Consider the following 55,883-nt stretch of genomic DNA (forward strand, 5'->3'; position numbering starts at 1 on the left):
TCGGCAATATCTTCTTTCAAGGCCTGCGACTGGCTGAGCAAAACCTTGCCGACACCGGCGATCTTGGCAGCCGTTTCGGCCACGGCCTGACAGCCGTCGCCATAGACCAGCACATCGATGTCAGCGGACAGGGCTTTCGCCGCCGTGATCGTTTTCAAGGTGGTGTCACGCAGGTGCGCGCCGTCGTGATCGGCAATTACCAGAGCCTTTCCAGTATTTGGCATCTTACAAAACTCCTGCGGATTTGAGCCTGGAAACCAGTTCGGCGGCGTCGGCCACCTTGATACCCGCCGAGCGCTTCGGCGGTTCGCTGACCTTGACCACCTTGAGGCGCGGTGTCACGTCAACGCCGTAATCGGCCACGGTTTTCATCTCCAGCGGCTTCTTTTTCGCCTTCATGATATTGGGCAGGGAGGCATAGCGCGGCTCATTGAGGCGCAGGTCGGTGGTAATCACGGCAGGCAGGCTGACTGCCAGGGTCTGGTGGCCGCCATCGACTTCGCGCGTCACCTGAGCTTCACCGTTTTCCACGACGACCTTGGATGCAAATGTGGCCTGCGGCCAGCCCAGCAGGGTCGAGAGCATCTGACCGGTGGCGTTATTGTCGCCATCAATCGCCTGCTTGCCCATGATGATCAGGTCGGGCTTTTCAGCCTCGGCCACGGCTTTCAGAAGCTTGGCTATGGCCAGAGGCTCAATGTCCTGATCGGTCTGGATCAGGATGCCGCGATCCGCGCCGATGGTCAGCGCCGTGATGATCGTGTCCTTGGCCTGCGCAGGCCCGATGGAAACCGCGATTACCTCGGTGGCCACGCCCTTTTCCTTGAGACGCACGGCTTCCTCGACGGCGATTTCATCGAACGGATTCATCGACATCTTGACATTGGCCAGATCAACGCCCGACTGATCGGCCTTGACGCGAACCTTGACATTGTAATCCAAGACCCGCTTGACGGGCACCAGTATCTTCATGGTCTGTTACCTCTGCATATCAGACAGCGTTTATTGACGCATCATGCACAAAGTTGACGCAAACGTCAACAATGACGGCTTGTGATTTAAGTGACGGTGTGCAGCCCATAAGTCAACCCGCAATGTGGGCGAGATATGGGGCTAAACCGACAATTGGCCCGATTTTTATGCCGGTTTGCGGCCTTTTTCGCCGCCTTTGCGATTGCCGCCGCTGACCATTCGGCGCATAAGACGGTCGTTTTTGCAGGAATCCAGATCGATGAAGAGCCAGATCGGCAAGCTGAAATATGTGTTTATCATCCTGCTGGGACTGACCAGCGCGGCGATCACCGCCTGGACTTTGCTCTACCAGATTCCGCAGAAAAAATGCGATGCCGCCGGTGGCTGGTTCTCGTATCGCTACCGCAACTGTGAGACGCCGATCTACCTGCCGACCCTGACCGGTCGCAAACCTGGCGCGCCTGAAACCAGCGTCACCATCGATTTTCACGATGGCGACAAAAAAGCCAGCAATGCCCAGACGGTCAACAGAGCGGCGAAAACCGCCGCGCCCGCCCATCAGGCTGCGCAATAGAGCGAAACGACCTGAATCAAAGCGGCTTTCTAAAAAGTGGACGCCACCTTCAGCATCGCAATCGGCGCTTTAATGAGCCGCCGCCGCAGAGGTGGCCTTGCCCGAGTCGCTGGCCGAAGCTTTCGCCCCCGCCGCACCGGCTGCGGAAGCCGCTGGCGCAGGTGCCGCTGCGGGCGGAATCGGATAGGTCGAAGAGCCCTGAGAACGTAAGTAAGCGATCAGATTGATGCGCTCGTCGATCTTTTTGTCGCCGGGGAAGGTCATCTTGGTGCCCTTGACCACCTTGGCGGGCGCGTCGATGAATTTGTACAGGGCGTCATAGGTCCAGTTGGGGCTGTCCTTGGCGTGGGCCTTCATGGCGTCGGAATAGTCAAAGCCGGGATGCGAGGCGGTGGGGCGGCCCACCACGCCCCACAGGTTCGGCCCGGTCATATTGGGGCCGCCCTGAATATTGTCGTGACAGGCCTGACACTTGGTGAAGACCTTCTGGCCCGCCGCCAGATCAGCGGTCGGCAGCACCGTGCCCCAATCGGGCGGCGTATCGACAGGCGCAGCCGTGCCCGTATCACTGGATTCGGCTACCGCGATGGCATAACCGGGCTTTTCCGGTGCCTTATGCTCGTAAATATAGCTTGAGCCGATCTTCACCACCATAATGACCAGACCGGTTGCCAGGACTGCGCCCAGGATTTTGTTTGTTTGCAGGTCGCCGCTCATATGCCCAGTTACCCTATTGATTCCTCTTGACGCCGAACTTTAGGCCCGTGGTTACGGCTGTCAACAGCCGCTCCAGAGGCAGGCGCTTTCCCTGTCTTATGTCTGGCTCTGTGCCACGCCATCGGCCAGGACGCAAGCCGACTTTTGACAGGTGCGGGCAAAAGTGGCGCAAACGTGGCAAATCGTCGCAGGCGGGCCGGGTTGATTTTTGTCATTGGCCCTTGCGTCTCTGCAAGCCGGGCCCTTGCCAAATGCGCCCGCATCTGGGAAAGGCTTGGGCCTGTCTTTTCGCAAGGCTCCGACCGATGACCACAGACCGCAAAATCGCTTATCAGGGCGAACCCGGCGCCTTCAGCCATCAGGCGGCGCGACGCTGGTTCGGCGATTACACGCCCGTGCCCTTCCCCACCTTCGAGGCGGCCTTTGCTGCCGTCACGGCGGGCGAGTGCGATCTGGGCATGATGCCGGTCGAAAACTCGGTGGCGGGCCGGGTATCGGACGTGCATCACCTTCTGCCCCGTTCGGGCCTGAAAATCATCGGCGAACGCTTCTTAGCCATCGAAATGATGCTGATGGCCGTGCCGGAAACGAAGCTGGAAAATATCCGCGTCGCCGCCTCGCACGCTATGGCCCTGCTGCAATGCCGGAAAGCTCTGCGCGAAATGCACATCACCGCCGAAGTGTTCCACGATACGGCGGGCGCGGCCCGCGCCCTGGCTGAAACGCGCGAACCCGACCGCGCCGCCATCGCGCCGGAAGTGGCCGCCGAGCTTTACGGGCTGAAGATCCTGCGCCGCAATATGGAAGATGCGCGCGACAACACCACCCGCTTTCTGGTGCTGACCGCAACGGACAAGGTGACCCCGCCTGAGGATGGCGAGTGCATGACCAGCTTTGTGTTCCGCGTCAAAAACGTGCCCGCCGCGCTTTATAAGGCGCTGGGCGGCTTCGCCACCAATGGCGTCAACATGACCAAGCTCGAATCCTATATCGAGAATGGCCGCTTCGCCTCGACCATGTTTTATTGCGATGTGGTGGGTCGTCCCGACGATGCGCCCTTGAAGCGCGCCCTCGAAGAACTGCATTTCTACGCCGTCGATGTTGAAATGCTCGGCACCTATGCGATAGATCCGTTCCGCCACAGCGCAGGCCAGTTATGAGCGATACCCGCATCGAGGCGCTGGAAGAGATCGTCGCCCATCAGCAAAAAACCATCGACGAACTGTCTGAACAACTGAACGCGCAATGGAAGGCGCTCGACGCCATGCGCCGTTCGCTCGAACGCTTAGGCGAACATCTGACCGGCCTCGAAGACCGCACCGCCGAGGCCGCGCCGGTGACGAAGCCGCCGCATTATTAAAGACCGGCCTAAGCAAGGGAAGATTCCCCCTTCCGTCATCGCCTCCGGCGCTGACACCTTCCCCGTAAACGGGGAAGGATGAGAACATTCCCCGACTATCCTTCCCCGTTTACGGGGAAGGTGGCGCGGCTTGTCCGCGACAAAGGGGGAATACGGACCTTAGAGCGGTTTGCATTCTGATTGAATCGGTCAAAGGAATGCAACCCGCTCTACATTTTGCGTTTTCCGCATCTCGCATTGAATTTGTAAGTCAAATTAAATGCTCGTTGCTCTAGCATCGCTTCCATGTTCGGCGTCAGCCCCTGACCGCCGCCTCGATTTTGGCAATGTCGATCCTGCCCATCTCCATCATGGCCGCAAAGGCGCGTTTGGCGACATCGCCGCCCTCAGCCATCGCGTCGGTCAGAACGCGCGGCGTGATCTGCCATGACACACCCCACTTATCCTGACACCAGCCGCAGGCGCTTTCCGTGCCGCCATGACCGACAATAGCGTCCCAGTAGCGGTCGGTTTCTTCCTGCGTATCGGTGGCGATCTGGAACGAAAAGGCCTGCGACTGCCTGAAGGCGTCACCGCCATTCAGGCCAAGGCAGGGTATGCCGCAGACGGTGAATTCGACCGTCAGCACCTGGCCTGCCTGGCCGCCCGGATAATCGGACGGGGCGCGGTGCACGGCGGTCACTTCGCTGTCGGGAAAGGTGTCGGCATAGAATCGCGCGGCATTTTCGGCATCGTGGCTGTACCACAGGCAGATCGTGTTTTTGGCGGTCATGGTGCGTTTCCCTTCTGTTGTGCAGGGAGTTTACTGCACTTCCTTGAAAACCGCATCCACCGTTTCCGGCACGATGGGGCCGGTGATCTTGTCGGTGATCGTGCCATCGGGGGCGACGATAAAGGTTTCCGGCACGCCCGAAATGCCGAGGCCGAGGGCCATGTCGCCATTCGGATCGGTCAGGGTTTTAATGTAGGGATCATCATGCTGGGCCAGAAAATTGAGCGTGTTCTGCGGCTCGTCCTTCCAGGCCACGCCGATAATCGTCACGCCCTTTGATTTCAGCGCCATCAGTTGCGGATTTTCGGCCATGCACGGCACACACCATGAGGCAAACACATTGACCAGAACCGGCTTGGTGCGGCCGACAAGCAGGCTTTTCAGATCGGATGGCGGGCCACCCTGCACATCATTGAGCACCACGGCGGGCACCGATTTGCCGACCATAGCGCGCGGCTCATACTGCGCTTTTTTATGGAAATTGTACCAGCCCAGTATGGCCAGCAGGATCACGAACAGGATCAGCGGCAGCGAAAACAGCAGGCGCTTCATCTCTTATCCTCCACCGCCGCCTGCAAGGCTTCGAGCTTTTTACGTCTTTGCCTTTGCGTGCGCAGCGAGATGAGGATCAGCGCGGCGATGGCCACAAAACTGACGCCATAGGCGCCCCAGACGAACAGCGCATACTTGCCCATGTCGAGATCGAGCGTCATGGCGTTTTCCCTCAGTTAAAGCCCGGTCAGTTAAAACTCAGGCGGGCGCGTAAAGACCGGTAGCGGCGTTCCAGAATCTCCGAATCGATCCGTACCAGAAACAGCCAGGCGAACAACAGGTGCCAGGCCGCCACCATCACGAACAGCGGCCACAGGATAGCGCCCGTCGTCTCGATGCGGTTGCCCTGATGCAGGCCATTCCACCACAGTACCGAAAAATGAATGATCGGCAGATTGACCAGTCCGACCAGCGCCAGAATCGCACTCATGCGCGCCGCTTTCGTCTCGTCCTCAATCGCACCCTGCAAGGCGATATAGGCGATGTAAAACAGGAAAAGCACCAGTTCAGAGGTCATGCGTCCGTCCCATTGCCAGGGCGTGCCCCACATCGGCCAGCCCCACAGAGCGCCGGTGATCAGGGCCAGACCGGTGAAGACCGCGCCAATCGGCGCCATGGCGCGGGCGGCGGCATCGGCCAGGGCATGGCGGAAGATCAGGCCGAAAAACGACGCCACCCCCATCGCGGCATAGACGCTCAAACCCATCCATGCCGACGGCACATGGATATACATGATGCGCACCGTATTGCCCTGCTGGTAATCCTGCGGCGAGGCGAAGGCGAGAAACAGCCCCCACACCATGACGATGGCGGTCAGGCCCGCCAGCCACGGCCGCAAGGGGCGGGTGACACGGGTAAAACGTTCCGGATTGGCCAGAAAATTGATCATGCCTCAGGTGATAAGGGCTTTGGCGAAACGGAGCAAGCGCTTGATATAGCCGTTAACGGAATCCTTGCCGCTTGTCCTTATGATGGCGGCAGGGCTTACGGGAGGACTCCATAGTGCTGCTGGCATCTCTTGTCTCAGGTACTCTGTTTTGCGTCACCTTCACCATCTATTATGCGGGCCTGCGCGCAGGCTGGCGCTGGACGGCATGGCCCGTTGCGGCCCTGTTTGCCTCGGCGGGATTTTTGATCCAGTATCTGGGATCAGGCCTCATCAATACGGCATGGCGGCTTGATAGCCTGATCCTGCTGATGGTGGTGATCAGCCTGCCGGTGCGTCACCGCTTCGGCCCGCAACGCGGCGGCCACTCCGTCTATCGCCAGCACAGGCTGAAACGGCGTTAAAGCCGGGCCGTGCTTAAGCGGCCTCGGCCCGCAGCCCGGCTATGACCAGTTTAATCTGGGTCAGCATGTTGGTGTGCAGAGTTTCAACATCGAAGCCGCCGGTTTCCGAGCCGTTCTGGAAAACACGGCGCATATTGGCAAAACACAAATCTTCGAGAATTTCCGAAGCACAATCAAGCGGCGCACCCTGCGGCAGTTCGCCCGCGCCCTGCGCCGCTTTTAACGTATCAAACAGGGCCAGCCGCACCAGATCGCTCAGCCGCGCCACCTCGTTGAGCGAGGCCTGACCGGCGCTCCATTTCATGACGAAGGCCGACAGGATCAGACGGGCATTGGCTTCAGCGGTTTCATAACCGCGCATCAACTGGCGGTGCAGACGCTCGACCAGCGGCAGGCTTTCATCATAGGCATCGCGGATAACCCGGATGACGCGGGCGTTTTCAGCTTCGACGACCGTAATGAAAATCTCGTTCTTGTCGGTAAAATTGGCGAACAGGGCTCCTGTGGAGAGGTCGGCGGCACTGGCTATGTCGCGTAAAGTCGCCGCTTCAAAGCCGCGTTCACGAAAAAGCTGAGTGGCGGAGTCGAGAATTTTCAGGCGGTTGCGCTCTTTTGACCTGGCGCGGGCTCCTGACGGCACGGGGGACTCCTGGACGGGGGATACTGAACTGGGATCAAACATCGGTACGCTCACACACAAAAGATGACCTAAACGTAAGCTTAGCCCCCCGGAAGCTCCCTACTTAGTATGAGGAAAATTGCAATTCAATGAACCGGCCAGTTTTATTTTTTGCGTTGCGAAAAACTACTCAGGCCGGTGGTTGAGAAACTCAACGCGCCGGACGGATTTTATCTCGACATTTTCCGGCAAAAGAGGGAAGTTGCGCCATGAGCCTTGTTCTTTTCATTCTGGCCGTCATCGCCATGCTGGCGGTACTGGTCGTTCTGGGTGCCGGTTTTTACAGCCTGGCGCGCGGCGGTGAGTTTCGCAGAAACTGGTCGAACAAGCTGATGCGTCTGCGCATCCTGTTTCAGTTTATCGCCCTGTGCCTGCTGGTGGCCACGGCCTGGGCCTTCCATAAGGGCCTCTGACGCAACGGATGGTCAAGCTCAACCGCATCTATACGCGCACCGGCGACGATGGCACGACCGGTCTGGCCGATGGCACCCGGCGCGCCAAGGATGACCCGCGCATCATCGCCATCGGCAGCGTCGATGAAACCAATGCGGCGCTCGGTCTGGTGCGTTTATACAGCGATACGGACGGGCTCGACGCCCTGCTGGCGCGTTTGCAAAACGACCTGTTCGATCTCGGCGCCGATCTGGCCACCCCTTCTGATGAGATCAGTTGGAAGCCGCTGCGCATCCGGGCCGAACAGGTGACGGCGCTCGAAGAGGCGCTCGATGCCTATAATGCCGATCTGGCCCCGCTCGATTCGTTCGTATTGCCCGCAGGCACGTCGCTCAGCGCCCACCTGCATCTGGCGCGTACCTGTGCGCGCCGCGCCGAACGCGATGCCGTCACCCTCAGCAAGATGGGGGACGAGGCGGTCAATCCTGAAGCGGTCAAATATCTGAACCGCCTGTCCGATCTTTTGTTCGTCCTGTCGCGTTATGCCAATGACAAGGGGCGCGGCGATGTCAAATGGGTGCCTTCGGCCTGAGGGTCAAATGACCATGGAAAAGAGAATGTTCGGAATAAAATCCGGCCTGAGCCTGGCCACCGTGGTTTGTATGGCGGCGCAGCTCACTGGCTGTCATGCCGCGCCAAAGGGTTCGCCCGCCACGACCTTTCGCATTGATCTCGCCATTCCGCAGGCGGATCGCAAAGCCATCCGTGACGCCGGAGAAAAAGTGACGGTCGATGTCTATTATTTCGGCACGCCCACCGCACAGCATCAGGGTGAGGCCGATCAGGCCGGACGCATCCGCCTCGGCGACGACCTGTTCGATGTCGGGCCCGATGCCCCCGGCCTGACGGTGAGCGGAGCCGGCATTGACCACAAGCTGTTAGGCCATGTCATCGACGAAATGCCGCATGTCATGATCAATGCCTATTCCACCGATAAGGCCGGCAGCGAAACGCACAGGATCGATTGTCATTATTATTTCGGCACCATAGCCGAGGCGAAGGCACATCCGGCCGAGGTCAGTTGCGAGACGGGCACACCCTGATGGCACACCCTGACGGGCAGCCCCCGCCTTACAGGCGGCGGAAACCCGTCGGCTGACCGGCCCCGGCGGCGCTGATACGCGCTATGGCCGTGTGCAGCGGCTCAATCGCCACCTTCATATGGTGCGCATTGGCGTGGATGATGTGGCTGTCATCGACCATGATGGCGACGTGGCCCTTCCAGAAGACGAGATCGCCACGGCGCAGATTCTGCATGTTCTGGCCGGGTATCAGCGCCACGCCGAGGCTGGCCTGCATGTCGGAATCGCGCGGACAGCCATAGCCTGCGGCATAGAGCGCCTGTTGCAGCAGGCCCGAACAGTCGAGCCCGATGCTTTCGCGTCCGCCCCACTGATAGGGGGCGTTGATATAGCTTTCGGCCACAGCGACGAAATCATCGGCGAAGCGCTCGAAATCGCTGAGATGGCTGTCGAACACCCAGCCCATATCGTTGATATAGGCAAAGCCGTTTTCATGGCGGCTGACCGAGACCAGCGCATTGAGGCTCAGGGCCTGCTGGATCGACGCCTTGAGATTGGGCGCGGCAAAGACATAGGTGCGCAAGGTGGCGACATAATGGGTCGGCAGATACCAGTCGCGGCGGAAGGCCGATACCGGCACATAGCCGACATAGCCATCGCGCAGGGCCTGACCCCAGTAATAGTCGTGTTTGCGCTCGATGATCTTGAAGCGTTCGCCGAGCAGCAACTGATCAAGCTGTTCGGCACCCGGTTCGGGCTGGGCCAGAACGGGTGCGGTGGCGGCGTAGCAGCTCAGGATTTCGCCCACGACATAGGTTTTGGCGCGGATCAGGCCTTCATGTGCCTGATCGGTCACGCCGTCCCTATAGGGCGTTGTCCGCTTGTCGAAGGGTTCATCGCTCATCTGCGTCATAAAGCTTCTGCCTCGTCTAGAGCGCGTTTCGATCTGACGACATCAGATCGGCGCTCTACGCCTTTGTTTACCGCGCATCTGGATCCAAAAAGTGCGTCACACTTTTTAGGATGCGCTCTCTACTCATGAAGACAGTCTAGCCGATGGATACAAAGGTCACGTTAACAGCCACGGTCAACAAGGTCTTTACGGAAAGAGGAAGGTATCAGTAGCTTTTCAGCACCTGAAAAACGGCGCGCAGGGTCTGGGCTTCGGCCCCGACCGGATAGCCCGCCCGCCCGCGCGGATTCCAGGCATAGATGTCGAAATGCACCCAGGCGCCGCTTTTGGGTGCAAAGCGTTGCAGGAACAGGGCCGCCGTCACCGATCCGGCCTGCGCCCAGCCGGCGGGATCATTGCGGATGTCGGCAATGTCGGACTCAAGCGCATCCTGATAACCAGCCCACAGGGGCATCCGCCACAGGGGGTCATGGCGGGCGATGGCGGCCACTTCAAGCTGGCGGGCCAGATCTTCGTTCTCCGTATAAAAAGGTATCACCTCCGGCCCTAAAGCGGCGCGCGCAGCACCCGTGAGGGTGGCGAAATCGACGGTCAGGGTGGGGTTCAGTTCGCCGGCGCGTGCCAGAGCATCGGCGAGGATCAGTCGCCCCTCGGCATCGGTATTGCCGATCTCGATGCTGAGGCCAGCCCGCGAGGCCAGTATGTCGCCGGGCCGAAAGGCATTGCCGGAAATGGCGTTTTCAACGGCGGGCAACAAAACATGCAGGCGCACCGGCAGATCGGCCCCCATCACCCAGCCCGCCAGAGCCAGAGCATGGGCCGCCCCGCCCATATCCTTCTTCATCAGGGCCATGCCGCCGCCCGGCTTGATATTCAGGCCGCCCGTATCGAAGGCCACCCCCTTGCCGACCAGCACGATGACGGGCGCGTCCGGCTCCGCGCCCGCGCCCTGCCAGCCGATCTCGATAAAGCGCGGCGCATTGCCGGGCCCGGCGGCGCGCCCGACCGCATGAACCGCCGGATAATTGTGCGTCAGCAGATCGTCGCCGGTAATCACGCTGACGTCGGCACCATGCGCTTCGGCCAGGCTTCGCGCGGCAGTCTCGATCTCGGCGGGCCCCATATCATTGGTGGGGGTATTGACCAGATCGCGCGCCAGGGCGTGCGCTTCCGCTTCCAGAGCGATGGCGGCGCGCGCACCGGCATCGAGGCGGCTGTCGTCAAGCACGGCCTCAACAGGCTTGGCCGACGCCTTATAACGGTTGAAACTGTAGGCCCCCAGCGCCCAGGCCACATGGATGGCGTGCCGGTCAAGCGCCGCGTCGCATTCCAGCGCCCAGACGCCTTTCGGCAATTGCGTGGGCAGGCCGCGAAAACGCATCGGCGACCAGGTTTTGCGCGCGCCTAAGCCAAACCAGCCGGTCAGGCCCTTGCCATCGGGCAGGATGATCAGGCTGCCCGCCTTGCCGCTAAAGGTTTTCAGACGCAAAAACCCGGCCTGTTCGGCAGGCAGGGCGGTGATGCAGGCATCGGCGTCTTCCTCAAACAGGGCGATCAGCCGGTTTTCCGTGGCGGGGGCTGGATTTTTGAGCGGCTTGGGCATGGCGTCGTCCGTCAGCGTTAATAAAGGTTAAGGGTTTAACTCTATCTTCATACGATTAACCGAAAGCTTAAAGTGCATCCCAAAAAGTGTGACGCACTTTTTGGATCCAGATGCACGACAAACAAAGTACCATCGCGGAGTGCCGATTCATGAATCGTCTGGCCACCAGTTTTTGTTTGAGCCTTGTTGCCGCCAGCTTCGTTGCCGCCCAACCGGCTTCAGCGGGCCTGTTCGGCGGTGACAAAAAAAGCGACGCAGCCGTGACCTCGACGCCTTCGGCCATGACCACGGTGGCAGGGGCGTCCTCGGAGGATTTCCATAAGGCCAGCAAGGCCGAGATCGAGCAGACCCTGCGCGCTGATCCTCTGGCTCAGGCCGCCTTTTTCAGCAACCAGTTCGACCACGATCCCACCAATGTGCAGATCGGGCTTTATTTCTCCAATGCCCTGCGCGCGCTGAAACGCTATGATCAGGCCGCCGACATTGCCCATCGCGTTTTGCTGTTCGCACCCGATAATGTCGATCTGCTGCTGGCCGCCGCCCGCGCCCATATTGCCGGTAATGATGCTTTCCTGGCCATCGATCCGCTCCAGCACGCCATTGCGCTGAAGCCTAAGGACTGGCAGGCCTATTCGTTGCTCGGCGTCGCCTATCAGCAGGTCAAGCGCACCGACGATGCGCAAACCCAGTGGGCTACGGCCTTGCAGCTTTCGCCCAATAATCCCGCCGTACTGACCAATATCGCCATGGCCAAGGTGGTGAACGGCGATTTCAAGGGGGCCGAGCCTTTGTTGCGCACGGCAGCCGCCCAGAAGGACGCCACGATCCAGGTGCGTCAGAATCTGGCCCTCGTCCTCGGCCTGGAAGGCCAGATGGATCAGGCCGAGAGACTGCTGCGCGAAGACCTGCCACCGCAGCAGGCCGATGCCGATCTGGCCTGGCTGCATCAGGCCGTGGCGGCGCGGGGTCTGGCCTCTGCGGCACCACCCGCCGCCGCGCCCGCGCCCGCTGCCACCACGGATGCGCCGGGCCGCTCATGGGCCTCGGTTCAGGCCGCTGGCGGCTAGAGCAACGAGCGTTTAATTTGACTTACAAATTGAATGCGAGATGCGGAAAAACGTAAAATGTAGAGCGGGTTGCATGCCTTTGACCGATTCAATCAGAATGCAAACCGCTCTAAACCCGATCACATTGCTGAAACGGACAGATTTTCGACTCCGCGCGCGGAGGCGAACCTGCTAGGCTGTGGCCCAAAGCACGGCGACACATGGCCGCGCCACTTTATCCCCAAAAACCACCTACCATATATAGACATTAAGCTGGCATTAACCACCATCTGTGGTGATATGGCAGAACCTTCAGGCGTTCAGTTCGATTCGGGAAACCCCCATGACCAGTTCCATTCTTCTTGCCGATTCCCATGCCGGTTTATTGAAGGCGTCGCACGCCTATAAGCCCTTCCGCTATCCGTGGGCGTTTGAGTACTGGCGCAAGCAGCAGCAGGTGCACTGGATTCCCGAAGAGGTGCCGCTGGGCGAGGACTGCAAGGACTGGGCGGCCAAGCTCAATGACGGCGAACGCAATCTGCTGACGCAGATTTTCCGCTTCTTCACCCAGTCCGACATCGAGGTGCAGGACAATTATCTCGAACGCTATGGCCGCGTGTTCAAGCCGACCGAAATCAAGATGATGCTGGCCTCCTTCGCCAATATGGAAACCATCCATATTGCGGCCTATGCGCTTCTGCTTGAGACCATCGGTATGCCTGAGGCGGAATTCGGCGCCTTCATGGAATATGAGGCGATGCGCGACAAGCATGACTTTATGCAGCAGTTCGGCGTCGATACCGAGGCTGATGTCTGCCGGACGCTCGCCATGTTCGGCGGCTTTACCGAAGGCCTGCAACTGTTCGCCTCGTTCGCCATGCTGATGAACTTCCCGCGCTTCAACAAGATGAAGGGCATGGGCCAGATCGTCTCGTGGTCGGTGCGCGATGAGAGCCTGCACTGTGAAGGCGTCATCAAGCTGTATCACGCCTTCAACCGCGAAACCAAGGCGGTCACCAAGAGCGTGGCCGATGACATTATCGACTGCTGCAAGACGGTGGTGTCGATGGAGGACAAGTTCATCGATCTGGCCTTTGAGATGGGGCCGGTGCAGGGCATGACGCCGGAAGACATCAAGGCCTATATCCGCTACATCGCCGACTGGCGCTTAAAGCAGCTCGAACTGCCGCAGGTGTTCGATGCGCCGAAGGAAAACCCGCTGCCGTGGCTTCAGGTCATGCTGTCGGGCGTTGAGCACGCCAACTTCTTCGAGGCGCGCGCCACCGAATATTCCAAGGCGGCCACCAAGGGGCAATGGACGGGCGGCGACGGCGTGTGGGGCGCTTTCGACCAGTTGATGAAAAAGCGCGCCGAGGCCACCAAGGCGGGCGCGCTCTGAAATCGCAAAAAGCCTCCGGCGACGGAGGCTTTTTTTATGACCTAATGCAGTCTGTGGCGCGCGTCGGGCAGGTCGAGCGAAAAAGCCGGTATCTCGACCATGCGCTGTGCGCCCTTCGCGTCTTCAAAGACATAGTGGCCGCACATCATGCCGCTGTCGGTGGTGAGAGGGCAGCCCGATGTGTAGGTGAAGCTTTCGCCCGGTTGCAGCACCGGGGTTTCGCCGACCACGCCGGGGCCATCGACGTGTTCGACATGGCCGCGGCCATCGGTGATCGTCCAGTGGCGCGTCTTCAGTTGCGCCGTGTCGGAGCCGAGATTTTCCATGGTGATATGATAGGCCCAGACGTACCGATCCGTATGGCCGTGCTGTTCGGGCGGCACATATTCGACCTCGACGGCGATTTGAATATCATGGCTGATGGTCTGGTAGGGCATGGTTTACACTTGCTGCAACTTTAAAGCTCTCTTAAATGGTCTGCCCACGCCTGACAAAGAGATTCCGTCCCTATGCCACCAGAAAACCAGCCAGACCCCCTGCCCGCCGTGCTGGCCCCCGGCATTGACGGCATCCTGCCCATGCAAAGTCTGGCCGCCCTGATCGACAGCGGCGCCATCCGCAGCCAGACGCCGTTCGATGATAACCAGATTCAACCGGCCAGTCTTGATCTGCGGCTGGGCCGCCGCGCCTGGCGAGTACGCGCCTCGTTTTTGCCGCGCGGGCGGCGGGTGATGGACCGGCTGGCCGATGTGAAGATGCACGAAATGGATCTGACGCATGGCGCGGTGTTCGAATCGGGCTGCGTCTATATTGCCGAATTGCAGGAAAGCCTCGACCTGCCCAAGGGCATTTCGGCGCGCGCCAATCCCAAATCCTCGACCGGCCGCGTCGATGTTTTTGTGCGGCTGTTGTCCGATCACGGCGATCTGTTTGATGATGTGGCCGAAGGCTATTGCGGGCCAACCTTTGTCGAAATCGCGCCGCAGACCTTTTCGGTGCTGGCGCGCACGGGCACCCGGCTCAATCAGTTGCGCCTCAAGCGCGGCCGCCCGCCCAAGCTCTACTCAACCGATTGCGGCGTCGATCTGACCGGCGAACTGGTCGGGTTTCGCGCCCGCCGCCACGCCGGCATCATCGATCTTGACCATATTGCCGGTCACGATCCGCGTAAATTCTGGGAACCGCTCGGCTTCAGCGGCGGCGAACTGCTGCTCGATCCTGGCGAGTTCTATATTCTCGCCTCGAAAACCCATGTCGAGATTCCGGTGCGCGAAGCCGCCGAAATGCTGCCCATCGATCCGGGCGTCGGCGAGTTCCGCGTGCATTATGCCGGTTTCTTCGATCCGGGCTTCGGCACGGCGGAGGCGCAAGGCTCAGGCTCGCGCGGCGTGCTGGAAGTGCGTTGTCACGAAACCCCCTTCCTGCTCGAAGACGGGCAAACCGTGGCGCGGCTGGTCTATGAGCCGCTGACCGACAAGCCGACGAAGCTGTATGGGCAACTGGGATCGAACTACCAGAAGCAGGGGCTGAAACTGAGCAAACATTTTCAGCCGTGGTGAGGCTGTTCGCGTTCCCCTTCTGATCGAACGCGATTGCGGTTGCGCGCAAACTGTGTTTCCTTTCCGGCGACCGGTGGCAAACCGGCGCAAACACAAGAAACAGGTAAAGAGGACACACTTTCATGGCAAATGACGCCACACCTGCGCCCATCACCCTGGGCAATCCCGCCGTGGTGGGCCTGGCCGGTTTCGGCATGACCACACTGGCTCTGCAACTGCATAATCTGGGGCTGATCGGCATAGCGCCGGTGCTTTGGCTGGGTTTTATTTTCGGCGGGCTGGCGCAGTTCATCGCCGGTTTCATGGAGCAGAAGACCGGCAATAATTTCGGCTTTTGCGCCTTTGTCGGCTATGGTTCGTTCTGGATATGGCTGTGCGCCTATATCATCGGCAATGCGACCGGCATCGAGATTTTCAAGCTGGCCGACAGTGATCTGGGCTATATCCTGATGGGCTGGGCCATCTTCACCGGCGGCCTGTGGATCGCTTCGTGGCATATTTCCAAGGCGATGTGGCTGACCTTCCTCACCCTGACCATCGGCTTTGTCGGCCTCGCCTTCGTCAACTGGGGCCATCCCGAATGGCTCAAGCCCGCCGCCTATACGCTGATCCTGTGCGCCGCCACGGCCTGGTACATGATGTTCTCGATCATCTTCAAGAGCGTGTTCGGACGCGACGTACTGCCGATGGGCAAGCCGATTTTCTGATATATTACGCTTTGCGAACTATTCGGGAACCGAAGGCGACGGGGCGGCGGTTGGGGTGGCTTTGGCCACCTCGCCGTCGCCCTTTTTCAATGTGCTGAAGATCAGGGTCGAGATCAGGGTGAAGCTGCCCAGTAACCAGAAGGCCTTGTGCAGGCCGCCGATCATTTCAAGGCGGTTATCGGTATCGGCGGGCAGGAAGAACAGGGTGACCAGCCCGGCCACGGCCACACCGAACGACACCGATAATTGCTGCAAGGTGCTGGCGATGGTGGAGGCGCCGCTCGTCTGTTTGCGCGGCACATCGGCATAGCTCAGCGTGTTCATACTGGTGTACTGGATCGAGGTGGCCACGCCATAGATAAGGGCCAGAACCACGATCAGCCATATCGGCGTCTTCGCCGTGATAAAGCCGAACAAAACCAGCAGAGCGCCGACGATCAGTGTATTGACGCGCAGGATCGTCGCATAGCCGAAGCGATCGAGCAGGCGCGAAATAACCAGCTTGCTCGACATTGAGCCTATGGCCTGAGGCATAATCAAAAGGCCCGACTGCACCGGCGTCATGCCCAGCCCCAACTGGTACAGCAGCGGCAACAGGAACGGCACACCGCCGACGCCCAGCCGCGTGATGAAACTGCCGCTGACCGAGGTGGCGAAGGTGCGGATGCGAAACAGACCCAGCAGCAGCAGCGGAAAGGTCGTCTTCGCCGCGTGCAAGCCGTAGCCGAACAGCAGAAGCCCCGCTATGCCGAGCAGCCCCAGTATGCCGCCCACGCCGAGGCGGTGCTCGCCGAACACTTCCAGCACATAGGACAAAAGCGCGATACCCGAACTGAACAGGATCAGGCCGAGGAAATCGAGCGGTCGCGGCTTCGGATCGCGGAAATTGGGCAGTTTCATCGCCACCAGCGCCATGCCGACCAGACCGACCGGAATATTGACGAAGAAGATGACGCGCCAGTGCAGGTAATCGACGATCAGCCCGCCCAGCAGCGGCCCCACCATCGGCGCCACCAGCATCGGAATGGCCACGAAGCTCATGGCGCGGACAAGATCGCGGTGGTCGAAGGTGCGCACCAGAATCAGCCGCCCCACCGGCACCATCATGGCTCCGCCCATGCCCTGAAGGACGCGAAACGCCACCAGCCAATGGATATTGGTGGCCAGTCCGCACAGGAAAGAACCCAGGGTAAACAGGCCGATGGCCGAGGCGAAGACGCGGCGCGTGCCGAAGCGGTCGGCCATCCAGCCGGAAATCGGAATGAAGACGGCCAGGGCCAGGGTGTAGCTCGACAGAACAGACTTCATGCTCAATGCTGTCACATCCAGAGCGGCGGCGATGACCGGCACGCCGGTATTGAGAATGGTGGTGTCGAGCGACTCCATGAAAAAGGCCACGGCCACCAGCCAGGGCAGCAGCGGCTTGATGGCGTCCAGATTGGGGGCGGCGGATGCGGTGGCCACGCGGCAATCTCCTTATCTTCGGTTTCGCGCCACTATGAACATGCTTTTTTCGCAGGCAAGTCAAAGGATTATAAATATCGCTGTTTCTCCAGCTTCGTCACTAGAACGCACGCGTCAAAAACGCCCGTCCATGATGGTGTGAGCCTGCATCGCCTGCTTTTCCCTTCTCCCCATGACAATGGGGAGAAGGTGGCCTGAACGTAGTGAGGGCCGGATGAGGGGCTTGGCAGCCCATATGAACAGGTGGCGAAGATTGCCGCTCACCCGGTCGCCTTCGCTACGCTTGGCTCCCCCCCTCTCCCCGCTTCGCAGGGAGAGGGGGGGGAAGGCCATTCCAGGTCAAGTCATCTCGCTTTTAAAGCAGCGACATCTGCGGATCGCCGCCGCGAAACTGGCTGTAATCCAGTCTTGTACGCGGCACATCAAGGCCGAAGCGCCGCACGGCCAGATCGAAGCGCCTGCGCATCAGATCGGCGTGCTGGCCTGTGCCGGTCATGCGCTTGCCGAAAGTGGCGTCGTAAAGCTCACCACCGCGCGTCTGGCGGATACGGTTCAGCACCTTGTCGGCGCTGCCCGGCACATGCTGGTGCAGCCATTCCTCGAACAGGGTCTTGATCTCGTGCGGCAGGCGGATCAGCGTCATGCCGGCGCGGCGCGCCCCGGCTTCGGCGGCGGCTTTGAGGATCGCTTCCAGTTCGTGATCGGTCAGGCCGGGAATCATCGGCGCCGCCAGCACCCCCACTGGAATGCCCGCCTGCGAAAGAGCGCGAATGGTGTCGATACGGCGCTGCGGCGTGGCGGCGCGCGGCTCCATGACACGCGCCAGATCGCGGTCGAGCGTGGTGACGGACAGGCTGGCCGAGAACAGGCCCTGCGCCGCCATCGGGGCCAGAATATCGAGATCACGCTGGATCAGGGCCGATTTGGTGACGATATGGACGGGATGGCGAAACTCGGCCAGCACTTCGAGAATGCGCCGCGTCAACAACTCGGTGCGTTCAGTCGGCTGATAGGCGTCAGTATTGATGCCGAGCATCATCGGGCCGGGCCTATAATTGTGCGCGCTCAGTTCCTTACGCAGCAGGTCGGGCGCATCGGGCTTGCGGAAGATGCGCGTCTCGAAATCAATGCCGGGCGACAGGTCGAGATAGGCGTGGCTGGGGCGGGCAAAACAATAGATGCAGCCGTGTTCGCAGCCCTTATAGGGGTTGATCGAGCGGTCGAAGCCGATGTCGGGAGATGTGTTGCGCGTGATGATGCGCCGCGCCGTATCGACGCCCAGCACGGTGGCGCGCCTCGCCTTCGCCCAGTCTTCGCGCTCGTGATCGCTCCAGCCATCATCAAGCGCGTAGCGGTCAGCATTGCCGAAGCGGTGGCTGGGCCGGTTCGATACCGAGCCGCGGCCTTTACGCGCCAGATCGGGCAGGGCGTCGTCTTCGGTGCGCGGTGCAAATGGGAGGCGGTGAATGGACATGAATCCATTCTAGCTCCCGTTAAGAACAAATCAAGAACAATATCAGGCCGCCGATTGATCCGCAGTCCTGGGGCGTTTCGGCGGCATGACATCCGCATCGAAAACCGGCTGGCCGGGCGCGGCGGGATCGAGTGAAAACCGGGCTTTCAGCGGGCTTTTATGGCCCCGATAGCCGCCCATTTGCTTGACGAGGCGCGCGAAAATGACCTTCAGCGGCTCCAACCATTTAGGTGAGCGATCCATTGACGGATTGAGCCCGAACCAGCGCCGCAAAACCCCGTTGGCATAGAGGACATTGGCCCGCCACAGGGCGCGCGGCGTCATGAATTCAATCGACAGCGACACATTGACGACGCCGTGATTGACGATGCGATGCGGCGCATTTTGCTGCCAGGTCATCATCTCGCCGGGCTTCAGATCGTGGATCAGGGCATGGGCGTCGAAGGCCGGGTCATAGGGCAGTTGCTCATCGCTTTCGCGCAAGGCCACGCCTTCCATATGACGGTCAGAGACGCATTGAACGTGCGGCGGATAGAGGTAGAGGCGCTTGACGCCGCGCACCTGCCACAGCATGACCAGCGGTATATCGAGATGGTAAAAGACGTGGGCATTGGGCGAGGAAATCAAGAGGCCGAGATCCTGTTTCAGCGTGGCGACGCCCGCCTTCGCCCTGATCTCGGCAAACATGGTGTCGCACAGGGCGGCAATCCCGGCATCGGCGTGATTGACCTTGCGCAGATTGAGCCACAGACGCCCCGTCTTGACGCCTTCCATCAGGGTGCGGCCATCCATCTCGCCACGCCGGCCCAGATACCATTCGCCCCAGTTGGCCGGGTCATAACCCATGCTGAACACCTCCAGCCGGTCGCGCGGATAGCGGTCGATCAGGGCGATCAGGGCCTCGTCCGTGAACAGGTCGCTCTTATCGAGATCGTGACGGAACAGCAGGTTCTTGCGTGAGAATTTTGCCGTATTTTCAGGCGTCCAGTGCAGGAGGTCATTCATATCTAACGTCCTTTCGGCTTGGGCTTCAAAAGGGCTGTACCGTAAAAGCCGATCTTGAAAGGGGGAAACCACAAAACCTTGCCGCCGCCGCGCGCCGCCTTGTCGAGACGCCGCGCAGCCCCTTTTTGACCGGTGAGGGCCAGCAGGCCGCCCCAGGCGCCAAACAGCAGGGCTTGCGCCAAGCCTTGCGCCATCCAGGCGGCGCAGGTGACAGGCTTGCCCGTCTTGGCGGCGGTGTAACTCGGCCCCTGACCATAGGCGAAGGCGCGCAACAGCGTATAGGAAAGACGGGCGCGGGCGTCCGGCACATCCTCGAAAACGGGGGCGTCATGCGCCCAGGCGATGACCGCGCCGCTCGTCATCAGGCCGTGGAAAAGCTGGTCGTCCTCGCCGCCCATATTATTATGCGCCACCGAAAAAGGCGCGTGGTCCTTCGGCAGGGCAGAACAGCGGATCAGGCTGTTGCCGCAGCCATAATAATGGCTCAGAAGCTGCGACTCCTGCGGGCCGAAGCGCGAGAAAAAGCGTTCTATATAGCCGTCATGCGCCGTGTCGGCCTTGGGAAGGCGCGCCGTCACCGGGCCGAAGACGACATCGGCGTTGAAATCAGATTGCGCGGCCATCAGCCGGGCCAGCCAGTCAGGCGGGGCCTCTTCGTCATCGTCAAGAAAGGCGATGAAATCGGCTGTGCAGGCGGCCACCGCCCTATTGCGCGCATTGGCGACGCCGGTGGCCGGTTCGTGCAGATAGATGACATCGAAATCCACGCTGGCGGCAAAGGCCGTCACCTGCGCGCGGGCCGAGGCTTCCGGGCTGTTGTCGCACACAATGACATCGAAACCGGTCAGGGTCTGGTGCGTCAGGCAAAGCAGCGCCGTGGCCAGCCCTTCGGAGCGGCGGAAGGTGGGGATGATGACGCTGATCGTGGTCATAGACGAGAGGTTCCGGCTTTCTATTGTCCAGTCGGCGTGGCTATCCGGCATCGGCACCTCCGCGACGCCTTCCGGCCTGAGCGAAGGCCTGAGCCACTCCGCCGATCCGGCCCGACATATCCAGTTCGAGGCAGGCGATCTGATCGAAACGGCGATTGACACGGCCATAGGTTTCGGCCACGCGCTGACCCATCAGACGGGCCGTGCGCTGCGCCGTCAGGGCCATGTTTTCATAGAGGCGCGCGCCCGATGAATTGCCATAGAGACGGACATGGCGCACTTCGAACTGCGTGTTGCAAAAGGCGCTTTTGTAATGGGTCTGGCCGGTGGAGAGGTCGTAATAGCGCAGACCCGCCGCCTTCAGCGACATCTGGCAGTCATTGAGGAAGACCTGGCCGGGCGAATAGGCGGCATAGGCCGGATCAAAGGTCGAAACCCACGGATGGCCACGCGCACCAAGGCGCGGGCCATAATGATACAATACCGGCTTGCCACCGGCGGTCAGCGTGATCAGACAGCCATGCAGGCCGTTTTCAGGGGCTTCGAACAGTTGATCGAGCAGGCGGGCCGCCCACGGCGCGCCTAAGAAATCATGCAGGCCGTTTTCGCGGATCTGGGCGCGTTTGATGGCCAGCATGGCGGCGAAATGCTCGCGGTTGCGGTCACCGACGATAATGCCGATCTCGCCGTGATCCTCTTCCAGACGGCGGCGCAGGCGATTGACATTCTTATTCTGTTTTTTGGTCAGATTATTCAGCGTGCCGTCATGCGACAGATCAATGCCATAGGCGGTGTCGATCTCACCCTCATCACCTCCGACGACACCGTGCGGATCGATCAGACCGATGGCCTGAAAACGGCTGAGGCCCGCCAGACGCAAGGCGCTGCGCATATCGAGCGGCGGATCGGCAAAGCTGATCAGGGCGCTGTAATCGGCAAAGGGCGCACCGACAGGCCGACCGAAACCGTGCGGACGGCGGTGGTGCGGCAAAAAGCCGATGGTCTGGCCCTTTTGGCGATAAACGGCGACCTGCACATCATCGCGCACACCGGCTACGGCCTGGACGAAATCGGGCGTCAGTAGCGGTGAGGCAAGGGCCGGTTCGGCGGCCAGCATGGCGCGCCAGATGTCCGCATCACGCGCGGACACATCTTGCGCCTTCACAATGTCACAGGTCAGCATGATAGCCTTTTCGAAACACACGTGCCCCCGCAACCGGCCACCATGCAAGCATCGGGCCGATATTTTACACGCATCTGGATCCGAAAAGTGCGTCACACTTTTCGGGATGCGCTCTAAACACCTTAGCGGACAAGGATGAAGATCGGGTATGGCCACATGCTTAACGGGCGGGTAAGGATCGATAAATATGTCAACTAAGCCAGACATTATGACAAGCTCACTGGACATTATGCACTTTACATACCTAATTTTTAACCACGGTTTTCATTAACCAACCATAAAAACGAAAAATTCATCACAATTCTTGCGGGAGCGTTTGTTTTGATGTATCTGTACATCATGGAACAGAATCGCACCCAGACTGGTATGATAAAATCGGCTGACTTGCTGGCAGGATTTAACGCGCTTGTGCGCGAACGTGATGAATACATCGCTCGCGCCCATGAGATAAATGACCGTTTGGAAAAGATCGCGGTCATGTTGGGCATTAGCACAACCGCTACACCTTCCCACCATGTGAAGCGTAATGACAATCCTCCTATTCAAGAGGATGTACAGTCAATGAGCATGGGGGAGTATGCGCGCTTTATCCTTTCTCGCACTACCAGCGGCCTGTCTCGAAAGGCGCTGCGAACCGAAATGGAAAAAAACCCCAAGTTTAGGGAGCGCATCGAAAATCAGGTGAACGTGTATTATAATACAATCGGTCGTTACGTAAAATCGGATCGCATCATTGATTTGGACGGGACGCTATATCACCCTAACCATGCGCCTGCACATGGGCCGCATAGTGGTCACGAAAAGGACGATGAGGAAAAAGACATTTATGATTTATAAAAGCCCCGCCTTTCAGCGGGGCCTTTATGGGGCGTGGCTTGGTGCTGATCCTCGGCTACCCACCTGCGGTTCAGGGGGTTCGATTCCCCTCACGTCCACACCCACTTCAATTTCGCCATAGGGCCTAATCCTTGGCCGGTCACGGCCCTATGACAACCACTCAAACCACCCAAGGGTAGAAGGAGTATCCCATGTGGCAAGCCACCAGAAGATAAGCTCTAGGAGCTTTCATTGTTAGCTCGCCTTAGAGGCTGTCATGCGTTAGCATGACGGCCTCTAATGGTTTGGAGCATACGGCAATGACCGAAAATGTCAAGGAAACAGCGCCATCCGAGCAAGAAATTGCTGAGAGAAGGGATGATATTGTGCGCCTGATGATACATACGCCTCCAAAGGCTAGGCCGAAGAATCCAAATAGCGGAAAATTAGGACGCCCAATTGCATCCTAATCTCCCCACCGCTTTCGCTTAATCCACCGTGTTTTACGACGATTGCCTTTAGGCTTGGGCGGTTTGTTCAGCGTCAGGTCTGCGATACATCAGGCGACGGCCTACGGCACCCTTGATCGCACGGTTTGTGCGGTCTTCATCATTGCAGCCGGTTGCCTCGCGGTTTGTGTAGCGAAAATCAAATTCGGCAAGATAACGCGGAAGGTGTTGCGCGCCACAATGCTGATAGATGCCGCGCATACCCCGCTTGAAGATGCCAAAGAAGCCTTCTATCTGGTTCGTCGTAATCGTGCGGTCTTCCTTGTTTACATACTCTTTTTGAGCATGATTGACCGATTTATGGCTGGCGAAGTCCTTGACTGGGGTCTTGTAGTGATTGGCTTCATCAGTGATCAGGTTGGCATTAGGGCTTACGTGAGCGGTCAAGATCGCCGCGATTGATGCAAAGTTGGTGGAAGTATCGCTAGGCTTATGAAAAACCGCATCAAGGTTTTGCGCGCCGAACGCAACTGGTCACAGGCCGATCTGGCTGACCAGCTCAAGGTGTCGCGCCAAACCACCAATGCCATCGAAACCGGCAAATATGATCCGTCCCTGCCGCTGGCCTTCAGTATTGCCGCGCTATTTGGGATGCGAATTGAAGACATCTTTATCTCGGAATAGTCCGTGCCTGTTTGAGGGGAAATACCATGTTCAAAGCCATCCGGGCGAGCCTGATGGCCCTTGTCGCGCTGACGGCGTTTCAGATGGCGCCGCTGATGGCCTGCGCGCAAACGGCACCCGAAGCCGCACCTGCGTCCACCGTGGCGCATCCCTTGATGTGGGTGATCCGCGACGCCGATTCGACTATTTATCTGTTTGGCTCGATCCACGTCATGAAGCCGGGAACGGTGTGGCTCAGTGACGCTGTCCGCCAGCGTTTTGACAGCGCCGATCAGGCGTGGTTCGAAGTGGCCGATCTCGACGATACCGCCGCCATCATGCGGGAATCACAAAAATATCTCGTCAATCCGGCGAACAATATGACGCAGGGTCTGACGCCTGAAGAGATCCGTAAGCTCGATAAGCTGCTGGCCCCTTATGGCATGAGTTCGGCGCGCATGATGGGGTTAAGGAAGTGGGCGGTCGGCCTTTATCTCGATATGCAGCAGGTGCAGGCCGCCGGTTACAATCCGCAGACGGGCGTCGATCTGACCCTGCTGAAACGGGCGCGGTCTTCCGGCAAAGCGATACATGGCTTTGAGACGGTCAATGAGGAAATGCAGAAGGTGGCACCGGCCAGTGAGGCCGAGGACATGGCCGCCCTGCGTGAAACCCTCCGTGATTCCTCTGACGCCAGGGCGGATGTGGCGGCCCTGTTCAGGGCCTGGGCGCAGGGCGATGAAAAGCGCCTGACCTATTACATGGTCGATAAGATGAAGGCCGCAGAACCCGGCATGTACCAGCGCGTCATCGTGGAGCGCGACGCCGCCTGGGAGCCGCAGATTGAAACCATTCTCAAAGGAAAAGGCACGGCTTTTATCACGGTGGGGGTGGGCCATCTGGTCGGGCCGGACAGCCTGATCGCCATGCTGAAGGCGCACGGAATTAGCGCAACGCAGCTACGCTAAATCGTATCTTGTTACCGCATTGTGCCAACATGCAACACATCGTCTGGCCCCGGACTTGCACGGCAGGATTGTACGTCGTGTTCACGTAAGAGGGGACTCCCATGCCTTATACCCGTTTTTCCGAAACCGCATCCGCCATGCGGCAGAGGCCCGCGCCGTTTGTGCCGGACGTGAGCGATGTTCGCCGCGACCTGATCGCACGCCAGCGCAAGTCCGCTCAACTGCGCCGTCTTATCCAGTTTGGGACGCTGACTCTGGTGGTGGCCGTCGCGCTGGCCGGACTGGTCTGGCGTCTGAGGGTTGGGTTCTGAAGTCCGCCCGGTTCAGGATTTTATTGACATCCGGCACGATTTTATACACAAGGCGCGCCTAGGCCCCCCATAGCTTAGGCGTTCTTTTTGCCCGCATCCCGGATGCGGGGTTTTTTCGTTTCAGGGTATAAGGCCATGACTCAGTCTGACGATCATCTGTTCGGTGTTTACGCGCGCGCCCCCATTGCGGTGGAACGTGGCGAAGGCGTCCGCTTGTATGACCGATCGGGCCGGGCTTATCTCGATTTCGTGCAGGGCATCGCCACCAATGGTCTGGGCCATGCCGCGCCGGTTCTGGTCGAGGCGCTGACGAAGCAAGCGCAGAAACTGTGGCATGTGTCCAATATCTACCGCATTCCCGGTCAGGATGAACTGGCGGGCAGGCTGTGCGACGCCTCGTTCGCCGACCGCGTATTCTTCACCAATTCCGGCACGGAAGCGGTGGAATGCGCGCTGAAGCTGGCGCGTAAGTATCATGCCTCAAAGGGCGCGCCGGAACGCATCGACATCATCGGCCTGACCGGCGCCTTTCATGGCCGCACCTATGCCGCCGTCACCGCCGCCGGCAATCAGGCCTATCTCGAAGGTTTCGGCCCCGCCCTGCCCGGCTATGTCACCCTGCCCTTCGGCGATATGGAGGCGCTGCGCGAAGCCGCCGCCAGTCCCACCGCCGCCGCCATTCTGGTCGAGCCCGTGCAGGGCGAAGGCGGCCTGCGCGACCTGTCGCCGGAACAGCTCCAGATGATGCGCGACCTGTGCGACGCGCACGGGCTTTTGCTGATCTTCGACGAAATCCAGTGCGGCATGGGCCGCACCGGCAAGCTGTGGGCATATGAATATTCCGCTGTGACGCCCGATGTGATGTGCATCGCCAAGGCGCTGGGCGGCGGCTTCCCCATCGGGGCTTGCCTCGCCACCGACGATGCGGCGTCGGGCATGGTGGTCGGCACGCACGGCTCGACCTTCGGCGGCAATCCGCTGGCTATGGCGGTCGGGCTGGCGGCTTTCGGCGAAATCTCGAAGCCGGAACTGCTCGCGAATGTCAACCGCGTCGCCGCCTATCTGCGCCAGCAGATGGAGGGGCTGAAGGCCGCCTTCCCCGATATGATCGTTGAAGTGCGCGGCAAGGGGCTTCTGACCGGCATGAAGCTGAAGCCGAACAACCGCGACATCATGGCGCTGGCGCGTGATAACGGCCTGCTGATCGCCGGTGGTTCCGATAATTGCGTGCGCCTTTTGCCGCCGCTCAATGTCAGCGAAGACGAGGCGCGCGAAGCGATCGGCCTGCTCGAAAAAACCTTTCTGGCGGCGCGCGAAAAGGCCCGCGAAAACGCAGCCGGGGAGAGCGTATCCTCATGAGGCATTTTCTCGATATTGCCGATCTGACTCCGCAGGAACTGCGCGCCATTGTCGATGACGCCCACGCCCGTAAGGCCGCCCGCCAGGGCTGGCCGAAAGGCCGCGTCGATGCCGATGCGCCGGGAAAAGATCGCGTCCTGGCCATGATTTTCCAGAAGAATTCGACGCGCACGCGCTTTTCTTTCGATGCTGCCATCCGCCAGCTCGGCGGTGACGCCCTGATCTCCACCGCCTCTGACATGCAGATCGGGCGCGGCGAAACGATCGAGGATACGGCGCGCGTTTTGTCGCGCATGGTCGATGCCATCATGATCCGCGCCAATGACCATGATGATGTGCTGCGTCTGGCGGCACAGGCGACCATTCCGGTGGTCAACGGCCTGACCAACCGCTCGCATCCGTGTCAGATTCTGGCCGACATCCAGACCATCGAAGAGCATCGCGGCAATATTACCGGCAAGAAACTGGCCTGGATCAGCGACGGCAATAATATGTGCACCAGCTTCATCCATGCCGCAGCGCGCTTCGGCTTTGAGCTGGCCATTGCCTGTCCCGACGCCTATCGCCCTGCCACCGAAGCGATGGTATTCGCCTCGGAATCGCGGGCGAAGGTGACGGTGACGCGCGATCCGGCCTCAGCCGCACGCGACGCCGATGTGGTGATGGCCGATACCTGGGTGTCGATGGGCGATCTCGACCACGATGAACGTCTGGCCGCTTTTCAGGATTATCAGGTCAATGAGGCCCTGATGAAGCTGGCCAAACCCGACGCCCTCTTCCTGCACTGCCTGCCCGCCCATCGTGGCGAAGAGGTCACCGACGCGGTGATCGACGGGCCGCAATCGGTGATCTGGGACGAGGCCGAAAACCGGATACATGCGCAGAAAGCCATCCTGGCCTGGTGCTTTGGCTAAATCGCGGTCTTTGGTCGGAGCAGCTTGTTAATAGCGCAGGGGCGGGTCGGTTTTCAGGCCCAGCATGGTCAGCAGGTGGACGAGCAACAAAAGCACCACCGTGAAAACCACCATCATCAGAAAGCGCCAAGGCACCATGCGCGGGCCTTTGAGCGGATTATGCGGGCGCGCGCCCATATAGCCGAAAAAAGCCGTCAGCAGGGCTGCCGCCGTTAAAAGAATCACCGTAAGGATCAGTTGAGCCTGCATCAGCGTCCTATGTCCCGGAACGCAAAAAGCCGCAAGCCGGATATGCGCACAGCCGCTGTTTTCGCGGCGTGAGTCCGTATGTTTCACGGATGAATGACGACGCTCACATTTCCACAGAAGATTAAGATTTGACCATATATAGTGGTTAACGAGGTGTTTACACCCAAGATAATGCGGTCTAGGCTCGCCCAAACGTTGGTAGGGGAATCGCATGAGCGCGGGCACACCTTGGAGTGTAAAGGGCATTGATGCCAAGGCGCGTGAAGTCGCAAAGGACTTGGCACGCCGCTCGGGCATGACGCTCGGCGAATGGCTGAACCAGATGATTCTCGAAGGCCGTGATGTCGGTGCCCTGATCGACAGCGCGCGCGGCCGTCGCGTGCCCGAAACCGGATACGGGGCCGACTATGACGAGGATGACGAGATCGAGCCTTACGCGCCGCCGCGCCGTCAGGCGTCTTCTGGCCGCCCCGCCCCCTATTCGACGGGTGCCAAACCCTATGCTGCCCCCTATGCCGCGAAAACCTCGCCCCTGACCTCCAGGGATTTGCGCCGTCGCTCGATCTTCGATGATCAGTCCGAACGCGCTCATTCTGGCCGCGCTCATTCTGGTAACGATGATTCCGGCGGCGATCTGGGCCGCGTGGCGCGCGTGCTTGAAACGCTTGGCGAACGGCTGGAAAATTCTGAATCGCGTTCGGCCGGCGCGGTGCGCAGCGTGTCGTCGGCGGTCGAAGCCCTGCTGGGACGCCTGGAACGCAGCGAAGCCGCCCATGCTGAGACGCGCGACGAACTGCACGAGCGGATCGAGGAGCAGTCGCAGGCGGCGTTTGAGCGCCTGAGCCGCGCCGAGGCCGATACGGGCCTGTTCGCCGAGCGCCTGCAACAGGCCGAGCGCCTGATCGATGCCCAGGCCGAACGGCTGGAAGGCCTGTCCGGCCATGTGCGCGAAGAGCGCGAGCGCGTGGCGCGGCTGGAAACACAGGCCAAAAATGCACCCGTGGCCGAAACCGTTCAGGCGGTGGAAAATGCCCTCGGCAAGCTGGCCAACCAGCTTTATGAGGGTGAGGCGCGGGCCCGCGATACGCTGAGCGGCGTACGTGAGGATATGGTCGGCCTGTCACATCGCCTCGGCCAGATGGAAATGCGCGATCCCGAAGCCGCCGCGCAAGGTCTGATCGATAAGGTGGTGGCGCAACTGGCCCAGCGTCTTGAGGCCGCCGAAGCCCAGACATCGGGCGCCATTCGCAATCTCGAACAGGCCTTCCAGTTACTTGAGGGCCGCCTCAATCGCGCCGAGGAGCGCGGCGATGTCACCGATCCGGAGGCCGTGCGCTCCCTGACCGGTCTGGCCGCCGACCTGTCGCGCCGCGTCACCGAATCGCGTCAGGAATGGCGTCAAGCGATTGAAATCGGCCGCCAGCAGACGCTGGAAGAGGCTTTGAGCGCCGTCGATGCCCGTATCGGCACCTCGGAAAAACGTTCCGCTGCCGCTATCGAGACGATGGGGCAGGACGTGCTGCGCATCGCCGACCACCTCAATCGCCGCATGGGCAGCGTCGAGAAGGCCAGTCAGGACGGCTTGTCGCGCTTTGGCCGCGAAATGCAGCACATGGCCGAAACGCTCGATAGCCGTTTTGCCCGCACCGATCAGTCGCAGGCGCAGGCCTTAGAGCGTCTCGGCGGTGAAATCGCCCGTATTTCCGAACGGCTCAATGCCAAGCTCAGCGAAAGCGAGCGCCGCACCACCGAAGTGCTGGGCAGCGTGGGCGAGCAGGTGGCGCAGCAGCGCGATCATATGCGCGAAGACCTGGCCGAACGCATCCGCCAGAGCGAGGCGCGCACAGCCAAGCTGCTGGAAGACACGCGCGCCCGCATCGATGAAAAACTGGCCCGTGTCCAGACCGAAAACCTGCTGTCGGAAGCGGCCACGCGCCAGACGCCGTCTTCGGGCGATGATGACGGCTTGCCCAGCCCGTTTGGCGGCCATGCCTTCGCCGCGCCCGCCTCTTTCACCGCCAAGCGGCCTTTCACCCAGGCCGAAGCTGAACCCGCCATTGAAACATCTGCGCCGGTTAAGGCCACGATGCCCGAAGCTCAATCTTTGGCGGCAGAAGAGGATAGTATCGACCTGACCGGCCACCTGCTCGACAGGGTGACCGATTTCAAGCCGGAATTCGATCCGTTCGAGGAAGAGGATCTCGAAGCCGATCTGGTCGCGCCTCAGCCCGCATCCCCCGCTGTGTCCCAGCCAATCGCTACGCCTGCGCCACAATCTTTGATACCAGACGAGGATGACGACAGCGATCCCTTTGCCGACATCGATACGTCGCACAAGACCGCGCCGCAAAATACGCGCCAGGATGCCAGACACGAGCCTGTCTTTGCCGAATATATGCAGGCCGAGGCCGATCTGTCGCTGCCCGATGCGGACGCCGATGCGGATGGCCGCGAAAACGGCGAGGCCCCGGTGTCGATGACGACGCGCGATGCACTGGCCGCCGCCCGTGCGGCGGTGCGCGCCAGCATCGAAGGCCATGATGAACGCAATCTGCTCGGCAGCCTGAAATCGGGCATGTCGCGCCGTCAGGCCGCGCCCGCCGCCAAGGACAAGAAGGGCGAAAAGGGCGGCAACACCCTGATGAACGCGCTGAAGGCCTCGTCTCTGGCCGGTGCTCTGGTCGTGGCGGGCACCACCGGTTATCTGGCTGTCAAGAACACCTCGCCCGACAAGCCGAAGGCCGGCGCTTCTCTGGCCGCCGCCGCCGTCGATGTCACCAGTGACGCTGCCGCCGATGCGCAAAACCAGCAAAATCTCAAAACGCGCTACGACGTAGCCTTGCAGGCGCTCGACGCGCGCGCGCCCGGCGCGGTGGAGACGCTGAAAGCGGTGGCCAATCAGGGTTATGCCCCGGCGCAATATCATCTGTCGCTCATCTATAATGGTCAGGGCCATCTCGTGCCCGCCGACAAGACCGAGGCGCGGCTGTGGACGCAGCGCGCCGCCGAGGGCGGCATTGCTGCCGCCATGTATAATCTCGGCTCGATGTATTATCAGGGCGAAGGCGGTTCGCAGGACCATTCGCTGGCGGCCATGTGGTTCCGCAAGGCGGCGGAACGCGGCGTCAAGGACAGCCAGTATAATCTCGGCGTGCTGTATGAGCGCGGCGATGGTGTACCGCTCAACCCCAGCGAAGCCTATAAGTGGCTGCGTATCGCCGGTAACAGCGGTGACAAGGTTTCGGCTCAGGAGGCCGATGATCTGGCTTCGCAACTGACCGCCGAACAACGCCAGCGCGCCGAAGACGCCGTGACGCGCTTCACCCCGGTCAGCGATGGCCAGCCGCCCATGCCCGCCTCGGAAAGCTGAGTTATCACAGAATGTGATTTGAGCGCGCGGTCTGGTGCGCTAAGGTTTTTTCGTGAGTGATCCGTCTTCCCTTTCATCCGCGGCTTCCGGCTGGCGACGCCTTGTGCCTGCTGAGGCGCTGGGCTGGTCGCCTGTGCATAGCCATGTCGGTGACAGTCGCACAGGCCGCGACCTGACAGCCAATGAGCTGCGCGAATTGTGGGGACGCCAGTCCCTGATCGTCGCCAATGCCGCCCTGATCCGCACCCGCCTGTTCGGCAACCGCCCGCACCGCGAGGCACAGGCCTTTGACGTGCTGGAGCTGTTCGCCTTTGTGCGTCCGGCGCAGTTTTGCGCTCCGTCCGCCGCCGGGCTGGCCCTGGCCTGCGGTTTCGCGGAACCGGAAACGCCTGAAGCTCAGGCGCGCGCCCTGTTTGAGGTGATCGACAGCCTCGTCGCGCATCTGAAGGCCGCGCCTCTGGCGTTTCGGCTGGTGGCGCAATCGGGCGTGCGCCTGCTCGAAAAGCAGGGCTGGGCGTGGGCGCCTCTGCTGCTCGATGCACTGGCCACCACCACCATGCCCGCCGATTACGTGGCCCCGCCGGCGCTCGATGTCTGGAGCCTGCTGGAAGAATGGGAAGACCAGCCGCCGGAAGGGGCAGCGCGCGCCGTGGCCTTGGGCGAAGACGAGGTCACCACCGCGCTCAACCGCGACCTGCAAAGGGCGGGCCTGACCGAGCGCCGCCCCGAACAGCTCGCATTTGCCTTGCGGGCGCGTGATATTTTCACGCCGAAATGGATGACCGACCAGCCCAATCTGCTGCTGGCCGAGGCGGGCACCGGCACGGGCAAGACGCTCGGCTATCTGGCCCCGGCCCATTTGTGGGCGCAGAAGGCGCAAGGTCAGGTGTGGGTTTCGACCTATACCAAGGCGCTGCAAAAACAGATCTATCACGATACGCGCGCCCTGTTCGATACGGCGGAGGAACGCGCCCGTTCGGTGGTGGTGCGCAAGGGCCGCGAAAACTATCTGTGTTTGCTCAATTTTCAGGAACGACTGGCCAGCGCCCACAGCGCGCCGGAAATCATCATGGCCGTGCTGATGGCGCGCTGGGTGCTCTATACGCGCGACGGCGATATTCTGAGCGGCGACTTCCCGACCTGGCTGCCCTCGCTCCTGCCGCCGACCACGCCCGCCCATGTGTTTCAAACCCTCGCCCCGCAAAGTCTGGTCGATCGGCGCGGTGAATGCACCTATGCCGCCTGCCCGCATTACCGCGTCTGCTTTATCGAAAAATCGGTGCGCAAGGCCAAGTCGGCCACCCTGGTGGTGGCCAATCATGCGCTGGTGATGGCGCAGGCCGCCTATGAGCTGCGCGACCGCGCCAGAGACGCGCTCAAGGCCGACAAAGGCACGCCCGATGGCGAAGCGGCGGACGATATGCCCGCCACCGCCTTGTCGCGGCTGATTTTCGACGAAGGCCACCATGTGTTTGAGGCTGCCGACTCGGCCTTCGCCACGCGACTGTCCGGGCTGGAAGCCTTTGAGCTGCGCCGCTGGATCAGGGGCAATGAAGGCCGTTCGCGGCGCGGACGCGGGCTGGAGGCGCGGCTTGGCGACCTGATCGCCCAGGACGATACGGCCAAGAACGCCATGCGCGAGCTGATCCGCGCCGCCGCTGTTTTACCCGCCGACGGCTTTTCGCAGCGGCTGGGCGTGCGTACGCAAAATGGCGGCGGGCTCGATCCGGTAGGCCCGATCGAGACCTTGCTGATGGAGGCCCTGACCCAGATCGAAATCCGCAAAGGCGAGGGCACTGTGCGCGCCCGTTTTTCACCCGACAACGATCAGGGCGGCGAATGCGAAGCCCATCCCTGCCTGGATGGCGTGGCGCTGGCGGCCAAGATCGCGGCGCGCGCTCTTTCCGGCATCGAAGCGCCGCTGCTGGCTCTGGTGCGGGCGCTCGAAGACCGTTTGACCAACGCTCAGGACGAGCTGGAGCCTGCCGACCGCATCCGTATCGAAGGCGCCTTGCGCGGTCTGGAGCGGCGGGCGCGGCTTTTGTTACCGGCGTGGCGCGGCCTGTTGCAGGGGCTGGCCGAGGAGGCCGAACCGGCCAGTTCGCCGGAGGATACGCCGCAGGCAGCCCTGACCATCGACTGGTTTTCGACCGAACTGCTGCGCGGTCGCATCGTCGATGTGGCGCTCAATCGTCACTATGTCGATCCGTCTTTGCCGCTGGCTGAGTTTGTGCTCAAGCCCGCCCACGGCGTGCTGATGGCCTCGGCCACGTTGAGTGACGGCTATACGAAAGATATGGGCGAAAGCAACGACGCCGACGCCTTTTCACTGGCCCGCCAGCGCTCAGGCGCCAATCATCTCGTTATGGGCGCCAAGACGGTGCGCATCGCCTCGCCGTTCGATTATGCGGCGCAGGCGCGTCTGTTCGTGATCACCGATGTGTCACGCGAAGACGCCCGTTCGGTCGGGGCCGCCATGCTGGCCCTGTTTAAGGCGGCGCGCGGCGGCAGCCTTGGCCTGTTCACCGCCATTCGCCGCCTGCGCGCCGTGCATGATCAGATCGCGCGGCCTTTGAGCGAAGCCGGATTATCGCTTTACGCCCAGCATGTCGATCCGCTCGATGTCTCCGATCTGGTCAGTGTGTTTCGCGCCGAACATCATTCGTGCCTGCTTGGTACGGATGCGGTGCGCGATGGTATCGATGTGCCGGGCAGCGCGCTGCGCCTGATCGCGTTTGACCGGGTGCCGTGGCCGCGACCCGATTGTCTGCACCGGGCGCGGCGGCAGCATTTCGGCAATCGCGTCTATGACGATGCCCTGACGCGCGCCCGTCTGGCTCAGGCTTTCGGTCGGTTGATCCGCAAGGCTGATGATCGCGGCGTCTTCGTGATGCTCGATTCCGCCGCCCCCACCCGGCTGTTTTCCGGCCTGCCCGAAGGGGTGGTGTTGCAGCGCTGCACCCTGGCCGAGGCCCTGCCCTCCATCGCGCGCTTTCTTTATCCCGATGAAATGGTTAAGAACGATGTGTAATACCAACTTGCTCAGACTAAAACCTACAGCGGTGCAAGTTGGTATTCGCATTTTTGCAGCTCAAACGCCGCATGGCTCGTCGCATACGCGACGGCGGGCAGTCGCCCTTGCCAAGTTGCAATGAGTTCATTGCAACTTGGAAGAAGGAGCGTGGTTTGTCCGAAACCAAAAAGAAGCATCATCGCATCGGCATTTTCGCGCCCTTTATTCTGGTCGTTCTGCTGTTTTCCGGCTGGAGTGCCTACTGGTTTTCGACCGCCCACAGGCTGGAGGCCGAGTTCGCAAAGCAGCGTGACGGCCTGATCCATGCCGGCTACAAGGTCAGTTACGCGCCGTTTCGCATTCGCGGCTTTCCGTACCGCATGGCCGCCGATTTCAAAAATTTGCAGGTGATTGCGCCATCCGGTCGTGGCTTTGCCGCCCCGTCGCTGGAGGCGCAGGCCGATGCCTGGGCGCTCGACAAATGGGTGATGGTGGCGTCTTCGGGCCTGACGATCTATCGCGGTCATCCCGGCGGCGTCGATCTCGGCAGCCTTACGGTCAGCGGTTCGGTTTTGCGCGCCAGCGTGTCGCATATCGGCCAGCCGATCTATCATGTGGCCCTGCAAGGCCTGGGGCTGAAGCTGGTGCCGTCCGATCCCGGCCATCCCTTCGCCTTTGCGACCGCCGATAATTTTGAGGCCTATCTGCGTCCCGATGCCACGATCAGCGATGCCGCCGACATGCTGGTGCGCGTCACCGGCGCCAAAGGCGTGCCGCAAAGTCTGGTGGGTGGTTTGAGCGGCGATAAGCCGTTGAGCCTGCAACTCGAAGCCACGGTCGAGAAACTATCCGGCTTCAAGGGGCGCACCTTTGATGACAGCCTGAAGGCGTGGAGCGCTGCGGGCGGCCAGATCAGCGGCCTGAAATCACAGGTGCAGGCCGGGGATTTGAGCCTGTTCAGCCATGCCGATGGTCTGAGCCTGCAAGCCGATGGTCATGTCAGCGGCCATGTCGATATCGAAATGTCGGGCACCTTTAAACCGATGGAGGTGCTGGGGGCTTTGCGCATTATTTCGCCTGAGAATATGACTTTAGCCAAGCCTTTGCTCGATATGACGCTGGCGACGCAAAGCACGCAGAAGTTCGGCATAGATTTCCGCGATGGCGGGGCCTATATCGGCCTGCTCAGGGTTTCGGATGCACCGGTTTTTCCGTGATTTTTCACTGCAAATCCTGACTTGTTCGCAAGGCCCGCGCGGCCTAGTATCGTGAATTTGAAGTTCGCTTTATTTTGATACAGGACGCAGAGCGAACTTAAAATTCGAAAACGATACTAGATTCAATAGGTTTTTAGTGTCCTATTGAATCTGAAATTCGCCTGAGACCGATATAAAAAATCATGCGAATTTCAGATTCAGGACACTAGACTTACCCAAACGCCACAAAAAATGAGTATGCTTCCTTGACCAGTCTGGCCGATCTCCGCACCCAAATTGATGCGCTCGATGCCGAGCTTTTGCGACTGGTGGATGCACGGGCGGCGCTGGGCGCGGCGATTGGCGAGGCTAAGGCGCGTGAGGAAACGCCCGACAGCCAGACCTCGCAACTGCGCCCCGACCGCGAGGCCATGTTGATCCGCAAGCTGCTGGCCATGCCACGTCAGGCGGCCTCCGATGGGGTGGTGGTGCGGATATGGCGTGAGCTGATCTCGGAAAACCTGCGCCTGCAAGGGCTGATTGCGGTGGGCGATCAGGCGCATGGCGGCCTGCATCTCAACCTGTCCAGTCAGGAACCGGCGCGCGAAGCGCTGGTCTGGGCGCGCGAACGTTTCGGGTTTGCGCCCAGCTTCGGCTATGTCGAGACGGCGCAGGCGGCGATTACGGCGGCGCGCGATCCGCGTCACATTTCGGTGCTGTCGCTCGATCCGCGCGGCGGGGCCTGGTGGGCGCGTCTGCTGGCCGAACCGCGCGTGCGCATCATTGCCGCCCTGCCGGAACTGAGTCCCGGCCAGCCGCGCGGCGTGGCCCTGGCTGCTATTGCGCCCGAACCGACCGGCGACGACACGACGTTCTGGGTATCGGATTCGCCTGAACCTGACAGCCGGATCATTGAACGGCTGGCCGCCAACGGGCTGGCGGCGGATGGGCTGTGCAGCGCGCAGGGGCTGAAACTGTTTTCGATTCACGGCTTTGTGCAGGAAAATGATCCGCGCTTCCCGGCCTCCAGCCCCGGCAGCCTGTCGGGCGTGATCGGCGCGGCGGCGCGGATTTAGGCTGTGGCACGAAGAGAGACAGATTTGACCACGGACAACACGGATCGCCGCTGACGCGGCGTCACGGATTTCAGAGTATGCTGGCTCGATCAGTGTTTCCAGTCTTCATAAACGTTTGAATATTGATAGACTCTAGAGCAAGATGACTTTAGATAGACTCGTCATTTCGCTCTAAGTCTTTGCTTACGCATCATGTTTTTCCAAAAAGTGGCATCCACTTTTTGGCATGACGCTCTAGGGCGGATCGACATTTAGCGTTCTTAAGAATCATTTGGCCGCTAGACCCCCAAATATTGATCCGCCCGAGCCACAGTTTTTACGCGCATCTCGATCCTCTCATGACGCCATCCTGAAATCCGTGTTGACGGCCAAAGGCCATTATCCGTGTCTATCCGTGGCTAAACCTTGCATATATTTCGTGTCTTTTCGTGGCTTTCGTGGTTAAACGCCCTTGTTTCTATTTGTGTGATGCAGAACCATGACGAACTCCGTAACCGACAGACCCGCGCCCAAAAAGGGCATACTCGACATTGCCCCCTATGTCGGCGGTAAGTCGAAGATCGAGGGCGTTACTGATCCGATCAAGCTGTCTTCCAATGAAAATGCGCTGGGCTGTTCGGCGCTGGCCACCGCCGCCTATGCAGCGGCCAGTGCGAAACTGTTCCGCTATCCCGATGGCCATGCCGGGCCGTTGCGCGAAGCCGTGGCGGCCTATCATCAGCTAGAGGCCGACCGGCTCTTGTTCGGCAATGGCTCGGATGAGGTCTTCGCCGTGCTCAACCAGACATGGCTCGAAGCGGGCGATAATATCGTCACCGGCGAACACGGCTTTCTGGCCTATCGCATCTCGGCTCTGGCCTGTCAGGCCGAGGTGAAGCTGGCGGCGGAACCCGATGAGCGCATCGAGATCGATGGCCTGCTGGCCCTGGTCGATGCGCGCACCAAGATCGTCTATATTTCCAATCCGGCCAACCCGACCGGCACCTGGAACACGCCCGACGAACTGGCCGATCTGCGCGCCCGGCTCGATCCACAGATCCTGCTGGTGATCGACGAGGCCTATGCCGAATTTGCCGACGCACCGGACTGGGCCTCGGCCTTCGAGATGGCGCGTGACGCCGACAATATCATCGTCACACGCACCTTCTCAAAAATTCACGGTCTGGCGGGTCTGCGCGTCGGGTTTGGCTATTGTCCAAAGCCGGTGATCGAGGCGATTGATCGCATCCGCCTGCCGTTCAATGTCAATTTACCGGCGCAATATGCCGCCGCCGCCGCTTTGCAGGATGCCGACCATATCGCCGCCTCGCGCCAGCAGGTGCTGAACTGGCGGCCGCGCCTGATTCAGGAAATCCGCGCCTTAGGGCTGGATGTGCGCGCCTCTGCCGGCAATTTCGTGCTGATCCATTTCCGCGACGAGGCCGAAGCCGTGCGCGCCAACGAACACCTGATGCGCTCAGGCCTGATCGTGCGTCATGTCGCTAATTACGGCCTGCCGCGCGCTTTGCGCGTCACTGTTGGCAAGGATGATGAGAACCGCGCCTTCCTTGATGCGCTGGCCGAATTTACCAAGGTGCGTGATTAGGTCTGTTGGGTAGCTTAGACATTATTCACCACGGAAAGCACGGATATTTTTTAACGCGAAGCGACGGCATCTTTTGCATAGAGGATCGAAGCGTGGAGCCACTTCATGGGGATATTCCGACATGAATTTCCGTGCTTTCTGTGTTTTCCGTGGTTCCAATTTTTTAAAGCGCTAAGGCGCGCGCATAAACCGCGGCGGCGGGGTTTGGCGTTTCGCTGCAAGCCCTCTATATTGCCGATCTGATCCGTCAATCCTTGAGTCCCTATATGCCCGATCAAACCGCACTTTCCGCACCGCGTATCGCCTTCGGTCAGGGCCTGCTGCGCGATGGCTGGTGGTTCGCCGCGCTTTCGGGCGATCTCAAGCCCGGCAAGCTGCAACGCTATGTCATCCTTGGTGAACCGGTTTTGCTGGCGCGCGATCTGGATGGCCAGCCTTACGCGATGCGCGACATCTGCCCGCATCGCGCCGCACCGCTTTCTGCCGGTGAAATGATACGCGATGGCCGGGGTGGGGGCTGCGTGGTGCAGTGCTGCTATCATGGCTGGACGTTCGATACCCAGGGCACCTGCACCTCCGTGCCGTCTCTGACCTCGGATCAGCCGATGGATGTCGGCAAAATCCGCGTGCGCAGCTATACCTTGCGCGAACAGCAGGGCATTGTCTGGATCTGGATCGCCGAAGACGGGCGCAAGGCTCCCGAACCCGATCATGAACCGCCCATGCTGCCGGGCGTGGTGGGCGGCGCGCCTTTGATCGTTGAGACGATGGATTTCGACAGCCATATCGATCATGCCGTGGTGGGGCTGATGGATCCGGCGCACGGCCCCTATGTGCATCAGCAATGGTGGTGGCGTTCATCGAAGCAGCAGCTTGAAAAATCAAAGGCTTTTGAGCCGCGCGACTACGGGTTTGCGATGGTGCGCCACCGGCCGTCGTCGAACAGCCGCGCCTATAAGATTTTAGGCGGCGCACCGGCCACTGAAATCACCTTCCGCCTGCCCGGTATCCGTTATGAGCATATCGAGATCGGCAAAAAACAGGTGCTGGGCCTGACCTGCCTGACGCCGATTGATGACAGCCACACCCGCATCACCCAGATCTTTTGGTCGGATCACGGGCTTTTCCGCTTCATCGCGCCGATTTTCCGCTTTGGGGCCAAGGCCTTCCTCAAACAGGACGGCGACATGGTCAATCTGCAAAACGAGGGACTGAAATACGACCCCACGCTTCTGTGGATCGACGACGCCGACACCCAGGCCAAATGGTATCAGCAGCTCAAGAAAGAATGGCTGGCCTCGCGCGCCGAAAAACGCGCCTTCGTCAATCCGGTGAAGCCCGCCATCCTCAAATGGACGAGCTAGAGCAACGAGCGTTTAATTTGACTTACAAATTGAATGCGAGATGCGGAAAAACGTAAAATATAGAGTGGGTTGCATTCCTTTGACCGATTCAATCAGAATGCAAACCGCTCTAGAGCAACGAGCGTTTAATTTGACTTACAAATTGAATGCGAGATGCGGAAAAACGTAAAATGTAGAGCGGGTTGCATGCCTTTGACCGATTCAATCAGAATGCAGACCGCTCTAGCTAAGGGCGCTGCGCAGCGCCGCGCCCATCGCCACCGGCGCTATAGCCAGCGCAAACAAAGCATAGGCCGCTAAAAAAGCCAGAGCCTGCGTGGCCGAATGGCCGGGCATGGCCTGCATCAGGCCCGCGCCGAAAATGACCGGCGGCGCATAGAGCGGCAGCACCAGCAGCGCCATCAGCACGCCGCCCTTGCGCGCGCCCAGGGCCAGTGACGCGCCGATGCCGCCGATCAGGGCAAAGCTCAAACTGCCCAGCATAGCCGCCACCAGCCCACCTACGGCCAGAGCCGGGGCGGCACCCAGTATGATCATCACCGCAGGCGTCATGACCGACAGGATCAGGCCCGTGCCCAGCCACTGGCTGATCACCTTCAGAAGCGCGATCAGTTCGAGCGGCAACGGCCCCAGCCGCAGCAGATCGAACACGCCGTCCTCGTAATCGCGCTCAAACAGACGTTCCAGCGACAACAGGCTGGCCAGGGCCAGACACAACCAGGTCAGGCCCGCCGCAATGCGCGTCAGCACGGCCTGATCGGGGCCGAGGCTCAGAGGGATCATCGCCATCAGGGTCAGGTAAAAACCGACCGCCAGCAAGGGGCCGCCGCCGCGCGTCAGCGACAGGCCGAGATCACGGCGCAACAGGGCCAGGGCCGCACGGATCATAGGTTTCCTCCCCTGCAGCGCAGCGTACGGGGGAGGTGGCGCGGCGAAGTCCGCGACGGAGGGGGCACGACCGCAGCCGGGAGGCCCCCTCCGTCTCGACGCGCTGCGCTGGCTCGCCACCTCCCCCGCTTTGCAGGGGAGGAACAGGTACAGGTTCCACTAAACACGCGCGGCCTCGTATTCTTTTGCCGTCGGCCGCGTCAGATGCAGGTTGCGCGTCGCAAACGGCAGGGCGTCATGCACCGCCGCGATCAGCAATCCGCCTTCACGCAGATGCTCCTGCATCAGACCGGCCAGCAGGGCGCGATGGGCGGCATCGAGCGGGGCCATCGGCTCATCGAGCAGCCAGAGCGGGCGCTTGGCCATCAACAGCCGCGCGCAGCTCAGGCGTCGCTTTTGCCCGGCTGATAAATAGCGCGTTTCGAGATCCATCAAGGGGCCAAGACTGAGCGCCTCCAGCCCGGCCAGATCACCGCCCAGCCACTGTGCCTGAAAGGCCAGTTCCTGCGCCACGGTGCGGGCAGGCGATAAACTGTCCTGATGGCCGAGATAATGGACGAGCTTCGTCTGCGCCGTCTCGGTATCGAGCGTCTTTTCGTCCTGCACAAAACGAATACGCCCGCCATCGGGGGCGGAAAACCCGGCCAGACAGCGCAAAAGCGTGGTCTTGCCGACGCCGTTTTCGCCGGTCAGGCTGATCGCGCCGCCCGATGCCAGATCGAAATTCAGATGGTCGATCAGCAGGTTATAGCCCTTTTTCAGGCATAATCCCTCGATGTGCAGGCCAAGCCCCATAAAAAACCCTTTTCAAGCTCACGCCTTCATAGACGAATTACCAGAAGAAGTTTAGAAGGCATATGCCTGCATCCGGGTTATCGCAGCGCAATGAAGCGACCCTGTGCGTCCTTCATCCAACGCGCGCACCCGGAACATTACGGTTCGCCATCGGGGCCAGCCAGCAGGATGAACAAAAGGATCGTGCCTACATGTCCGTGGACAGCTTTAAATCGAAAGCCAGCCTTCAGGTTGGCGACAAGACCTACACCTATTACGATCTGAAAGCCGCCGAGGCCAATGGCCTGTCGGGCGTCTCGCACCTGCCCGCCTCGCTGAAGGTGCTGCTGGAAAACCTGCTGCGCAACGAAGACGGCGTTTCGGTGTCGAAGCCCGACATCGCCGCCATCGCTGCCTGGGCCACCAATAAGGGTTCGGTCGAGCATGAGATCTCGTTCCGCCCGGCGCGCGTGCTGATGCAGGATTTCACCGGCGTGCCCGCCGTGGTCGATCTGGCCGCCATGCGCGACGCTATGGTCAAGCTGGGCGCCGATCCGGCCAAGATCAATCCGCTTAACCCGGTCGATCTGGTCATCGACCACTCGGTTATGGTCGATTATTTCGGTCACAATGATTCGGCGACCAAGAATGTTGACCGCGAATATGAGCGCAATATCGAGCGCTATAACTTCCTGCGCTGGGGCTCGTCGGCCTTCAATAATTTCCGCGTCGTGCCTCCCGGCACCGGCATCTGCCATCAGGTGAACCTCGAATATCTGGCCCAGACCGTGTGGACCAATGTCGCAGATGGCGGCGAGGTGGCCTATCCGGATACCGTGGTCGGCACCGATTCGCACACCACCATGATCAACGGCCTCTCGGTTCTCGGCTGGGGCGTCGGCGGCATCGAAGCCGAAGCCGCCATGCTGGGCCAGCCCATCCCCATGCTGATCCCCGAAGTGATCGGTTTCAAGCTGACCGGCAGCCTGCCCGAAGACGTGACGGCCACCGATCTGGTGCTGACCATCACGCAAATGTTGCGCAAAAAGGGCGTGGTCGGCAAGTTCGTCGAATATTACGGCGACGGCCTGACGCGCATGACGCTGGAAGACCAGGCCACCATCGCCAATATGGCCCCGGAATATGGCGCCACCTGCGGCTTCTTCCCGGTCAGTCAGGCCACCATCGACTATCTCAACAAGTCGGGCCGCGCCCCTGAGCGCGTGGCGCTGGTCGAAGCCTATGCCAGGGCGCAAGGCCTGTGGCTCGATCCTGAGCATGAGCCGGTCTTCACCGACACGCTCGAACTCGATCTGTCCACGGTCGAGCCTTCGCTGGCCGGCCCCAAGCGTCCGCAAGACCGCGTGTCCCTGTCGGGCGTCTCGGCGGAATTTGCGCAAGCTCTGGCCGGTGAATTCGGCAAGGCGGGCGAAGAAGACAGGCGTGTCGCCGTCGAAGGCGCGGATTTCACCATCGGCCACGGCGATGTGGTGATCGCCGCCATCACGTCCTGCACCAACACCTCCAACCCCTCGGTGCTGATCGCCGCTGGTCTTCTGGCCCGCAAGGCGCACGCCCGTGGCCTGAAGGTCAAGCCGTGGGTGAAAACCTCGCTGGCTCCCGGCTCGCAGGTTGTTACCGACTATCTCAACGATTCCGGCCTGACGCCTGATCTCGATGCGCTCGGCTTCAATCTGGTCGGCTATGGCTGCACCACCTGTATCGGCAATTCCGGCCCCCTGCCCGACGCCATTTCGGCGGCGATCAACGCCAATGAACTGATCGCCTCGGCGGTCATTTCCGGCAACCGCAACTTCGAAGGCCGCGTCAGCCCCGATGTGCGCGCCAACTATCTGGCCTCGCCGCCGCTGGTCGTGGCCTATGCCCTGGCCGGTTCGACGAAGCTGAACTTACGCGAAGAGCCGCTCGGCATCGGTTCGGACGGCCAGCCGGTCTTCCTGAAGGACATCTGGCCGACCAAGGCCGAGATCAAGGCGCTGCAAGACCAGTTCGTCTCCAACGCCCTGTTCGACAAGCGCTATTCCGACGTCTTCAAGGGCGACGAACACTGGCAGGCGATCAAGGTTTCCGGCGGCCAGACCTATGACTGGGACGGCCAATCGACCTATGTGGCCAATCCGCCCTATTTCGACGGCATGACCATGACGCCGGACAAGGTGACCGATCTGGTCGAGGCGCGCGTGCTGGGCATCTTCGGTGACTCGATCACCACTGACCACATCTCGCCCGCCGGCAATATCAAGAAGACCTCGCCCGCCGGGGAATATCTGTCGGCGCATAATGTGCCGGTGACGGAGTTCAACTCCTACGGCGCGCGCCGTGGCCACCACGAAGTGATGATGCGCGGCACCTTCGCCAATATCCGCATCCGTAACAAGATGACGCCCGAAATCGAAGGCGGCGTGACCCGGCACTACCCGTCGGGCGCTGTTATGCCGATCTATGACGCCGCCATGCGTTACCAGTCGGAAGGCCGCAATCTGGTCATCTTCGCCGGTAAGGAATACGGCACGGGCTCGTCGCGCGACTGGGCGGCTAAGGGCACCAAGCTGCTGGGCGTGCGCGCCGTTATCGCTGAATCGTTCGAGCGCATCCACCGTTCCAATCTGGTCGGCATGGGCGTCCTGCCCTTGCAGTTCAAGGTGGATGGCTGGGCCAAGCTGGGCCTGACCGGCGAGGAAATCGTCACCATTCGCGGTCTGGAAAACATCCAGCCGCGTCAGGAACTGATCGTCGAACTGTTCCGCGCCTCCGATGGCAAGGTGGCCCGCTTCCCGGTGCGCTGCCGCATCGATACGCCGACCGAGCTGGAATATTACAGGAATGGCGGCGTCATGCCGTATGTTCTGCGTAATCTGGCGCGCGACGCACAGTAAGGGGGCAAGCCCCCTTAACCCAAACGATTAGGAAGGCCCGCTGTCGGATATGGCAGCGGGTTTTTTCTTTGCCGGGAAAGCAAAAAAAGCCCCGGCAGCTTTCGCTGCCGGGGCCTTATCACAGCATGACGAAAATCAGGCGCTGACCGAAGCGGCGGTGCGAATCTGATCATTGATCGCTTTGGACACCTGCGAACCGGAGCATGTGCCGCCCAGATCGCGCGTCAGCGTGCCCTGCTCGACAATCGTGTCGATGGCGGCGTCGAGCGCATCGGCTTCCTTCATCAGGTTGAGCGAGAAGCGCAGCATCATGGCCACCGATTTCAGCGTGCCAATCGGATTGGCGAGGTCTTTACCGGCAATATCAGGCGCCGAACCGTGGATTGGCTCATAAAGACCCTTACCGGACGTGCCGAGCGAAGCGGAGCCCAACAGACCGATGGAACCCGGCAGAACCGAGGCCAGATCGGACAGAATATCGCCGAACATATTTTCAGTCACCACCACGTCGAACGAGGTCGGGCGGGTGACGAGGTGCATGGCCATCGAATCGACGAGATTGTGCTCAAGCTCGACATCCGCATATTCGGCCTTGTGCAGCTTGATGACCGTTTCGCGCCACAGGCGGCTGGTTTCGATCACATTGGCCTTATCGACGCTTGTGACCTTGTTGCGGCGCTTGCGGGCGGCTTCGAAGGCCACGCGGGCCACGCGCTCGACTTCGGCGACCGTATAGACGCATTCGTCGGTAGCCGAGGTTTCGGTGCGCGTCTGCTTGCCGAAATAGAGGCCGCCCGTCAGTTCACGAACGATCAGCATATCAGCGCCTTCGACCACTTCGGCTTTCAGCGGCGAACGATGCACCTGCGAGGCCTTGACCTCCATCGGGCGCAAATTAGCGAACAGACCCATCGATTTGCGCACGGCCAGCAGGCCCTGCTCCGGGCGCATCTTGCCTAAGTCCCACTTAGGGCCGCCCACGGCACCAAGCAGAACAGCATCCGCCGCCAGACAGGCCTTGTCGGTGTCTTCGGGGTAGGGATTATTGTCGGTATCAATGGCGATCCCGCCGATACGCTTTTCTTCGAACGTGAAGCTGTGGCCGTACACCTCACCGATCACCTTCAGGGCCGAAACGCCTGCGGCGGCCACTTCGGGGCCGATGCCATCACCGGGCAGGACGACAATATTAAACGAACCCATTAGGCAGCTTCCTTGTGATTGGCTTTTTCATAAGCTTCGATGGCGGGCAGGCGCTTTTGCAGCCAGCCCATAGCGTCCACGCCTTCGAGCAGGCACTGGCGGGCGAATTCCTCGACCTGGAAGGTGAAGACCGTGCCGTCTTCCAGCGTCAGGGCGCAGGATTCCAGATCGATGGTGACGCGCTGTTGCGGATTTTTGAGCAGCTTGTCATAGGTGGCCTTATCGACCACCACCGGCAGCAGGCCGTTCTTTAAGCTGTTCGATTTGAAGATGTCGGCGATCTCGGTCGAGATGACGGCCTTGAAGCCGTAATCCATCAGCGCCCAGGGCGCGTGTTCGCGGCTACTACCGCAGCCGAGATTATTACCGGCCACCAGAACGCGATGTTCGGTCGGGTCGATGGTGTTGAGGATGAAATCCTTGTTCGAACCATCGGCATTATAGCGCCAGTCATTAAAGGCCACCTTGCCAAGGCCAGCCTTGGTGGTGGTGGTCAGGAAGCGGGCCGGAATGATCTGGTCGGTGTCGATATTGGCTTCCGGCAGCACGACGATGCGCGACGAAAAGCTGTTGTTGGATTCTTGGTTTGACATATGGGTTTCTTCTTTTCTCATCCTCCCCTGCGAAGCGGGGGAGGGGGACCACGAAGGGGTGGAGGGGGGAGGAAATGGTCGGCTTCGCCCCCTCCGCCTCGACAAGCTCGGCACCTCCCCCGCTTCACCAAGAGGCTCGCAGGGGAGGATGAATATTATGCGGTTTCCAGAGCCATGAATTGACGGGGATCGGCCACATGACCAGCGATGGCCGAGGCGGCGGCGGTGGCAGGACTGGCCAGAACCGTGCGCGAACCGGGGCCCTGGCGGCCTTCGAAGTTGCGGTTCGAGGTCGAGACGGCCAGTTGACCCGGCAGAACGAAATCGCCGTTCATGGCAATGCACATCGAGCAGCCCGGCAGACGCCATTCAGCGCCCGCCTCGGTGAAGATCTTGTCGAGCCCTTCTTTTTCGGCCTCGATACGCACCCATTCCGAACCCGGAACCACCAGGGCGCGCACGCCCTCGGCCACCTTGCGGCCTTTGAAGATGGCGGCGGCGGCGCGCAAATCGGCCATGCGGCCATTGGTGCAGGAGCCGATGAAAACGACATCGACCTTTTCCGCCGAGCGTGCTTCGCCGCCGGTAAAGCCCATATATTTCAGAGCGCGTTGCTGGTCTTCATTATCGGCGACCGGCACACCCCTGACGATGGCCGCACCCTGATCGGGCGAGGTGCCCCAGGTGGCCATCGGCTCAATGGCGGAACCGTCGATGCGGATTTCCTTATCGAACTGCGCGCCTTCATCAGAGGCCAGAGCCAGCCAGCTTTTGGCGGCTTCGTCAAACGCCGTACCGTGCGGCACATATTCGCGGCCGCGCAGCCATTCGACCGTCTTGGCGTCCGGGGCGATCATGCCGCAGCGCGCACCGGCCTCAATCGACAGGTTACAGACCGTCATGCGGCCTTCCATGTCGAGCGCTTCGATAACGGGGCCGGCATATTCAAGCGCATAGCCCGTGCCGCCCGAAAAGCCGAGCGTGGCGATCACAGTTAGGGCGACGTCCTTGCCGGTAACGCCCGGTTGCAGCTTGCCGTCCACCGTGATGCGCATGGTCTTGGGCTTGCGCTGGGCCAGACACTGGGTGGCCAGAACGTGGCCGACTTCCGAGGTGCCGATACCAAAGGCGATACAGCCAAACGCGCCGTGGGTCGAGGTGTGTGAGTCGCCGCACACCACCGTATAACCCGGCTGGGTCAGGCCCATTTCCGGCCCGATAACGTGGACGACGCCACGGTTTTCGGCATCATAGCCAAACAGGCGCACGCCGTTCTTGGCGGCATTCTGTTCGAGCGTATGCACCTGAATCTCGGCCTGTTTGGTGACGTAAGGACGATTGCCTTGCGCATCAGGGCGCAGGGTCGGGATCGAGTGATCGAGCGTGGCGAAGGTGCGGTCGGGGCGGCGCACCTTCAGGCCGCGCGCGTCCAGCTCCGAAAAGGCCTGCGGCGAGGTGACTTCGTGGACGAGATGCAGGTCGATATACAGAACGGCGGGGCTGGTGGCGCCTTCCGGTTCGACGACGTGGGCATCCCACACTTTTTCAAATAAGGACTTGGGCATGGTTTCGTCTCTTGTTTCATTTTCATTTTTCCTCCCCTGCAAAGCGGGGGAGGTGTCGCGGCTTGTCCGCGACGGAGGGGGCGTTAATGACGGTGGCGGCCCCCTCCACCACTTCGTGGTCCCCCTCCCCCGCTTCGCAGGGGAGGAGAAAAGAATTACTCCGCCGGAACCGTGGCTTCGACCGGCTCAAGCCAGCCGAAACGATCTTCCGTCGTGCCGTTGAACAGGCCGTGGAACAGGGTCTGCAACCGCCTGGTGATCTTGCCGGGGCCGCCGGCGCGTGTGGGAATATCGTCAACCGAACGGATCGGCGTGATCTCGGCGGCGGTGCCGCACATGAACACTTCGTCGGCCAGATACAGCATTTCGCGCGGCAGGGCCTGCTCGATGACCTCGATACCATCGGCCTTGGCCAGCTTGATGATCGAGTCGCGCGTAATGCCGCCCAAGATGGATGAGGCGACCGGCGGGGTGTGAATCTTGCCGTTCATGATCAGGAACAGGTTTTCGCCCGCCCCTTCCGACAGGCGGCCATCGGTGCCAAGGCCGATACCCTCGACATAGCCGCGACCGCGCGCCTCCTTGCCGATCAGATAGGACGACAGATAGTTGCCGCCCATCTTGGCCGCATTGGGGATGGTGTTGGGCGCGGCGCGCTGCCACGACGAAACGCAGACATCAACGCCTTTATTCAGGCCCTCTTCACCGAGATAAGCGCCCCAGGCGAAGGCGGCGATGGCGACATCGACCTTGATATTGTCGCCCTTGGGCGTGACGCCCATGCCGTTTTCACCAAGGAAGGCGATGGGCCGCCAATAGGCGCCCTTCAGCTTGTTGGCGACCAGAATGTCCTTGCACGCCTGAACCATCTGGTCGAGCGTATAGGGCACCTTGATGCCATAGATGCGCGCCGAATCTTCTAACCGGCGCAGGTGATCGGTCAGGCGGAAGCCGACCGGGCCATGCGGCGTGTCATAGGCGCGGATGCCCTCGAAAACGGACGTGCCGTAATGCAGGGCGTGGGTCATGATATGGATCTGGGCGTCTTCCCAGGCGACGGTCTGGCCGTTCAGCCAGATGTTTTCAGCGAGTTTTGTCATGAGATGTTTTCAGCAATCTTGAAGCTTGAATCTACAGGAGCCTCTGTACGCCCGTTTAGTGGCGTCAGAAAGACGGATTTTTCAAAGGCGTCGCACAGGGCGCGCAAACCGGCCCATACGGAGTCGGGGCCGCGACCACGGCCCCGATAAACCTCTCCCTTGATGGACAAAGTCATTTCCGCGAACGCGCCGCTGTCGAAATCAAACCCGGCCTGGGTGATTTCGCAGTCGATGACCTCGGCGGCTGTGCCGTAAGCCCTGGTCAGCGCATGAAGGCCCGCATCGAAGGCATTCCTGCCCTCGCCGATCACGGTTTGCAGCGACCGGTCATCGTGCTGGATGTCGAGCGCGATGCTGGCGCCCGTAGCCGTCACCTGGGTGCGCAGGCCCGCGATGCGTGCCATGTCGCCGGTTGCAGACGCCCCACGGCCCAGCAGGGCGCGCAGTTCATGCTCGTCGATCTCACCGATCTCGTCGGCGCGGCGCTTGAAGCTGGCGAAGACCTCGCCCAGCGCCTGATCATCGAGCGCGAAGCCCAGCGCCGTCGCCTGCTTGGCGATGGCGTGGCGGCCCGAATGCTTGCCCAGCACCATGTTCGATTTTTCCAGCCCGACATCTTCGGGCCGCATGATCTCATAGGTGCGCGCATCACTCAGCATACCGTGCTGGTGGATGCCGCTTTCGTGGGCGAAGGCGTTCTTGCCGACCACCGCCTTGTTGCGCGCCATGACCGAGCCGGTGGCGCGCGCCAGCAGACGCGATGTGCGCGTCAGATGGGTGGTGTTGATGCCGGTATGCAGGTCGAACAGGTCAGGGCGCACCTTCAGCGCCATGACCACCTCTTCGAGCGAGCAATTGCCAGCGCGTTCGCCAATGCCATTGATCGTGCATTCGATCTGGCGCGCCCCGCCTTGCAGCGCCGCCAGCGAATTGGCGACGGCGAGGCCGAGATCATTATGGCAGTGGGCCGACAGGATGATGGCCGGATCGGGAATGGCGGTGCGCAAACCGGCAAAGATGTTGCGGATCTCATCGGGCGTGGCGTAGCCGACCGTATCGGGAATATTGAGCGTCGTCGCGCCCGCCTCGACCACGGCCTGACAGATTTCGGTCAGGAAATCAGCCTCGGTGCGGATGGCATCTTCGGGCGAAAACTCAACCTCGTCAAACATGCCCGCCGCGTAAGCGACCGCGCGAACCGCCGTTTCCAGCACCTCGATGCGGCTCTTTTTTAGCTTGGCGGCGCGGTGGATCGGCGAGGTGGCGAGGAAAATATGAGCGCGCGAACGCCGGGCCGGGGCCAAAGCGCGCGCCGCCGCATCGAGATCGCTCTCCAGAGCGCGCGACAAAGAGCAGAAGACGGGCCCCGCCACTTCCGAGGCGATAACGCGGATCGCTTCTTCATCGCCGGGTGAGGCAGCGGCGAAACCGGCCTCTAAAATATCGACGCCCAGCGCGCTCAAGGCGTGGGCCATTCTCAGCTTGTCCCTGACGCCCAGCGAGAAGCCGGGGGCCTGTTCCCCGTCACGCAGCGACGTATCGAAAACCAGAACCCGGTCTCGATCCGTTGGCGGCTTAGGGGTAAAATGCGAATTCATGCGCTTAACTTTTGCTTGGCTCCGGCAGCGCCCTTGCCCCCTTTAAGTCTTTGAGGGGCTTCGTGCAGGCGCCTGATGCCGTAGAGCCGGTCGATCTGAAGACCCAGAATATCCGGGCTGCGGGAAGGGTCGCGCGGACGCACCCTAAGCGTCAGGCCGCGCTTGTCCTCGCCGAGATCGAAGAGTTCCATCTCATCTATGTGGAAACCCCGTCTCTCGACGAGGCCCAGAATTCGCAGGAGGCTGCCTTCCAGGCGATCCAGCTCAATATGAATCAAGTGGTTCATCCCAGCGTTCCTCCATCATTTCCGCGTTCGACGCGCCCGGCGGCACCAGCGGCCAGACATTTTCGCGCGGATCAACCAATACATGCAACAGGGTGGGCCCTTCGGCGGCCAGCAGCCGGTCGATAGCGCCCTCGACTTCGTGGCGGTGGGTGATGCGGAAGGCATCAAGCCCGAACGCCTTGGCGACAACGACGAAATCGGGATTATCCGACAGGTCGATCTCGCTGTAATTTTCCTGATAGAACAGTTCCTGCCACTGGCGCACCAGCCCTAAGCTCGAATTATCGAGCAGGACGATCTTCAGCGGGATCTGGTAACGGTTGAGCGTCGCCATCTCCTGAATGTTCATCATGAACGAGCCATCGCCCGAAATGGTGACGACATGGTGATCGGGCATGGCCAGCTTGGCCCCGACACCGGCGGGCAGGCCGTAGCCCATCGCGCCCGAACCACCTGAGGTCAGGTGCGAACGGTTGTGGGCAAATTCGCAATGCTGCGCCACCCACATCTGATGCTGTCCGACATCGCAGGCGGCGATGAACTTGTCACCGGCCTTTTCCGACAGGGTTTTGAGCAAGCCCGGCGCATAGACGCCCTGACCCGGCGCATTATAGCGGAAGCGGTGCTCCCACTTGTCGGCCTTGCATTTTTCGACCCATTTGCGGATGTCGCCCATAACGGGCTTCAGGCTCTCAATCGTCGTCTTCAGATCACCGACAATGGCGACCTCGGCCTTGCGCAGCTTGTTGATTTCCGCCGGATCGATGTCGGCGTGGATCACCTTGGCGTTGGGCGCGAAGGCATTGAGCTTGCCGGTGGCGCGGTCGTCAAAACGCGCACCGAGCGCGATCAGCAGATCGGTTTCCTGAACGGCGATATTGGCGGCGCGCGTGCCGTGCATCCCCAACATGCCGAGATACAAATCCTCGGTGGTCGGCACCGTGCCGATCCCCTTCAGGGTGGACACCGCCGGAATGCCGGTGCGGGCCAGCAGGTCACGCATGGCCTGCGAGGCATGGGCCATTTCGACGCCACCGCCGATATAGAAGAGCGGCTTCTTGGCGGCTTCGATCAGCGCCGATGCAGCAGCAATGGCGCTTTCGTCAGGCACGGGCGCGCTCCAGGCCGGGAAGCTGGCCGGGTGCGAGGTGATGACATGGGCAGCGGCAACATCCTTCGGAATATCGACCAGAACCGGCCCGGCGCGGCCTTCCTGCGCAATGGCGAAGGCTTCGGCCAGTATGGCCGGAATATCCGCCGGATCGCGCACCAGCCACGAATGTTTGACGATGGGCAGGGTGATGCCGAGAATATCGACTTCCTGAAAACCGTCCGTACCCATCAGGTGCGTGCCGACCTGGCCGGTGATGCAGACCAGCGGCACGGAATCCATATAGGCATTGGCGATGCCGGTGATCAGATTGGTGGCGCCCGGCCCCGATGTGGCCATGCAGACGCCGACCTTGCCGGTGGCGCGCGCATAGGCGTCGGCGGCAAACGCCGCGCCCTGCTCATGGCGGACGAGAATATGTTGCAGGCCGGAACCGGCCAGGGCGTCATAGATGGGCATGATGGCCCCACCCGGATAGCCGAATAGGGTCTCAACCCCCAACGCCTTCAGCGTGGAGATGACCAGTTGCGCTCCGGTGGGTTGATTGCTCATCGTAAAAAACTCAAATCTTTATAAGAATAAGACTCGAAAAATTCCTGAAGGGCCGCCCCGAAGGAATTTTTCTCCTTATGGCTCATAGGGAAAGTACACCGCCCGCAGGGCGGGACTTTCCCTATGAGATAGTTTACGCTTCCTGCTTGTTTTGCAGCCAGCTCATGCGCGAACGCAGATCCGCGCCGACCTTTTCGATCTGGTGGTTCAGGTCGGCATTCATCAGCGAGTTATAACGCGGACGACCGGCCTGATTTTCCAGAATCCATTCGCGGGCGAAGGTGGCGTCCTGAATATCCTTCAGCACGGCGCGCATACGCTCACGGGTCTCGTTGTTGATGATGCGCGGGCCCGACACCAGATCGCCGTACTTACAGGTTTCCGACACGAATTCGTGCATCTTGGCGAAGCCGCCTTCATAGAGCAGATCGACGATCAGCTTCAGTTCGTGCAGGCACTCGAAATAGGCGATTTCCGGGCGGTAACCGGCTTCGACGAGGGTTTCAAAACCCATCATGACCAGCTCGGTGGTGCCGCCGCACAGGACGGCCTGTTCGCCGAACAGATCGGTTTCGGTTTCTTCCTTGAACGAGGTTTCGATCACTCCGCCAATGGTGCCGCCGATGCCACGGGCATAACCCAGAGCCTTCTGCGCCGCCTTGCCCGACACGTCGCGGTCAACCGCGAACAGCGACGGCACGCCACGGCCACGCTGATATTCGCGGCGCACCAGATCGCCGGGGCCCTTGGGGGCCACCAGGATCACGTCCATATCGGCGCGCGGCACGACGCGGCCATACAGAACCGAGAAGCCGTGGGCGAACAGGATGGCGCTGCCCTTGGGGGCGTTGGGCTCGATCACGTCCTTATAGAGATCGGCATGGGTCATGTCGGGCGTCAGGATGGCGATGATGGTCGCATCCTTACAGGCGTCGGCCACCGACAAAACGGTGTGGCCGTCGGCCTTGGCCTTGACTTCACCGGCGCCGCCGGCACGCAGGCCGACCACCACATCCGCGCCCGAATCCTTGAGGTTCGAAGCGTGGGCGCGGCCCTGGCTGCCATAGCCGATAATGGCGATGCGTTCGCCCTTCAGGCTGTCGGGCGAAACGTCGTCATTGGTGTAGATCTTCACAATAGTCTCCGTAATCTTCTGGAAGGTTTTCAGATATCAGCTATGCGCCGCCGTTACCAGACGGGCGTATTTTTGCAGCGCACCAGCGCCGAAAGTGGTCATGCCGGGCTTCTGGGCCTTGATGCCCCGGCGCATGTCGATGTCGGCCAGAACGTCGATGCGACGGGCGGCCAGATCGACATGGATGATGTCGTCGTCATTGACATAGGCGATGGGGCCGCGCGCCGAAGCCGAGGGCGCAACATGGCCGATGACCGCTTCATGCTGGCCATCGCCGATACGGCCATCGGTGATGAGGGTGACGCGCTCGATCTGAGCCTCGTCCAGCGCAGTGTGGATCGCCTGCAAACCGGCGGCACTGAGCGCGGCGCGCGCATCATCGCGGATGACCAATATATCGCACGAACGCACGCGACCCGCCTGAATACCGGCCAGAGCCTCGGCGGCGCCTTCGAAAACGCGCGCCGGGCCATCGAAAACAGGCGCGTCAAAACCTTCGAGACGGGCGGCGCAGCCTTCGGGCGCCAGCGAGCCATGAAGAATGGCGAACCCACCCGAAATCGCACGTACCACATCGCCCGCGCCATGATAGGGGGCTGTGCTTTGGCGGTTCATTGCGGTGAAGGCAGTCATGACGTCATCTCGCTTTGGGTTAAATCTACTCAGGTGAACAGTTATACGAAAAAATCCCGCTCGTTTCAGGGAGCGGGAGGATGTAATCCTCTTGGCGGGTGTTTAAACCTGCGCTACCACTCCGGCATCAAGGGGCGAAGTACGCCCCCAATAAGCAGCGATACGATGTCGAGTACGAGCAGGGTCACGAAGGCGGACGTCGCCAGAGCCATCAGCTCCCGCGCCTTATCCTGCTTCATCGTGATGGCCTTGGCCCGGTTCATGACGTATCTCCGCGCATCCAATGGTGGTTGCGTGAAGACATATATACGCAAATCCGAACGGAATGCAAAGTAATTTTGGGGGAAATCTGGAAAAATTTTCCGCGCGATCAAGCTATTACGGCATTGCAGCAAAATATTTTACCCGAAAACTTGAATTTATTGCAAATTCATTTCTCATTGCGCTGCAAAACAGCCGGAATCACAGCCTTGTGTACAGGAATCGTGAAACATTCTGTCCCCGCCGCAAAATGCGTCCGCCATTGCGATCTTGCCTTAGCAAGGCAGGGGTTTATATAAGAACCAGACATCGCGTCCGCCCGTCCGGTCTTTCCGGCGTTAAAAAGCGGCCAGCGAACATCCCAGCCCTCTTCTCAGGTTTCGAGCCATGCCCGCCTATCGTTCCCGCACCACCACCTTCGGCCGCAACATGGCGGGCGCCCGCGCCCTGTGGCGCGCCACCGGCATGAAGGACGGCGATTTCACCAAGCCGATCATCGCCGTGGTCAATTCCTTCACCCAGTTCGTGCCGGGACATGTCCATCTGAAGGATCTGGGTCAGCTTGTGGCGCGCGAAATCGAACGCGCGGGCGGCGTGGCCAAGGAGTTCAACACGATTGCGGTCGATGACGGCATCGCTATGGGCCACGGCGGTATGCTCTATTCGCTGCCCTCGCGCGACCTGATCGCCGATTCGGTTGAGTATATGGTCAATGCCCACTGCGCCGACGCGATGGTCTGCATCTCCAACTGCGACAAGATCACGCCGGGTATGCTGATGGCCGCCATGCGCATCAATATTCCGGTCATCTTCGTCTCCGGCGGCCCGATGGAAGCGGGCAAGGTGGTGTGGCCCGATAAGGACGGCGTGGCGAAGACCCATTCGCTCGACCTGATCGACGCCATGATGCAGGCCGGCGACGACAGTATTTCCGACGAACAGGTGGCGGCGGTCGAGGAAGCCGCCTGCCCGACCTGCGGTTCGTGTTCGGGCATGTTCACCGCCAATTCGATGAACTGCCTGACCGAAGCGCTCGGCCTGTCCCTGCCCGGCAACGGCACGACTTTGGCCACCCATTCGGATCGTGAGCGCCTGTTCTGCGAAGCGGGCCGCACCATCGTCGATCTGTGCGAGCGCTGGTATGAGCAGGACGACGCCTCGGTGCTGCCGCGTTCTATCGCCACCAAGGAAGCCTTTGAAAACGCGATGGCGCTCGATGTGGCGATGGGCGGCTCCACCAATACGGTGCTGCATATTCTGGCGGCGGCGCAGGAGGCGGGCGTCGATTTCACTATGGGCGACATCGACCGCATTTCGCGCGCCACGCCCTGTTTGTGCAAGGTGGCCCCGTCGCTGGCCAGTGTCCACATCGAAGACGTGCATCGCGCGGGCGGTATCATGGGCATATTGGGCGAGTTGAACCGCGGCGGCCTGATCCACGGCGAACAGCCGACTGTGCATAGCCCCAGCCTGAGCGCCGCCCTGGCGCACTGGGACATCAAATCGTCGAATGATTCCTCCGTAGCCGAGTTTTTCAAGGCGGCCCCCGGCGGGGTGCGCACCACCCAGGCCTTCTCGCAATCGCGGCGCTGGGACGAACTGGATTCCGACCGCCGCAACGGCGTGATCCGTTCGGTGGAGCACGCCTTCACGAAAGATGGCGGGCTGGCCGTTCTGTACGGCAATATCGCTGAAAAGGGCTGCATCGTCAAAACGGCGGGGGTCGATGAATCGATCTGGACATTTACCGGCACGGCGCGCGTCTTTGAATCGCAGGATGAGGCTGCCGCCGCCATTCTCAACAACAAAATCGTGGCGGGCGATGTGGTCGTCATCCGCTATGAAGGCCCCAAGGGCGGGCCGGGTATGCAGGAAATGCTGTACCCGACCACCTATCTGAAATCGAAGGGGCTGGGCAAGGTGTGCGCGCTTCTGACCGATGGCCGTTTTTCGGGCGGCACGGCGGGGCTGTCCATCGGCCATGCCTCGCCGGAAGCGGCGGCAGGCGGCGTCATCGCTCTGGTGCATGACGGCGACAGGATCGAGATCGACATCCCCAACCGCTCGATCCATCTGGCGGTGCCTGACCGCGAACTGGCCGAGCGGCGCGCCGCCGAGGAACATCGCGGCCACGACGCCTTCACGCCAAAATCGCGCGACCGTCAGGTATCGCTGGCACTGAAGGCCTATGCAGCGATGGTCACCTCCGCCGACACCGGCGCGGTGCGCGATCTGGAGCAGTTGAAGCGGTAGCTCAGTCGAAGAACTCCCCCTGAT

The 55,883-nt window shown here is 60.8% G+C and carries 54 protein-coding genes and 1 pseudogene (1 of these 55 only partly in view); 25 read left to right on the forward strand and 30 right to left on the reverse strand.

Annotation, left to right across the window (positions count from 1 at the left end; genetic code table 11):
* Positions 1-224 carry the start of an electron transfer flavoprotein subunit alpha/FixB family protein gene (locus QB905_RS08790; protein WP_282974460.1) on the reverse strand. Its footprint begins 724 nt before the window's first position, so the window shows 224 of its 948 coding nt (coding positions 1-224); its start codon is at positions 222-224; its stop codon lies off the left edge, out of view.
* 1 nt (position 225) lies between these two features.
* On the reverse strand, positions 226-972 hold the full coding sequence (locus QB905_RS08795) for an electron transfer flavoprotein subunit beta/FixA family protein (RefSeq protein WP_282974462.1): 747 nt from the start codon (positions 970-972) through the stop codon (positions 226-228).
* 259 nt (positions 973-1,231) lie between these two features.
* Here QB905_RS08795 and QB905_RS08800 point away from each other — a divergent pair, with 259 nt between their 5' ends.
* Positions 1,232-1,546 carry a hypothetical protein gene (locus QB905_RS08800; RefSeq protein ID WP_282974464.1) on the forward strand — a complete coding sequence of 105 codons (315 nt, stop codon included), beginning with the start codon at positions 1,232-1,234 and terminating at the stop codon, positions 1,544-1,546.
* 69 nt (positions 1,547-1,615) lie between these two features.
* Here QB905_RS08800 and QB905_RS08805 read toward each other — a convergent pair whose 3' ends face one another.
* Positions 1,616-2,263 (reverse strand): c-type cytochrome, encoded by a 648-nt coding sequence (locus QB905_RS08805; RefSeq protein WP_282974466.1) that lies wholly within the window; start codon positions 2,261-2,263, stop codon positions 1,616-1,618.
* Positions 2,264-2,568: 305 nt separating this feature from the next.
* Here QB905_RS08805 and QB905_RS08810 point away from each other — a divergent pair, with 305 nt between their 5' ends.
* Together QB905_RS08810 and QB905_RS08815 are read left to right on the forward strand one after the other, a co-directional pair.
* Positions 2,569-3,423, forward strand: a complete 855-nt coding sequence (locus tag QB905_RS08810; RefSeq protein ID WP_282974468.1) for a prephenate dehydratase — start codon at positions 2,569-2,571, stop codon at positions 3,421-3,423.
* A complete protein-coding gene (locus tag QB905_RS08815) occupies positions 3,420-3,623 on the forward strand; it encodes a SlyX family protein (protein WP_282974470.1) in 204 nt (67 codons plus the stop codon). The genes QB905_RS08810 and QB905_RS08815 overlap by 4 nt, the downstream gene beginning before the upstream one ends.
* A 295-nt stretch (positions 3,624-3,918) precedes the next feature.
* Here the strand turns inward: QB905_RS08815 and QB905_RS08820 are convergent, their stop codons facing one another.
* The 4 genes from QB905_RS08820 to ccmC are packed head-to-tail and all read right to left on the reverse strand — an operon-like array spanning position 3,919 to position 5,836.
* Positions 3,919-4,395: a VOC family protein gene (locus QB905_RS08820; RefSeq protein ID WP_282974472.1), complete on the reverse strand. Its 477-nt coding sequence runs from the start codon at positions 4,393-4,395 to the stop codon at positions 3,919-3,921.
* A gap of 30 nt (positions 4,396-4,425) precedes the next feature.
* Positions 4,426-4,947: a DsbE family thiol:disulfide interchange protein gene (locus tag QB905_RS08825; protein WP_282974474.1), complete on the reverse strand. Its 522-nt coding sequence runs from the start codon at positions 4,945-4,947 to the stop codon at positions 4,426-4,428.
* Entirely contained in the window at positions 4,944-5,108 is a 165-nt protein-coding gene (ccmD, locus tag QB905_RS08830) for a heme exporter protein CcmD (RefSeq protein ID WP_282974476.1), read from the reverse strand. The genes QB905_RS08825 and ccmD overlap by 4 nt, the downstream gene beginning before the upstream one ends.
* Positions 5,109-5,134: 26 nt before the next feature.
* Entirely contained in the window at positions 5,135-5,836 is a 702-nt protein-coding gene (ccmC, locus tag QB905_RS08835) for a heme ABC transporter permease CcmC (RefSeq protein ID WP_282974478.1), read from the reverse strand.
* Positions 5,837-5,949: 113 nt separating this feature from the next.
* Here ccmC and QB905_RS08840 point away from each other — a divergent pair, with 113 nt between their 5' ends.
* Complete coding sequence (locus QB905_RS08840; protein WP_282974481.1) at positions 5,950-6,237, forward strand: hypothetical protein; 288 nt, start codon at positions 5,950-5,952, stop codon at positions 6,235-6,237.
* A 13-nt stretch (positions 6,238-6,250) separates the two neighbouring features.
* Here QB905_RS08840 and QB905_RS08845 read toward each other — a convergent pair whose 3' ends face one another.
* Positions 6,251-6,877 carry a TetR/AcrR family transcriptional regulator gene (locus QB905_RS08845; RefSeq protein WP_282974482.1) on the reverse strand — a complete coding sequence of 209 codons (627 nt, stop codon included), beginning with the start codon at positions 6,875-6,877 and terminating at the stop codon, positions 6,251-6,253.
* 248 nt (positions 6,878-7,125) lie between these two features.
* Here QB905_RS08845 and QB905_RS08850 point away from each other — a divergent pair, with 248 nt between their 5' ends.
* The 3 genes from QB905_RS08850 to QB905_RS08860 are packed head-to-tail and all read left to right on the forward strand — an operon-like array spanning position 7,126 to position 8,412.
* Positions 7,126-7,329 (forward strand): twin transmembrane helix small protein, encoded by a 204-nt coding sequence (locus QB905_RS08850; protein ID WP_282974483.1) that lies wholly within the window; start codon positions 7,126-7,128, stop codon positions 7,327-7,329.
* 8 nt (positions 7,330-7,337) lie between these two features.
* Complete coding sequence (locus QB905_RS08855; RefSeq protein WP_282974485.1) at positions 7,338-7,901, forward strand: cob(I)yrinic acid a,c-diamide adenosyltransferase; 564 nt, start codon at positions 7,338-7,340, stop codon at positions 7,899-7,901.
* A 25-nt stretch (positions 7,902-7,926) separates the two neighbouring features.
* Entirely contained in the window at positions 7,927-8,412 is a 486-nt protein-coding gene (locus QB905_RS08860) for a hypothetical protein (RefSeq protein WP_282974486.1), read from the forward strand.
* Positions 8,413-8,440: 28 nt separating this feature from the next.
* On the opposite strand, the gene QB905_RS08865 is transcribed toward QB905_RS08860, so the two are convergent.
* Both QB905_RS08865 and QB905_RS08870 read right to left on the reverse strand, forming a co-directional pair.
* The gene (locus tag QB905_RS08865) at positions 8,441-9,304 is read right to left on the reverse strand and encodes a C40 family peptidase (RefSeq protein WP_282974488.1); all 864 of its coding nucleotides are present in this window, start codon (positions 9,302-9,304) and stop codon (positions 8,441-8,443) included.
* A 205-nt stretch (positions 9,305-9,509) separates the two neighbouring features.
* On the reverse strand, positions 9,510-10,907 hold the full coding sequence (locus tag QB905_RS08870; RefSeq protein WP_282974490.1) for a leucyl aminopeptidase family protein: 1,398 nt from the start codon (positions 10,905-10,907) through the stop codon (positions 9,510-9,512).
* A 149-nt stretch (positions 10,908-11,056) separates the two neighbouring features.
* Here QB905_RS08870 and QB905_RS08875 point away from each other — a divergent pair, with 149 nt between their 5' ends.
* Positions 11,057-11,974 (forward strand): tetratricopeptide repeat protein, encoded by a 918-nt coding sequence (locus QB905_RS08875; RefSeq protein WP_282974492.1) that lies wholly within the window; start codon positions 11,057-11,059, stop codon positions 11,972-11,974.
* Between the two features lie 322 nt (positions 11,975-12,296).
* Positions 12,297-13,352: a ribonucleotide-diphosphate reductase subunit beta gene (locus QB905_RS08880; protein WP_282974494.1), complete on the forward strand. Its 1,056-nt coding sequence runs from the start codon at positions 12,297-12,299 to the stop codon at positions 13,350-13,352.
* 41 nt (positions 13,353-13,393) lie between these two features.
* On the opposite strand, the gene apaG is transcribed toward QB905_RS08880, so the two are convergent.
* Positions 13,394-13,789, reverse strand: a complete 396-nt coding sequence (gene apaG, locus QB905_RS08885; RefSeq protein WP_282974496.1) for a Co2+/Mg2+ efflux protein ApaG — start codon at positions 13,787-13,789, stop codon at positions 13,394-13,396.
* 72 nt (positions 13,790-13,861) lie between these two features.
* Here apaG and QB905_RS08890 point away from each other — a divergent pair, with 72 nt between their 5' ends.
* Both QB905_RS08890 and QB905_RS08895 read left to right on the forward strand, forming a co-directional pair.
* A complete protein-coding gene (locus tag QB905_RS08890; protein ID WP_282974498.1) occupies positions 13,862-14,911 on the forward strand; it encodes a 2'-deoxycytidine 5'-triphosphate deaminase in 1,050 nt (349 codons plus the stop codon).
* A gap of 122 nt (positions 14,912-15,033) precedes the next feature.
* Positions 15,034-15,618 (forward strand): acetate uptake transporter, encoded by a 585-nt coding sequence (locus tag QB905_RS08895; RefSeq protein ID WP_282974499.1) that lies wholly within the window; start codon positions 15,034-15,036, stop codon positions 15,616-15,618.
* Between the two features lie 18 nt (positions 15,619-15,636).
* On the opposite strand, the gene QB905_RS08900 is transcribed toward QB905_RS08895, so the two are convergent.
* From QB905_RS08900 to QB905_RS08920, 5 genes are all read right to left on the reverse strand, one after another.
* Positions 15,637-17,082 carry a DHA2 family efflux MFS transporter permease subunit gene (locus QB905_RS08900; RefSeq protein WP_282974501.1) on the reverse strand — a complete coding sequence of 482 codons (1,446 nt, stop codon included), beginning with the start codon at positions 17,080-17,082 and terminating at the stop codon, positions 15,637-15,639.
* A gap of 355 nt (positions 17,083-17,437) precedes the next feature.
* Positions 17,438-18,556, reverse strand: coding sequence for a PA0069 family radical SAM protein (locus QB905_RS08905; protein WP_282974503.1), 1,119 nt, complete (start codon positions 18,554-18,556; stop codon positions 17,438-17,440).
* Positions 18,557-18,598: 42 nt separating this feature from the next.
* On the reverse strand, positions 18,599-19,561 hold the full coding sequence (locus tag QB905_RS08910; RefSeq protein ID WP_282974504.1) for a hypothetical protein: 963 nt from the start codon (positions 19,559-19,561) through the stop codon (positions 18,599-18,601).
* Between the two features lie 2 nt (positions 19,562-19,563).
* The gene (locus QB905_RS08915) at positions 19,564-20,493 is read right to left on the reverse strand and encodes a glycosyltransferase family 2 protein (RefSeq protein ID WP_282974505.1); all 930 of its coding nucleotides are present in this window, start codon (positions 20,491-20,493) and stop codon (positions 19,564-19,566) included.
* Positions 20,494-20,533: 40 nt separating this feature from the next.
* Positions 20,534-21,676 (reverse strand): GNAT family N-acetyltransferase, encoded by a 1,143-nt coding sequence (locus tag QB905_RS08920; protein WP_282974507.1) that lies wholly within the window; start codon positions 21,674-21,676, stop codon positions 20,534-20,536.
* 324 nt (positions 21,677-22,000) lie between these two features.
* Here QB905_RS08920 and QB905_RS08925 point away from each other — a divergent pair, with 324 nt between their 5' ends.
* Positions 22,001-22,513 (forward strand): hypothetical protein, encoded by a 513-nt coding sequence (locus QB905_RS08925; RefSeq protein WP_282974509.1) that lies wholly within the window; start codon positions 22,001-22,003, stop codon positions 22,511-22,513.
* A 497-nt stretch (positions 22,514-23,010) separates the two neighbouring features.
* On the opposite strand, the pseudogene QB905_RS08930 reads toward QB905_RS08925, so the two are convergent.
* Positions 23,011-23,406: pseudogene (locus tag QB905_RS08930) on the reverse strand (IS1595 family transposase); the annotation flags it as partial.
* A 27-nt stretch (positions 23,407-23,433) separates the two neighbouring features.
* Here QB905_RS08930 and QB905_RS08935 point away from each other — a divergent pair.
* The 5 genes from QB905_RS08935 to argF all read left to right on the forward strand — a co-directional run bounded on the left by QB905_RS08935 (position 23,434) and on the right by argF (position 27,156).
* A complete protein-coding gene (locus QB905_RS08935; RefSeq protein ID WP_282974511.1) occupies positions 23,434-23,625 on the forward strand; it encodes a helix-turn-helix transcriptional regulator in 192 nt (63 codons plus the stop codon).
* 26 nt (positions 23,626-23,651) lie between these two features.
* Complete coding sequence (locus QB905_RS08940; protein WP_282974513.1) at positions 23,652-24,572, forward strand: TraB/GumN family protein; 921 nt, start codon at positions 23,652-23,654, stop codon at positions 24,570-24,572.
* Between the two features lie 101 nt (positions 24,573-24,673).
* Positions 24,674-24,883, forward strand: coding sequence for a hypothetical protein (locus QB905_RS08945; RefSeq protein ID WP_282974514.1), 210 nt, complete (start codon positions 24,674-24,676; stop codon positions 24,881-24,883).
* A 135-nt stretch (positions 24,884-25,018) separates the two neighbouring features.
* Positions 25,019-26,242, forward strand: a complete 1,224-nt coding sequence (locus QB905_RS08950) for an aspartate aminotransferase family protein (RefSeq protein WP_282974516.1) — start codon at positions 25,019-25,021, stop codon at positions 26,240-26,242.
* Complete coding sequence (gene argF / locus QB905_RS08955) at positions 26,239-27,156, forward strand: ornithine carbamoyltransferase (protein ID WP_282974517.1); 918 nt, start codon at positions 26,239-26,241, stop codon at positions 27,154-27,156. The genes QB905_RS08950 and argF overlap by 4 nt, the downstream gene beginning before the upstream one ends.
* 27 nt (positions 27,157-27,183) lie before the next feature.
* On the opposite strand, the gene QB905_RS08960 is transcribed toward argF, so the two are convergent.
* Positions 27,184-27,405 (reverse strand): hypothetical protein, encoded by a 222-nt coding sequence (locus QB905_RS08960; protein WP_282974519.1) that lies wholly within the window; start codon positions 27,403-27,405, stop codon positions 27,184-27,186.
* 211 nt (positions 27,406-27,616) lie between these two features.
* On the opposite strand from QB905_RS08960, the gene QB905_RS08965 reads away from it, so the two are divergent.
* From QB905_RS08965 to QB905_RS08990, 6 genes are all read left to right on the forward strand, one after another.
* A complete protein-coding gene (locus QB905_RS08965; RefSeq protein WP_461781779.1) occupies positions 27,617-30,775 on the forward strand; it encodes an SEL1-like repeat protein in 3,159 nt (1,052 codons plus the stop codon).
* A 52-nt stretch (positions 30,776-30,827) separates the two neighbouring features.
* Positions 30,828-33,806: an ATP-dependent DNA helicase gene (locus QB905_RS08970; protein ID WP_282974523.1), complete on the forward strand. Its 2,979-nt coding sequence runs from the start codon at positions 30,828-30,830 to the stop codon at positions 33,804-33,806.
* Positions 33,807-33,961: 155 nt separating this feature from the next.
* Positions 33,962-35,005, forward strand: coding sequence for a DUF2125 domain-containing protein (locus tag QB905_RS08975; RefSeq protein WP_282974525.1), 1,044 nt, complete (start codon positions 33,962-33,964; stop codon positions 35,003-35,005).
* 245 nt (positions 35,006-35,250) lie between these two features.
* Entirely contained in the window at positions 35,251-36,060 is an 810-nt protein-coding gene (locus QB905_RS08980; protein WP_282974527.1) for a chorismate mutase, read from the forward strand.
* Between the two features lie 478 nt (positions 36,061-36,538).
* On the forward strand, positions 36,539-37,645 hold the full coding sequence (gene hisC, locus QB905_RS08985) for a histidinol-phosphate transaminase (protein WP_282974529.1): 1,107 nt from the start codon (positions 36,539-36,541) through the stop codon (positions 37,643-37,645).
* 266 nt (positions 37,646-37,911) lie between these two features.
* Complete coding sequence (locus QB905_RS08990) at positions 37,912-39,009, forward strand: aromatic ring-hydroxylating dioxygenase subunit alpha (protein ID WP_282974531.1); 1,098 nt, start codon at positions 37,912-37,914, stop codon at positions 39,007-39,009.
* Positions 39,010-39,231: 222 nt separating this feature from the next.
* On the opposite strand, the gene ccmB is transcribed toward QB905_RS08990, so the two are convergent.
* Positions 39,232-39,897 carry a heme exporter protein CcmB gene (gene ccmB, locus QB905_RS08995; RefSeq protein ID WP_282974533.1) on the reverse strand — a complete coding sequence of 222 codons (666 nt, stop codon included), beginning with the start codon at positions 39,895-39,897 and terminating at the stop codon, positions 39,232-39,234.
* Positions 39,898-40,056: 159 nt separating this feature from the next.
* Entirely contained in the window at positions 40,057-40,692 is a 636-nt protein-coding gene (gene ccmA / locus QB905_RS09000; RefSeq protein ID WP_282974535.1) for a heme ABC exporter ATP-binding protein CcmA, read from the reverse strand.
* 191 nt (positions 40,693-40,883) lie between these two features.
* Between ccmA and acnA the strand changes: the two genes are divergently transcribed.
* The gene (gene acnA, locus QB905_RS09005; protein ID WP_282974536.1) at positions 40,884-43,568 is read left to right on the forward strand and encodes an aconitate hydratase AcnA; all 2,685 of its coding nucleotides are present in this window, start codon (positions 40,884-40,886) and stop codon (positions 43,566-43,568) included.
* A 135-nt stretch (positions 43,569-43,703) separates the two neighbouring features.
* Here the strand turns inward: acnA and leuB are convergent, their stop codons facing one another.
* The 10 genes from leuB to QB905_RS09055 form a co-directional block, all read right to left on the reverse strand.
* Positions 43,704-44,771: a 3-isopropylmalate dehydrogenase gene (gene leuB, locus QB905_RS09010; protein WP_282974538.1), complete on the reverse strand. Its 1,068-nt coding sequence runs from the start codon at positions 44,769-44,771 to the stop codon at positions 43,704-43,706.
* The gene (gene leuD / locus QB905_RS09015) at positions 44,771-45,364 is read right to left on the reverse strand and encodes a 3-isopropylmalate dehydratase small subunit (RefSeq protein ID WP_282974540.1); all 594 of its coding nucleotides are present in this window, start codon (positions 45,362-45,364) and stop codon (positions 44,771-44,773) included. The genes leuB and leuD overlap by 1 nt, the downstream gene beginning before the upstream one ends.
* 155 nt (positions 45,365-45,519) lie before the next feature.
* Positions 45,520-46,929, reverse strand: a complete 1,410-nt coding sequence (gene leuC / locus QB905_RS09020) for a 3-isopropylmalate dehydratase large subunit (RefSeq protein ID WP_282974541.1) — start codon at positions 46,927-46,929, stop codon at positions 45,520-45,522.
* A 155-nt stretch (positions 46,930-47,084) separates the two neighbouring features.
* On the reverse strand, positions 47,085-48,029 hold the full coding sequence (locus tag QB905_RS09025; protein ID WP_282974543.1) for a branched-chain amino acid transaminase: 945 nt from the start codon (positions 48,027-48,029) through the stop codon (positions 47,085-47,087).
* Positions 48,026-49,627, reverse strand: coding sequence for a 2-isopropylmalate synthase (locus QB905_RS09030; RefSeq protein WP_282974544.1), 1,602 nt, complete (start codon positions 49,625-49,627; stop codon positions 48,026-48,028). Before QB905_RS09030 ends, QB905_RS09025 begins: the two co-directional genes overlap by 4 nt.
* The gene (locus QB905_RS09035; protein ID WP_282974546.1) at positions 49,624-49,914 is read right to left on the reverse strand and encodes an ACT domain-containing protein; all 291 of its coding nucleotides are present in this window, start codon (positions 49,912-49,914) and stop codon (positions 49,624-49,626) included. Before QB905_RS09035 ends, QB905_RS09030 begins: the two co-directional genes overlap by 4 nt.
* The gene (gene ilvG, locus QB905_RS09040; protein ID WP_282974547.1) at positions 49,892-51,577 is read right to left on the reverse strand and encodes an acetolactate synthase 2 catalytic subunit; all 1,686 of its coding nucleotides are present in this window, start codon (positions 51,575-51,577) and stop codon (positions 49,892-49,894) included. Before ilvG ends, QB905_RS09035 begins: the two co-directional genes overlap by 23 nt.
* 133 nt (positions 51,578-51,710) lie before the next feature.
* A complete protein-coding gene (gene ilvC / locus QB905_RS09045; RefSeq protein ID WP_282974549.1) occupies positions 51,711-52,712 on the reverse strand; it encodes a ketol-acid reductoisomerase in 1,002 nt (333 codons plus the stop codon).
* A 36-nt stretch (positions 52,713-52,748) separates the two neighbouring features.
* The gene (locus tag QB905_RS09050; protein ID WP_282974550.1) at positions 52,749-53,345 is read right to left on the reverse strand and encodes an IlvD/Edd family dehydratase; all 597 of its coding nucleotides are present in this window, start codon (positions 53,343-53,345) and stop codon (positions 52,749-52,751) included.
* A gap of 113 nt (positions 53,346-53,458) precedes the next feature.
* Entirely contained in the window at positions 53,459-53,608 is a 150-nt protein-coding gene (locus QB905_RS09055) for a hypothetical protein (protein ID WP_282974551.1), read from the reverse strand.
* Between the two features lie 385 nt (positions 53,609-53,993).
* Between QB905_RS09055 and ilvD the strand changes: the two genes are divergently transcribed.
* Positions 53,994-55,859: a dihydroxy-acid dehydratase gene (ilvD, locus tag QB905_RS09060; protein WP_282974554.1), complete on the forward strand. Its 1,866-nt coding sequence runs from the start codon at positions 53,994-53,996 to the stop codon at positions 55,857-55,859.
* Positions 55,860-55,883: the final 24 nt, after the last annotated feature.

The sequence above is a fragment of the Asticcacaulis sp. EMRT-3 genome (genome assembly GCF_030027245.1).
Lineage (GTDB): Bacteria > Pseudomonadota > Alphaproteobacteria > Caulobacterales > Caulobacteraceae > Asticcacaulis.

What these genes read in the sequence shown, in the direction of transcription:
- QB905_RS08800 (WP_282974464.1), top strand. Translation starts at nt 1,232, where the DNA reads ATGAAGAGCCAGATCGGCAAGCTGAAATATGTGTTTATCATCCTGCTG.
- QB905_RS08890 (WP_282974498.1), top strand. Translation starts at nt 13,862, where the DNA reads ATGCCACCAGAAAACCAGCCAGACCCCCTGCCCGCCGTGCTGGCCCCC.
- QB905_RS08855 (WP_282974485.1), top strand. Translation starts at nt 7,338, where the DNA reads ATGGTCAAGCTCAACCGCATCTATACGCGCACCGGCGACGATGGCACG.
- QB905_RS08795 (WP_282974462.1), bottom strand. Translation starts at nt 972, where the DNA reads ATGAAGATACTGGTGCCCGTCAAGCGGGTCTTGGATTACAATGTCAAG.
- QB905_RS08825 (WP_282974474.1), bottom strand. Translation starts at nt 4,947, where the DNA reads ATGAAGCGCCTGCTGTTTTCGCTGCCGCTGATCCTGTTCGTGATCCTG.
- QB905_RS08940 (WP_282974513.1), top strand. Translation starts at nt 23,652, where the DNA reads ATGTTCAAAGCCATCCGGGCGAGCCTGATGGCCCTTGTCGCGCTGACG.
- hisC (WP_282974529.1), top strand. Translation starts at nt 36,539, where the DNA reads ATGACGAACTCCGTAACCGACAGACCCGCGCCCAAAAAGGGCATACTC.
- leuD (WP_282974540.1), bottom strand. Translation starts at nt 45,364, where the DNA reads ATGTCAAACCAAGAATCCAACAACAGCTTTTCGTCGCGCATCGTCGTG.
- leuC (WP_282974541.1), bottom strand. Translation starts at nt 46,929, where the DNA reads ATGCCCAAGTCCTTATTTGAAAAAGTGTGGGATGCCCACGTCGTCGAA.
- leuB (WP_282974538.1), bottom strand. Translation starts at nt 44,771, where the DNA reads ATGGGTTCGTTTAATATTGTCGTCCTGCCCGGTGATGGCATCGGCCCC.
- ccmA (WP_282974535.1), bottom strand. Translation starts at nt 40,692, where the DNA reads ATGGGGCTTGGCCTGCACATCGAGGGATTATGCCTGAAAAAGGGCTAT.
- QB905_RS08860 (WP_282974486.1), top strand. Translation starts at nt 7,927, where the DNA reads ATGTTCGGAATAAAATCCGGCCTGAGCCTGGCCACCGTGGTTTGTATG.
- QB905_RS08945 (WP_282974514.1), top strand. Translation starts at nt 24,674, where the DNA reads ATGCCTTATACCCGTTTTTCCGAAACCGCATCCGCCATGCGGCAGAGG.
- ccmC (WP_282974478.1), bottom strand. Translation starts at nt 5,836, where the DNA reads ATGATCAATTTTCTGGCCAATCCGGAACGTTTTACCCGTGTCACCCGC.
- QB905_RS08820 (WP_282974472.1), bottom strand. Translation starts at nt 4,395, where the DNA reads ATGACCGCCAAAAACACGATCTGCCTGTGGTACAGCCACGATGCCGAA.
- QB905_RS08935 (WP_282974511.1), top strand. Translation starts at nt 23,434, where the DNA reads ATGAAAAACCGCATCAAGGTTTTGCGCGCCGAACGCAACTGGTCACAG.
- QB905_RS08990 (WP_282974531.1), top strand. Translation starts at nt 37,912, where the DNA reads ATGCCCGATCAAACCGCACTTTCCGCACCGCGTATCGCCTTCGGTCAG.
- QB905_RS08950 (WP_282974516.1), top strand. Translation starts at nt 25,019, where the DNA reads ATGACTCAGTCTGACGATCATCTGTTCGGTGTTTACGCGCGCGCCCCC.
- QB905_RS09035 (WP_282974546.1), bottom strand. Translation starts at nt 49,914, where the DNA reads ATGAACCACTTGATTCATATTGAGCTGGATCGCCTGGAAGGCAGCCTC.
- QB905_RS08915 (WP_282974505.1), bottom strand. Translation starts at nt 20,493, where the DNA reads ATGACCACGATCAGCGTCATCATCCCCACCTTCCGCCGCTCCGAAGGG.
- QB905_RS08865 (WP_282974488.1), bottom strand. Translation starts at nt 9,304, where the DNA reads ATGACGCAGATGAGCGATGAACCCTTCGACAAGCGGACAACGCCCTAT.
- ilvG (WP_282974547.1), bottom strand. Translation starts at nt 51,577, where the DNA reads ATGAGCAATCAACCCACCGGAGCGCAACTGGTCATCTCCACGCTGAAG.
- QB905_RS09030 (WP_282974544.1), bottom strand. Translation starts at nt 49,627, where the DNA reads ATGAATTCGCATTTTACCCCTAAGCCGCCAACGGATCGAGACCGGGTT.
- QB905_RS08925 (WP_282974509.1), top strand. Translation starts at nt 22,001, where the DNA reads ATGTATCTGTACATCATGGAACAGAATCGCACCCAGACTGGTATGATA.
- apaG (WP_282974496.1), bottom strand. Translation starts at nt 13,789, where the DNA reads ATGCCCTACCAGACCATCAGCCATGATATTCAAATCGCCGTCGAGGTC.
- QB905_RS08870 (WP_282974490.1), bottom strand. Translation starts at nt 10,907, where the DNA reads ATGCCCAAGCCGCTCAAAAATCCAGCCCCCGCCACGGAAAACCGGCTG.
- QB905_RS08895 (WP_282974499.1), top strand. Translation starts at nt 15,034, where the DNA reads ATGGCAAATGACGCCACACCTGCGCCCATCACCCTGGGCAATCCCGCC.
- QB905_RS08805 (WP_282974466.1), bottom strand. Translation starts at nt 2,263, where the DNA reads ATGAGCGGCGACCTGCAAACAAACAAAATCCTGGGCGCAGTCCTGGCA.
- QB905_RS08850 (WP_282974483.1), top strand. Translation starts at nt 7,126, where the DNA reads ATGAGCCTTGTTCTTTTCATTCTGGCCGTCATCGCCATGCTGGCGGTA.
- QB905_RS08815 (WP_282974470.1), top strand. Translation starts at nt 3,420, where the DNA reads ATGAGCGATACCCGCATCGAGGCGCTGGAAGAGATCGTCGCCCATCAG.
- QB905_RS08920 (WP_282974507.1), bottom strand. Translation starts at nt 21,676, where the DNA reads ATGCTGACCTGTGACATTGTGAAGGCGCAAGATGTGTCCGCGCGTGAT.
- QB905_RS08875 (WP_282974492.1), top strand. Translation starts at nt 11,057, where the DNA reads ATGAATCGTCTGGCCACCAGTTTTTGTTTGAGCCTTGTTGCCGCCAGC.
- ccmD (WP_282974476.1), bottom strand. Translation starts at nt 5,108, where the DNA reads ATGACGCTCGATCTCGACATGGGCAAGTATGCGCTGTTCGTCTGGGGC.
- ilvD (WP_282974554.1), top strand. Translation starts at nt 53,994, where the DNA reads ATGCCCGCCTATCGTTCCCGCACCACCACCTTCGGCCGCAACATGGCG.
- QB905_RS08960 (WP_282974519.1), bottom strand. Translation starts at nt 27,405, where the DNA reads ATGCAGGCTCAACTGATCCTTACGGTGATTCTTTTAACGGCGGCAGCC.
- QB905_RS08965 (WP_461781779.1), top strand. Translation starts at nt 27,617, where the DNA reads ATGAGCGCGGGCACACCTTGGAGTGTAAAGGGCATTGATGCCAAGGCG.
- ccmB (WP_282974533.1), bottom strand. Translation starts at nt 39,897, where the DNA reads ATGATCCGTGCGGCCCTGGCCCTGTTGCGCCGTGATCTCGGCCTGTCG.
- QB905_RS09050 (WP_282974550.1), bottom strand. Translation starts at nt 53,345, where the DNA reads ATGACTGCCTTCACCGCAATGAACCGCCAAAGCACAGCCCCCTATCAT.
- QB905_RS09025 (WP_282974543.1), bottom strand. Translation starts at nt 48,029, where the DNA reads ATGACAAAACTCGCTGAAAACATCTGGCTGAACGGCCAGACCGTCGCC.
- QB905_RS08910 (WP_282974504.1), bottom strand. Translation starts at nt 19,561, where the DNA reads ATGAATGACCTCCTGCACTGGACGCCTGAAAATACGGCAAAATTCTCA.
- QB905_RS09055 (WP_282974551.1), bottom strand. Translation starts at nt 53,608, where the DNA reads ATGAACCGGGCCAAGGCCATCACGATGAAGCAGGATAAGGCGCGGGAG.
- QB905_RS08810 (WP_282974468.1), top strand. Translation starts at nt 2,569, where the DNA reads ATGACCACAGACCGCAAAATCGCTTATCAGGGCGAACCCGGCGCCTTC.
- QB905_RS08880 (WP_282974494.1), top strand. Translation starts at nt 12,297, where the DNA reads ATGACCAGTTCCATTCTTCTTGCCGATTCCCATGCCGGTTTATTGAAG.
- argF (WP_282974517.1), top strand. Translation starts at nt 26,239, where the DNA reads ATGAGGCATTTTCTCGATATTGCCGATCTGACTCCGCAGGAACTGCGC.
- QB905_RS08905 (WP_282974503.1), bottom strand. Translation starts at nt 18,556, where the DNA reads ATGTCCATTCACCGCCTCCCATTTGCACCGCGCACCGAAGACGACGCC.
- acnA (WP_282974536.1), top strand. Translation starts at nt 40,884, where the DNA reads ATGTCCGTGGACAGCTTTAAATCGAAAGCCAGCCTTCAGGTTGGCGAC.